The 57,671-nt window shown below is 32.4% G+C and carries 47 protein-coding genes (1 of these 47 only partly in view); 19 read left to right on the top strand and 28 right to left on the bottom strand.

All coding sequences use genetic code 11. The features are described 5' to 3' along the window. Window positions 1-28: 28 nt before the first annotated feature. Genes ABD077_RS23940 through ABD077_RS23930 form a run of 3 tightly spaced genes read right to left on the bottom strand, consistent with a single transcriptional unit; the run spans window position 29 to window position 1,452 of the window. Window positions 29-631 (bottom strand): alpha-ketoglutarate-dependent dioxygenase AlkB family protein, encoded by a 603-nt coding sequence (locus ABD077_RS23940; RefSeq protein ID WP_343914733.1) that lies wholly within the window; start codon window positions 629-631, stop codon window positions 29-31. Between the two features lie 12 nt (window positions 632-643). After that, entirely contained in the window at window positions 644-991 is a 348-nt protein-coding gene (locus ABD077_RS23935) for a DoxX family protein (RefSeq protein ID WP_343914732.1), read from the bottom strand. Further along, on the bottom strand, window positions 991-1,452 hold the full coding sequence (locus ABD077_RS23930; RefSeq protein WP_299609244.1) for a hypothetical protein: 462 nt from the start codon (window positions 1,450-1,452) through the stop codon (window positions 991-993). The genes ABD077_RS23935 and ABD077_RS23930 overlap by 1 nt, the downstream gene beginning before the upstream one ends. Window positions 1,453-1,726: 274 nt before the next feature. Here ABD077_RS23930 and ABD077_RS23925 point away from each other — a divergent pair, with 274 nt between their 5' ends. Beyond that, the gene (locus tag ABD077_RS23925; RefSeq protein ID WP_343914731.1) at window positions 1,727-2,944 is read left to right on the top strand and encodes a M12 family metallopeptidase; all 1,218 of its coding nucleotides are present in this window, start codon (window positions 1,727-1,729) and stop codon (window positions 2,942-2,944) included. 76 nt (window positions 2,945-3,020) lie between these two features. On the opposite strand, the gene ABD077_RS23920 is transcribed toward ABD077_RS23925, so the two are convergent. Continuing rightward, window positions 3,021-3,869 carry a DUF6503 family protein gene (locus ABD077_RS23920; RefSeq protein WP_343914730.1) on the bottom strand — a complete coding sequence of 283 codons (849 nt, stop codon included), beginning with the start codon at window positions 3,867-3,869 and terminating at the stop codon, window positions 3,021-3,023. Between the two features lie 251 nt (window positions 3,870-4,120). Here ABD077_RS23920 and ABD077_RS23915 point away from each other — a divergent pair, with 251 nt between their 5' ends. Beyond that, entirely contained in the window at window positions 4,121-6,391 is a 2,271-nt protein-coding gene (locus ABD077_RS23915) for a S9 family peptidase (protein WP_343914753.1), read from the top strand. A 116-nt stretch (window positions 6,392-6,507) separates the two neighbouring features. Here ABD077_RS23915 and ABD077_RS23910 read toward each other — a convergent pair whose 3' ends face one another. After that, the gene (locus ABD077_RS23910; protein WP_343914729.1) at window positions 6,508-9,789 is read right to left on the bottom strand and encodes a protein O-mannosyl-transferase family; all 3,282 of its coding nucleotides are present in this window, start codon (window positions 9,787-9,789) and stop codon (window positions 6,508-6,510) included. Window positions 9,790-10,311: 522 nt separating this feature from the next. Here ABD077_RS23910 and ABD077_RS23905 point away from each other — a divergent pair. Continuing rightward, window positions 10,312-10,662, top strand: a complete 351-nt coding sequence (locus tag ABD077_RS23905) for a hypothetical protein (protein WP_343914728.1) — start codon at window positions 10,312-10,314, stop codon at window positions 10,660-10,662. Between the two features lie 165 nt (window positions 10,663-10,827). Here ABD077_RS23905 and ABD077_RS23900 read toward each other — a convergent pair whose 3' ends face one another. Further along, window positions 10,828-11,814, bottom strand: coding sequence for a response regulator transcription factor (locus ABD077_RS23900; protein WP_343914727.1), 987 nt, complete (start codon window positions 11,812-11,814; stop codon window positions 10,828-10,830). 137 nt (window positions 11,815-11,951) lie between these two features. Then, window positions 11,952-13,838, bottom strand: a complete 1,887-nt coding sequence (gene htpG, locus ABD077_RS23895; protein ID WP_343914726.1) for a molecular chaperone HtpG — start codon at window positions 13,836-13,838, stop codon at window positions 11,952-11,954. A gap of 254 nt (window positions 13,839-14,092) precedes the next feature. Between htpG and ABD077_RS23890 the strand changes: the two genes are divergently transcribed. From ABD077_RS23890 to ABD077_RS23875, 4 genes are all read left to right on the top strand, one after another. Then, window positions 14,093-14,758 carry a TetR family transcriptional regulator C-terminal domain-containing protein gene (locus tag ABD077_RS23890; protein WP_343914725.1) on the top strand — a complete coding sequence of 222 codons (666 nt, stop codon included), beginning with the start codon at window positions 14,093-14,095 and terminating at the stop codon, window positions 14,756-14,758. Between the two features lie 36 nt (window positions 14,759-14,794). Next, on the top strand, window positions 14,795-16,102 hold the full coding sequence (locus ABD077_RS23885) for an ABC1 kinase family protein (protein WP_343914724.1): 1,308 nt from the start codon (window positions 14,795-14,797) through the stop codon (window positions 16,100-16,102). Between the two features lie 252 nt (window positions 16,103-16,354). Continuing rightward, the gene (locus ABD077_RS23880) at window positions 16,355-16,672 is read left to right on the top strand and encodes a hypothetical protein (protein WP_343914723.1); all 318 of its coding nucleotides are present in this window, start codon (window positions 16,355-16,357) and stop codon (window positions 16,670-16,672) included. Between the two features lie 200 nt (window positions 16,673-16,872). Continuing rightward, window positions 16,873-17,883 (top strand): 3-oxoacyl-ACP synthase III family protein, encoded by a 1,011-nt coding sequence (locus ABD077_RS23875; protein ID WP_343914722.1) that lies wholly within the window; start codon window positions 16,873-16,875, stop codon window positions 17,881-17,883. A 265-nt stretch (window positions 17,884-18,148) separates the two neighbouring features. Here the strand turns inward: ABD077_RS23875 and ABD077_RS23870 are convergent, their stop codons facing one another. Beyond that, window positions 18,149-20,569, bottom strand: coding sequence for a TonB-dependent receptor (locus tag ABD077_RS23870; RefSeq protein ID WP_343914721.1), 2,421 nt, complete (start codon window positions 20,567-20,569; stop codon window positions 18,149-18,151). Between the two features lie 424 nt (window positions 20,570-20,993). On the opposite strand from ABD077_RS23870, the gene ABD077_RS23865 reads away from it, so the two are divergent. Then, complete coding sequence (locus tag ABD077_RS23865; RefSeq protein ID WP_343914720.1) at window positions 20,994-21,359, top strand: CoA-binding protein; 366 nt, start codon at window positions 20,994-20,996, stop codon at window positions 21,357-21,359. Here ABD077_RS23865 and ABD077_RS23860 read toward each other — a convergent pair. Both ABD077_RS23860 and ABD077_RS23855 read right to left on the bottom strand, forming a co-directional pair. Beyond that, entirely contained in the window at window positions 21,336-22,775 is a 1,440-nt protein-coding gene (locus tag ABD077_RS23860) for a sodium:solute symporter (protein WP_343914719.1), read from the bottom strand. The two genes, ABD077_RS23865 and ABD077_RS23860, sit on opposite strands and share 24 nt — an antisense overlap. A gap of 69 nt (window positions 22,776-22,844) precedes the next feature. After that, entirely contained in the window at window positions 22,845-23,531 is a 687-nt protein-coding gene (locus ABD077_RS23855; protein ID WP_343914718.1) for an ABC transporter ATP-binding protein, read from the bottom strand. Window positions 23,532-23,830: 299 nt separating this feature from the next. Here ABD077_RS23855 and ABD077_RS23850 point away from each other — a divergent pair, with 299 nt between their 5' ends. Then, window positions 23,831-24,415, top strand: a complete 585-nt coding sequence (locus tag ABD077_RS23850; RefSeq protein ID WP_343914716.1) for a hypothetical protein — start codon at window positions 23,831-23,833, stop codon at window positions 24,413-24,415. On the opposite strand, the gene ABD077_RS23845 is transcribed toward ABD077_RS23850, so the two are convergent. The 5 genes from ABD077_RS23845 to ABD077_RS23825 form a co-directional block, all read right to left on the bottom strand. Continuing rightward, window positions 24,405-24,740 carry a hypothetical protein gene (locus ABD077_RS23845; protein ID WP_343914715.1) on the bottom strand — a complete coding sequence of 112 codons (336 nt, stop codon included), beginning with the start codon at window positions 24,738-24,740 and terminating at the stop codon, window positions 24,405-24,407. The genes ABD077_RS23850 and ABD077_RS23845 overlap by 11 nt on opposite strands. 260 nt (window positions 24,741-25,000) lie before the next feature. Beyond that, window positions 25,001-26,866: an ABC-F family ATP-binding cassette domain-containing protein gene (locus tag ABD077_RS23840; RefSeq protein WP_343914714.1), complete on the bottom strand. Its 1,866-nt coding sequence runs from the start codon at window positions 26,864-26,866 to the stop codon at window positions 25,001-25,003. A 169-nt stretch (window positions 26,867-27,035) separates the two neighbouring features. Beyond that, complete coding sequence (locus ABD077_RS23835; RefSeq protein WP_343914713.1) at window positions 27,036-27,707, bottom strand: hypothetical protein; 672 nt, start codon at window positions 27,705-27,707, stop codon at window positions 27,036-27,038. Between the two features lie 419 nt (window positions 27,708-28,126). Next, window positions 28,127-29,707, bottom strand: coding sequence for an apolipoprotein N-acyltransferase (gene lnt / locus ABD077_RS23830; RefSeq protein ID WP_343914712.1), 1,581 nt, complete (start codon window positions 29,705-29,707; stop codon window positions 28,127-28,129). Between the two features lie 89 nt (window positions 29,708-29,796). Further along, a complete protein-coding gene (locus ABD077_RS23825; protein WP_343914711.1) occupies window positions 29,797-30,885 on the bottom strand; it encodes a putative type IX sorting system protein PorV2 in 1,089 nt (362 codons plus the stop codon). A 126-nt stretch (window positions 30,886-31,011) separates the two neighbouring features. Between ABD077_RS23825 and ABD077_RS23820 the strand changes: the two genes are divergently transcribed. Genes ABD077_RS23820 through ABD077_RS23805 form a run of 4 tightly spaced genes read left to right on the top strand, consistent with a single transcriptional unit; the run spans window position 31,012 to window position 35,758 of the window. Continuing rightward, window positions 31,012-31,770 carry a CDP-alcohol phosphatidyltransferase family protein gene (locus ABD077_RS23820; protein WP_343914710.1) on the top strand — a complete coding sequence of 253 codons (759 nt, stop codon included), beginning with the start codon at window positions 31,012-31,014 and terminating at the stop codon, window positions 31,768-31,770. Window positions 31,771-31,783: 13 nt separating this feature from the next. Beyond that, complete coding sequence (locus ABD077_RS23815; RefSeq protein ID WP_343914709.1) at window positions 31,784-32,329, top strand: hypothetical protein; 546 nt, start codon at window positions 31,784-31,786, stop codon at window positions 32,327-32,329. A gap of 13 nt (window positions 32,330-32,342) precedes the next feature. Then, window positions 32,343-34,814, top strand: coding sequence for a DUF3160 domain-containing protein (locus tag ABD077_RS23810; RefSeq protein ID WP_343914708.1), 2,472 nt, complete (start codon window positions 32,343-32,345; stop codon window positions 34,812-34,814). 23 nt (window positions 34,815-34,837) lie between these two features. Then, window positions 34,838-35,758 (top strand): CapA family protein, encoded by a 921-nt coding sequence (locus ABD077_RS23805; protein WP_343914707.1) that lies wholly within the window; start codon window positions 34,838-34,840, stop codon window positions 35,756-35,758. A 12-nt stretch (window positions 35,759-35,770) separates the two neighbouring features. Here the strand turns inward: ABD077_RS23805 and lptB are convergent, their stop codons facing one another. The 4 genes from lptB to ABD077_RS23785 all read right to left on the bottom strand — a co-directional run bounded on the left by lptB (window position 35,771) and on the right by ABD077_RS23785 (window position 38,733). After that, window positions 35,771-36,517, bottom strand: a complete 747-nt coding sequence (gene lptB / locus ABD077_RS23800; protein ID WP_299609308.1) for an LPS export ABC transporter ATP-binding protein — start codon at window positions 36,515-36,517, stop codon at window positions 35,771-35,773. Between the two features lie 67 nt (window positions 36,518-36,584). Next, window positions 36,585-36,935: a carboxymuconolactone decarboxylase family protein gene (locus tag ABD077_RS23795; RefSeq protein ID WP_343914706.1), complete on the bottom strand. Its 351-nt coding sequence runs from the start codon at window positions 36,933-36,935 to the stop codon at window positions 36,585-36,587. Then, window positions 36,932-37,768 carry a twin-arginine translocase subunit TatC gene (tatC, locus tag ABD077_RS23790; protein ID WP_343914705.1) on the bottom strand — a complete coding sequence of 279 codons (837 nt, stop codon included), beginning with the start codon at window positions 37,766-37,768 and terminating at the stop codon, window positions 36,932-36,934. Before tatC ends, ABD077_RS23795 begins: the two co-directional genes overlap by 4 nt. Further along, window positions 37,768-38,733: a KpsF/GutQ family sugar-phosphate isomerase gene (locus ABD077_RS23785; protein ID WP_343914704.1), complete on the bottom strand. Its 966-nt coding sequence runs from the start codon at window positions 38,731-38,733 to the stop codon at window positions 37,768-37,770. The genes tatC and ABD077_RS23785 overlap by 1 nt, the downstream gene beginning before the upstream one ends. 233 nt (window positions 38,734-38,966) lie before the next feature. Here ABD077_RS23785 and recQ point away from each other — a divergent pair, with 233 nt between their 5' ends. Next, window positions 38,967-41,171 (top strand): DNA helicase RecQ, encoded by a 2,205-nt coding sequence (gene recQ / locus ABD077_RS23780; RefSeq protein WP_343914703.1) that lies wholly within the window; start codon window positions 38,967-38,969, stop codon window positions 41,169-41,171. Window positions 41,172-41,258: 87 nt separating this feature from the next. Here the strand turns inward: recQ and ABD077_RS23775 are convergent, their stop codons facing one another. From ABD077_RS23775 to ABD077_RS23740, 8 genes are all read right to left on the bottom strand, one after another. After that, window positions 41,259-42,470: a hypothetical protein gene (locus ABD077_RS23775; RefSeq protein ID WP_343914702.1), complete on the bottom strand. Its 1,212-nt coding sequence runs from the start codon at window positions 42,468-42,470 to the stop codon at window positions 41,259-41,261. A 352-nt stretch (window positions 42,471-42,822) separates the two neighbouring features. Next, on the bottom strand, window positions 42,823-43,011 hold the full coding sequence (locus ABD077_RS23770) for a hypothetical protein (RefSeq protein ID WP_343914701.1): 189 nt from the start codon (window positions 43,009-43,011) through the stop codon (window positions 42,823-42,825). Between the two features lie 93 nt (window positions 43,012-43,104). Continuing rightward, a complete protein-coding gene (locus ABD077_RS23765; RefSeq protein ID WP_343914700.1) occupies window positions 43,105-45,834 on the bottom strand; it encodes a CHAT domain-containing protein in 2,730 nt (909 codons plus the stop codon). Between the two features lie 18 nt (window positions 45,835-45,852). After that, window positions 45,853-46,347 (bottom strand): hypothetical protein, encoded by a 495-nt coding sequence (locus ABD077_RS23760; RefSeq protein ID WP_343914699.1) that lies wholly within the window; start codon window positions 46,345-46,347, stop codon window positions 45,853-45,855. Window positions 46,348-46,475: 128 nt separating this feature from the next. Then, window positions 46,476-49,223 (bottom strand): CHAT domain-containing protein, encoded by a 2,748-nt coding sequence (locus ABD077_RS23755; RefSeq protein WP_343914698.1) that lies wholly within the window; start codon window positions 49,221-49,223, stop codon window positions 46,476-46,478. A gap of 6 nt (window positions 49,224-49,229) precedes the next feature. Further along, entirely contained in the window at window positions 49,230-49,757 is a 528-nt protein-coding gene (locus tag ABD077_RS23750) for a hypothetical protein (protein WP_343914697.1), read from the bottom strand. A 141-nt stretch (window positions 49,758-49,898) separates the two neighbouring features. Beyond that, window positions 49,899-52,580: a CHAT domain-containing protein gene (locus tag ABD077_RS23745; protein WP_343914696.1), complete on the bottom strand. Its 2,682-nt coding sequence runs from the start codon at window positions 52,578-52,580 to the stop codon at window positions 49,899-49,901. A gap of 108 nt (window positions 52,581-52,688) precedes the next feature. Then, window positions 52,689-53,141 carry a hypothetical protein gene (locus ABD077_RS23740; protein WP_343914695.1) on the bottom strand — a complete coding sequence of 151 codons (453 nt, stop codon included), beginning with the start codon at window positions 53,139-53,141 and terminating at the stop codon, window positions 52,689-52,691. Window positions 53,142-53,241: 100 nt separating this feature from the next. Here ABD077_RS23740 and ABD077_RS23735 point away from each other — a divergent pair, with 100 nt between their 5' ends. From ABD077_RS23735 to ABD077_RS23715, 5 genes are all read left to right on the top strand, one after another. Continuing rightward, window positions 53,242-53,808 carry an RNA polymerase sigma factor gene (locus ABD077_RS23735; RefSeq protein ID WP_343914694.1) on the top strand — a complete coding sequence of 189 codons (567 nt, stop codon included), beginning with the start codon at window positions 53,242-53,244 and terminating at the stop codon, window positions 53,806-53,808. Continuing rightward, a complete protein-coding gene (locus ABD077_RS23730; RefSeq protein WP_343914693.1) occupies window positions 53,805-54,602 on the top strand; it encodes a tetratricopeptide repeat protein in 798 nt (265 codons plus the stop codon). Before ABD077_RS23735 ends, ABD077_RS23730 begins: the two co-directional genes overlap by 4 nt. A gap of 148 nt (window positions 54,603-54,750) precedes the next feature. After that, window positions 54,751-55,683, top strand: a complete 933-nt coding sequence (locus ABD077_RS23725; RefSeq protein WP_343914692.1) for a peptidylprolyl isomerase — start codon at window positions 54,751-54,753, stop codon at window positions 55,681-55,683. Window positions 55,684-55,944: 261 nt separating this feature from the next. Continuing rightward, the gene (locus ABD077_RS23720) at window positions 55,945-56,745 is read left to right on the top strand and encodes a hypothetical protein (RefSeq protein WP_343914691.1); all 801 of its coding nucleotides are present in this window, start codon (window positions 55,945-55,947) and stop codon (window positions 56,743-56,745) included. Between the two features lie 65 nt (window positions 56,746-56,810). Further along, window positions 56,811-57,272: a YfiT family bacillithiol transferase gene (locus tag ABD077_RS23715; protein ID WP_343914752.1), complete on the top strand. Its 462-nt coding sequence runs from the start codon at window positions 56,811-56,813 to the stop codon at window positions 57,270-57,272. Between the two features lie 10 nt (window positions 57,273-57,282). Here the strand turns inward: ABD077_RS23715 and ABD077_RS23710 are convergent, their stop codons facing one another. Further along, window positions 57,283-57,671 carry the 3' portion of a thioredoxin family protein gene (locus tag ABD077_RS23710; RefSeq protein ID WP_343914690.1) on the bottom strand. 169 nt of this gene lie beyond the right edge of the window, so 389 of the gene's 558 nt are visible here — the last part of the coding sequence; its start codon lies beyond the right edge, outside the window; it ends in the stop codon at window positions 57,283-57,285.

Here is a 57,671-nt window from a genome sequence, read left to right as displayed (position 1 = left end):
GGAGTAGGCGATTTTTCTAAATCCAAATTTACTTGATAATTCGAAACGTAAGATTAATTCTAGGTTTTTGTATTTTCTTGGATTTCGGAAGTTGATGTAACCAGTTTTCTTGTGTTTTTCCTTTCATTATTAGCAAACTTCCATGTTGGAGTAATAATTTTTGCTTTAGATCTTTTGTTTTGTGTTTAAAATGAAACCACCTTTCTTCCCCAAAACTAACCGATGCTATTGTAGGTTCTTTTCCTAATTCTTTTTCATTATCAGAATGCCAACCATTACTGTCTTGGCCATCTCGATATAAATTAAGCAAACAGGTAGTAAAATGTTCTGAGGTTATCTGTTCAACCTTTTTTTTGATAATCAGTAGCTCGTTTGTAAATTGATAAGGTTGCATGGTGATATTCGAATACGAATATGTGTTGTTATTATTGGCATATAAAGCAGTAAGACGAGGTTGTGGGTATACTTTGCCAAAAACTTTGATATCATCTTGTTGCCATTGTATAGAGGAGCTGAGTATTTCAAATAAACTATCTGCTTCATTTTTGTCAAAAAAGCTCGGATAGTAATGTGCTTCACCATCAGGTAGTGTAATTGGGATATGTTGGTTTTGATGGGTAAAAAGATCCAAAATAAATATGTTTTAGGTGTATAGATACGCCCAATATATTAAACCAAATTGAAGTAATAATCGTAAAACAAGAACTGTTTTAGGCAATCCAAGACCTGCTTTTTGATTTACTAGCATATGTATGTGTACCGGGAAAAACAAAATAAGCATTGTAATAATTCCCCAAGCTGATATAGATTTTGTTGTTATAAATAATAACCCAATTCCAGCTGTGACTTCTGTTAAACCACTTAAGTAAACAAGTTGTCTATGATAGGGAATATATAAAGGCATGATTCTCATAAAAGCTTTAGGTTTTACGAAATGAAAAATACCTGCAAGAACAAAAATACCGGATAAAAGAAATAAATGCCAACTCATTAAAAACCTGTAGTTTTTTCTTTTCCAGCACTACTTAATGCGAAATCTTTGCTCCTTGTCATTTTTTTGATAAAACCAACTTTTCTAAATCTCAAAGCACTCCAATCTTCATCAATGGCTACTTGTCTAACAGCTTCCAAATTGTAATCTCCTAAAACTCCCCATCCATGATCTCTTGTGATTTCAGAACTGTATTTTTTGGAACTTTTTTTAGGATATGCAAACCATAATACTGCATCACCAACTAATTTTGGATATACAGTTTCTATACGATTTTCAATCTGTTTTTTTTCAGTGACAAATACTAAAGCAAAATCAACTTCGGATACTTGAATTAAAGATTCCTTTACCGTAACATCTTTCAAACAATCTAATTCTTTACAGAAACCTTCTGGCTCGTTTAATATTAAAATTTCATCAAGAGAAGGAGGAAGTTGAAGTTTTTTAAATAAAGGAGTCATGAGAAAAGAATTTTAATTTATATCCACTAATATGTGTGTTATCTAAAGATACAAAAAAATAAGATTAGTGAGATAGATTTTAACGTGTGATGCGTACAGATTGGGTTGAATTATTCGAAAGGTTGTAATAAGATAAATGTTATATGCAAATACGAATACTTTTTTATATGACCCGGTTTTATACGGTTAGAAAGCACTTAGTATTTTACGGTGAAAAAAATCAATTGGAATCCATACCATTGTAAAAACTTTTATACCTAACACAAACTCAACCATGAAAAAATATTTCACATTATTTGTGGGATTGTTTCTTATTTCCACAAGCGTATTTATTATTTCCTGTGAATCTCAGGAATTAGAATCAATCGATCAACAAAATCCACTTGAAGATTTCATACTCGAACAAGCGTATCCCGAAGAAACTGGAGAATTAATTCAGATTTTGTTAGAAGGAGAAGAAGTAGAAGTAGAAAGTGTAAATAAGCATTACATTTTAGAAGGTGATATCAAGGTTTTAGCATCGGAAACAGATAAAGGTGTTGGTAGAGTAGGAGGACGATGGCCTAACAATATAGTTTATTATGCCATCCAAAGTGGGATGCCTAATCAGGCTCGTATTACGAATGCAATTGCCCATTGGGAGTCTAAAACCGCATTAAGATTTGTGAAACGTACCAACGAGACCAATTATGTATACTTTAGAAATGGATCAGGTTGCTCTTCTTATGTTGGCCGAATTGGAGGTCGACAAGAGATTACATTAGCTAATGGTTGCTCTACCGGAAATACAATTCATGAAATTGGTCACGCTATTGGATTATGGCATGAGCAAAGTAGAAAAGATAGAGATCAGTACATTCAAATTCTTTTCGAAAATATACAAGATGGAAGAGAATTTAATTTCAGAACCTATACAGAACAAGGACAAGATGGAAATGAATATACTTCTAGTTTAGATATCGGAAGTATTATGATGTATGGTTCTTATGCATTTTCTAAAAATGGACAACCAACTATTACAAGACGTAACGGGAGTACATATAATGCACAAAGAAATGGATTGTCTAATAGCGATGTAGATGGAATTAATAAGATGTACCCTCCAAGTACTGCTACTGGAATCATTACATTAAAAGGAAACAATAATCAGTATGTAAGTAGTGAAAACGGAAGTAATCCTATGAATTGTAATAGAACAAGTATAGGATCTTGGGAAAAGTTTGAAGTGGTTACTCTCAGTGGAGGAAAAGTTGCACTAAAAGCTAATAATGGTAAATATGTGAGCAGTGAAAATGGAACGAAACCAATTACTTGTAATAGGTCTCAAGTTGGTGCTTGGGAACAATTTACCTTGGAAAATGTTAACGAAAATATCTATGCGTTAAAAGGCAATAATGGAAAATATATAAGTTCTGAAAACGGAACAAAACCAATGACCTGTAATAGAACAGCTACAGGATCTTGGGAACAATTTGTGATATCCGGATTGTAGACTGACTGTGTGAACTGGATTATGTAAGTGGAAAAACACCGCCATGTGAGCGGTGTTTTTTTGTTTATTAGGGCGATTATTCAATAATCTTGGAGTTTCCAGGATCATCGAATAAATTTCCTGTATCTTCAATAAAAGTAATATTAGAAACGGTAGCTTCTCCCAATTTATCTGTCATTCCTTTTTCAGCTGTCCAACCATAAAACTCCCATGCAGTAGCAAATAGAATACCATCTACAGGTTTAAAATCTTTATATTGTATAGCATGAGGATCCGCTTCGGCCTTAGAAATATCTCCATCACTTCCAAAGGTTACAATATAAGCTGCTGCTTTTAGTAACTTAGCATCTGGATCTGCATAGATTACGTACCAATCATCAGGAGCATCTCCAATACCATCTTCAAAAGTAAGTTTGGCTGTACTATGAATTTTATTTCCTAGTTTGCGATCTTCTTGCATTTCCCATTTCGTACCGGGATCACTGAATTTATAAGGGAACCCGAAAAAGTAAGTCCAGGTAAACATATCAAATCTCGCTCCTTTGTCATTAGCATCTGCAGGATGTAGGTATACTTTTTCTCCATCATAGACTAAACTACTATTATCTTTTTTGTCGATTTTAATTTTTGAAGAATTGGTAAGCATCGTAATTTTTCCTTCTAAGTGTTCCTTACCGTTAAATAGAATTTTGATATCAAAACTTATGGCTTTATGTTTTAGGAATTTTTCTTTTTTATGAGCTTTTTCAATACTCTTAATAAAATGATTGGTGATAGATAAAGCTCCATCTCCAATTCCTCCATCAGCTTCAACCGGGATTTGTTCGATTTCTTCTTTTACTTCAGGAACTACTTTCTCTTCCTTTTTTTTCTGATCACATGCTAATAAACCAAGGGTTATCAGGATCAATGTTATTCTTTTCATGGTGAGGTTATTTGTGTTAATAATCTAAAATAGTAAAAGCGCACCTAGTACGATAATCTTTATGAAAATTGTAACAGATAATATGATCTACGGTCTAGGTCTTATGAAATTAAACTTTGTTAATTTTTTTTAAATAATGTAACAAAATTGCTTTGTCGATTACTAATTCCGTATATCTAAATAATTATCATCAATCTAATAAAAATCACATGAAACAATTATCAAAGAATTTTTTGAGTATCTGTATGGTGATGCTTTGTATGGCATTTACTCAAATATACAGTCAGGATGCGATAGGAACTTGGAAAGGTAAATTATCTGTACAAGGAACAGAAGTGTCTTTAGTATTTCATATTGAAAAGAAAGAAGGAGTACTTTCTTCTACAATGGACAGTCCTTCGCAAGGAGCTTCTGGAATTCCAATGGATTCCACAGTTTTTGAAAACAATCAATTAACTTTGATCTTTAAAAAAGCAGGAATTAAATATGTAGCATCTCTGGAGAATAGTAAATTAAAAGGGACTTTTTATCAGGGAGGAATGGAACTACCATTAGAAATGGAAAAATCAGAGAAAACAATACCCGGATATCCATCTTTGGTTTCTTCGGATTCGGAATTAGAAAAAATGGCAAATTTGGATCAAGGCAATTATAAATATTCTGTAGAGGATTATTTTGCAAAACCAAAAGCTAGAAGTTTTCAGTTTTCTCCAAACGGAAAATATCTTTCTTATCGAGAGAAAGATGATAATAGTAAAAATCACGTATACGTTAAGGATATCGCAACTGATAAAGTAACACGTGTCATTGAAGAAAAAGAAGAATTAATACGTGGATACGGTTGGGCAAACAATGAGAGATTGGTGTATGTTATGGATAAAGGTGGAAATGAAGACTACCATCTTTTTGCAGCAAACATAGATGGAACGGATCAGAAAGAATTAACTCCGTATGAAGGTGTTCAGGTAAATATATTAGAAGGTCTAAAAGAGGATAAAGATCATATGATCATCTCTATGAATAAGAATAATAAACAAATCTTCGAACCTTACAAAATCAATATTATTACTGGAGAGGTTAAGCAATTGTTTACCAATGAAGATGCTGCAAATCCAATAGCAGGATATAGTTTTGATAAAGATGGTAATCTACGAGGATATGGAAAAATAAGAGATGGAGTAAATGTAGATTTTTATTATGCTATAGAAGATGGGAAATATGAGGTGCTTAAGCAAATGAATTGGAAAGATACCTTTTCTATCCTAAACTATGATTATTCTACAGATAACCCTCATGATGCATATGTGGTGTCTAACTTAGATACAGATAAGTCACAAATTTATTTATACGACTTAAAAAAAGATAAAGTAATAAAAAAGTTATTCTCTAATGATAAATATGATGTCTCTAATCTTTCATTATCTAGAAAAAGAGGATATGAATTAGACTATTTCTCTTACCAAGGAGAAAAGAGAGTAGTAGTGCCAGTAAGCGATTATTATAAAAAATTACACTCAAAAATTACTAAAAAGTTTCCTGATCATCAGTATTCAATTGCAGGAAAGACAGATGATGAAGATAAGTATTTGATCTTCTTACAAAGTGATAAGTTGTATGGAGTATATTACTCTTACGATGCTAAAAAAAATACTTTTAAGTTGCTATACAACTTAATGCCGCAGCTAAAAGAGAATGATATGGCAGAGATGCGTCCAATTACTTTTAAGAGTAGAGATGGTTTAACGATACATGGATACATTACATTGCCTAAAGAAGCCATCCAAGGAAAAAAAGTACCATTAGTAGTTAATCCTCATGGAGGGCCACAAGGAATTAGGGATTCTTGGGGATTCAATCCAGAATCGCAGTTATTTGCAAGTAGAGGATATGCAACATTGCAAGTAAACTTTAGAATTTCTGGAGGATATGGTAGAGAGTTTTTAGAAACAGGATTCAAACAGATCGGTAGAAAAGCAATGGATGACGTAGAAGATGGATTACAATACGCTATTGATCAAGGATGGGTAGATAAAGATAAAGTTGCTATTTACGGTGGTAGTCATGGAGGATATGCCGTTTTACGTGGATTAACAAAAACACCAGATTTATATGCCTGTGGAGTTGATTATGTAGGAGTATCTAACTTATTTACGTTCATGAAAACGATTCCTCCGTATTGGAAGCCTTATTTAAAAATTATCAAAGAAATCTGGTATGATGAGGATGTAGCTGAAGAAAAAGCAATTATGGAAGAAGTATCACCAGTATATCAAATCGACAAGATCAAAAAACCTCTGTTTGTGGTACAAGGAGCTAACGATCCTAGAGTAAATATAGATGAGTCTGATCAGATCGTAAAAGCATTGCGTGATAAAGGATTTGATGTACCATATATGGTAAAATATGATGAAGGCCATGGTTTTGCAAAAGAAGAGAATTCTATAGCGATGTATAAGGCTATGATGGGATTCTATGCGAAACATATTGGTAAAAAAGAAACAACAAAACCTGTAAAGGGTTAGTTGTATTCATTTCTTAGAAGAACGGGACTTATTATCTTCTTAGGAATATATCAAAACCTCCTGAAAACTTGGGTCAGGAGGTTTTTTTATTACCTTAAATCAAATACATTCTGGATTTACTCCACTTCCTGTCCTAATCCTAATCCTAATTCTTTTAATAAATCCTCACTGTTTTCCGGTTCTGAATCGGGTTTAGGTAGCTCTTGTTTTGCAAAAAATCTCGGAAAAAGATTGATATATTGATTAAAAGCATCAATTTCCTGATCGATGAGGTCATCGTCTTTGTTCGTAACTAATGTGTCTATAAGATCTTTGTAATAGGTTACGCTATTCATAATATTTTCGAAATGTTCATATTGTTTTTCATAGGATAAACCAGAAAAATAGATTAATTGTTCCTGATATTTAGTAGCCACCTGTTTCCATAATGATCTTGCTTTTTCTGTTTTGTTAATCTGATAATAATTATCAATAAAATCATGAAGTGGTGTATAGTATTCGTAGAATTCTAAAGGAAATTTTTCTAGCCCAAGATCTAAGATTTCTTCCGCTTTCTCAGTTTGATTTTCCTTAATTAACTGCTCTGCCAGTCTGCTTAGATTTGTTCTGTATGAAATGCCATTACGTCTGGTTTCGGTATCATGATAAATCCCTGCACTATCTCCGTTTCCCCAATCCCAGTTCATCACATTTTTATACATAACTTTTGTATTCACTCTTCCTAATTGATATGGATTCGAAGGATTTACTTTAGTTTTAATAGGTACTAGTTTATAGGTCATACCGTCTAGTTGTAGATAGTCTTTCATCCATATATAATCATCATCACCAAAACTACCTCCTGTGAAATAGATAGGACGTTCCCAATCGTTATTGGCTATAATATCTAACATCACTAATCTATGTTTTGGGATATAACCACCTTTTAAATGAATATCGATATAAGGCACAATCTTATCTGCATCTTCCTTAGAAACGATACCATTTTTAAGAACTTTTTCTTTATCAACCGGAATCCTAATGTTTTTAGTAGGAAAGGTAGATACTGTTTTTCCATTCATAAGTTCACCCTTTGTTCTGGGATCATTAGAGGTTATCCATCGCATCCAGTTTTTAATATACATCGTATCTTTAGTAACCTCTTTAAAGAAAATAGCATCGTTGTTTCCATAGGCATAAAATGAATGTTCTAATCCCGAAGGAACAGGTTTACCTTTATAAGCGGCTTTTTTCATCTGATCGACATACCAATCGGTGGCTAAAAGATTTGTAATGAGAATACGAATATCGGTGCGGTATCCTTCTATTTCTTGCAAATACCATAAAGGGAAGCTATCGTTATCGCCAATAGAAAATAGAATTGCGTCTTTTTGACAAGATGATAAATACGTTTGTGCAGAACCCTTGGCGGTATACCTATCGGAACGATCGTGGTCATCCCAGTTCTGAGCTATTAATATTGCCGGAGCGCCTAACAATGAAATGATAATTGCTACATAGGAAGCATACTTGGAGTGTACATAGTTTTTAAGTAGATCAAAAAGAGCAAAAACTCCAAATGAAATCCAGATAGCAAAGACATAAAAAGAACCTACTAAGGCATAATCTCGTTCTCTCGGTTCAAAAGGTCTTTCATTTAAATAGATCTTTAGCGATAAACCTGTAAACAAAAAGAATATAAATAATACCCAAAACATTTTTTTATCACTCCGAAATTGAAAAACAATTCCTAACAACCCTAAAATTAAAGGTAAAAAATAGTAGGTGTTTCTAGCTTTATTATTCGCAGCATCAGAAGGTAAATTGTCCTGAGGGCCAAGATGAAACTTGTCTATAAAATCAATACCACTAAGCCAATTACCGTGTAAATTGGATAATCGTCCTTGTACATCATCTTGTCGACCAACAAAATTCCACATAAAATATCTCCAATACATATAATTGATTTGATATTGAAACAAATAAGATACATTATCCCAAAAAGAAGGAGGTTGTATGTCTAAAAACTGACCAAACGATTCTAAAAATTTATGATAGTCATCATTGTCTAACTCTCCTGAAGCGTATTTTTTTCTGAAATCGATAACAGTTTCTATCAGTTCTTGTTCATCCTGAAATTCTGTTTTTATAGAGAATTCTAATGGTCCACTAAAGATCATATAATTACTAATGTGTTCTGTACTCCACATTCTTGGTAATAGGGTCTTATGCCTATTATCTAAATTTTGTCTAACATTCTTCCAGTCGTTTACGATAATATATTTTCCAGAAGAGGTATCTTTTTCATATTTAGGCTTATCATCTAAATAAGGTTCATTCTCGTCGAGATTTCCATAGATCTCAGAAAATTGTGGACCATAGAAAAGATGTGTCTTTGGGTATTGTTCTAGATTATAATAAGCTAGTAGTTCTCGAGCATTATTCGGATTATTTTCATTAATTACAGTACCACTGTTAGCTCGTACCGGAATCATTAGCCAACTAGAAAAACCGACTAAAATGAATGCCAAACATAATAAAGAAGTGTTTAATAAAGGATATGCCTTCCTTCGGGTGTATCTAAGTCCAATATAAAAAAGAATAAGGATACTTAAAACAGATAATATGGTTCCAGAATGAAAAGGAAGTCCAATAGTATTTACAAAAAATATTTCTGCAAAACTGATATAGGTCAGTGTATAGGGAATGAACAATTTAAAAATGAAAAGTAATACAGCTACTACAATGATATTAGCTATAATAAAATTCTTTAAGGTGATAATTTTATAATTTTTAAAGAAGTATAGCATACCTATCGCAGGAATAGAAAGTAGTCCCATAAAATGTATCCCAAATGATAATCCTATAACAAATGCGATTAGAATGATCCATTTATTTCCTTTTGGAGTATGCATATCACGTTTCCATAATAAGCCTAAGTAAAACATAATGGATAGTATTAGTGTGGCCATAGCATACACTTCGGCCTCTACCGCATTGAACCAAAAGCTATCCGTAAAAGCAAAACCTAAGGATCCCACTACAGCACTACCTAAAATAGTAAAAGGTGTATTTCTTGTATTGCGATTTATGGTGGAAGCTAAATCTCTTAGAAGTATAGTGATTGACCAAAACATGAACAATATGGTAAATGCACTCGCTAATGCAGATGTAAGATTGAGAGTATAGGCAATCTGTTTTGGGTTGGTAGCAAAGACAGAAGCAAAGGCACCGATCATCTGAAATAGGGGAGCGCCAGGAGGATGTCCTATTTGTAATTTAGAAGAAGTAGCTATATACTCTCCTACATCCCAAAAACTATTAGTAGGTTCTACAGTTTTAATATATACTCCTAATGAAATTGTAAAAACTAACCAACCTAATAATAGATTCCATTTTTTAAACTGAGTGATATGCATCTGATTTGATTGTTTCTTTTTTTTTTGAAATCAAATGAAATCTAAAAATTGAATGAATAGAAAGAATGGCGGTCGTAAAAAGGAACTAGTACGGGTATGATTTTATGAGCAATCCCAATAAACAAAGGGTTTATGAGATGTGAAATAAGAGTAGTAAAAGAATGCTAATCTGAAGAACAGACTTTTCGACGTAGGTCATTCAATAGTTGCAATTCTCTGTATTCATCTAAGGAGTAAACTTTTTATTTAGTAATTACGTATTAATTATTTCTTAAAATGTGTTTTACATCGATTATTATAGTTTAAGTGCTGTTTTATAGGTGATTTAAGTAATTTTATACTGTTAGAAATCCTACAAAATGGTAAAAATTATGTGTATTTTGTACGGTAAAACCGTAAAATTTGTGTATTTCATCGATTTAAAAAACCACTTTATCTAAAAGTTTTTAAAACATTTTATAGAGAGGTTTTTTCGGCTTAAATTTACATCAGTTAATCAAAGTAACTTAAGCCCCCAATACTATGAAAGCTATCTTCTTTACCATCGCAGTTTTATTTTCTACTCTAACTATCACAGCACAAGATGTTGCTACTAATGAAGCTAACACTCCTATTGAAAATGTAAAAAGTACTAAAACTGATTTTTTTAAAGCATTGGTAAAAGCAAACAACTTTGATATTACCATTAAAGAAGTAAAGAAAGAAGTTGCTACTAACAAGAATACTACTAAAACTGAATTTTATAAGAGCTTGTTAGAAAAAAATGGTTTTACTACAGATATTAGAAAAACTACTAGATTAACTAATGTAATCGATACAAATAAAAATACTCAAATAACTCAAAAAAATACAGTGGCTAGTTTATTGCCATAATTTAGAGGTCTAAGAAATAGAATATAACTCATAGTAAAAAACTCCTTCTAATCGAAGGAGTTTTTCTTTTCATATGTTTTTATGTACATCATAAACGTATTCTCAATTGTAAGGAATCAATTTGGGTAGAGAATTGCTTGCGGAAGAAAGTAATATTGATTGGACTTATTTGTTTTTTACTAATAGTTCTTTTCTGCTAGTAATATTTAATTTGCTGTAAATATTAGAAATATGCGTTTTTACCGTATTTACACTAATGAAAAGTTCATTTGCAATTTCTTTGTTGGTTTTTCCAGAAAGAATAAGCTCTTTAATAGTATTTTCCTGTTTGCTTAAGGATGAGGTAATAATTGCATTTTGCGCTTTTCTTCTTTTACGTAACACTAAGAAAATAAGGCTTCCAATTATTAATATAGCAATACCATTTAGTAGCATACTAACAGAATATTTTTGTTCAGCTTCTTCCTTGTAAATTAAAGAAAGTTTATTCTCTAAGTACAAAAATAAGGCAGGATCAATTTCACTGGATTTTAGTTCTTTCAGAAGACTTGTGTAATAGGAAGTGTTTTCCATAATGTCCTTATCCAGAAGTTTCTTATCATCCAGTTTTTTGATGCTAATTAATTTTACTAACAAGATTTGAAGTGAATCTTTAATATATCCCTTCGTTCTGAGAAGATACTTGTCAGTATCAAAGTCATCATGTAAAGTTTCAAATTTAGATTCGAATTTCTTCAGTTGTTGCCATTCTTTGTCAGCCTTATTATTCGTAGTATATGTTTCAAAAGGAGAAGATCCTTTTTCAAAATGTATAGAATCGTTTTTAGATAAAATAAATAATTTGGATTTTTTACTCTGTTTATTAGTAGAAGTTTCCTCAGTAGGTTCTAATTGTATCTTGTACAAATGATCTTTAGAGGTAAACCATTTTTGATCAAAAGAAAAATACCCTTGTTCAGAAATGTTAGTAGAAGCTATTCTAGTGTATGAATAACTTTTGTCAGTATCATTTAAATCTACTTTACTTAGGTGAATTTTTTGTTCTGCATCTTTATTTTTTTTTAAAGGAATATAACCAGAGACAATGTCTTGCGCAATCCCCTGAAAACCAATAGAAAGTATTGTTAAAAAAAGAAAAAACCTGTTATTCATTTGTTTCTGTAATCTTTATAAAGAAATGATATTGTAAAAATACTAAAATATGAAATATTCAGATTTAGATAATAAAAAACCGCTTCAATTTCTGAAGCGGTTTCAATTACATTCTAAAAGAAGATAAACGCTTTTGTTTATTTAATCATTTCAAAACTACGCTTGATAAATTCTGTCAATTCTTCACCTTTAAGTAAATTTTGAGATAATCTAGCAAGGTCTAAGGATTGTTTGATAAGACGTTCTTTCTTTTTATCCGTTTTTGTATCTTTTATCTGACTGATCAAATCATGATTGGTATTTACGATTAGATTATACATCTCAGGCATATTACCAAACATATTCATTCCTCCACCACCAGTTTGCTGCATTTCTTTCATACGACGCATAAATTCTGGCTGGGTAATCATAAATGGAGAAGCGTTACTATCCATTGCTTCTAGTTGAACTGTATAGGTAGAAGTAGGGATAACCTTTTCCAAATCTGTTTTTAAGGTTTCTTTTTCTTCATCAGAAAGTTTAGAAATGGTTTCTTCGTCTTTTTTGATAAGATTATCGATGTGATCACCATCTACACGAACAAAAGAAATATTTTCCTTACTAGTTTCTAGTTTTTGAATTAAATGAGAAACAATAGGTGAGTCTAATAATAGAACTTCGTACCCTTTATCTTTAGCAGCAGCAATATAAGCGTGCTGAGCATCTTTATCCGAAGCATACAGGACTACTAGCTTATTATCTTTGTCTGTCTGATTATCCTTTATTTTCTCTTGTAATTCTTCAAAGGTTAAGTACGTATCATCTACAGTTGGGTATAAAGCAAATTTATCTGCTTTTTCGAAGAATTTTTCTTCTGATAACATTCCGTATTCGATCACTACTTTGATATCATTCCATTTATTTTCAAAGTCTTCTCTGTCATTCTTAAATAGAGAGTTTAACTTATCTGCTACCTTTCTGGTGATATAACTAGAGATCTTTTTTACAGCACCATCAGCTTGTAAATATGATCTGGAAACATTTAAAGGAATATCTGGAGAATCAATCACACCACGCAGCATGGTAAGGAATTCAGGTACTATACCTTCTACATTATCTGTTACAAATACTTGGTTTTGATATAACTGAATTCTATCTTTTTGCATATTCATATCCTGCCCAAGCTTCGGGAAATACAATATTCCTGTTAGATTGAAAGGATAATCTACATTTAAATGGATGTTAAATAATGGCTCCTCGAATTGCATAGGATACAATTCTCGGTAAAAGCTTTTATAGTCTTCATCCTTTAAATCTGTTGGTTGTTTAGTCCAAGCTGGATTTGGATTGTTGATGATATTATCAACCTCTTGAGTAGGTGCTGGATCTTCTTCTTTAGCATCCTCTGGTTTTGGTAAGGTTTCAGTTTTTGTTCCAAATTTGATTGGAATAGGCATAAACTTATTGTACTTCACCAAAAGTTCGCTTATTCTATTATCTTCAAGAAATTCAGACTCTTCTTCGCCAATATGTAAGATGATTTCAGTTCCTCTTTCAGTTTTGTCATGTGCTTCTAAAGAATAGGTTGGAGAGCCATCACAGATCCAGTGAGCAGCAGGCTCATCCTTATAAGATTTTGTGATGATTTCTACTTTATCAGCTACCATAAAAGCCGAGTAAAAACCTAATCCAAAATGACCGATAATACCGGAATCTTTAGCACTATCTTTATATTTTTCTAAGAACTCTTCAGCACCCGAAAAAGCTACCTGATTGATATATTTTTCTACTTCTTCAGCAGTCATACCAATTCCCTGGTCAATAATATGTAGCTGTTTATTCTCTTTATCAATCTTTATTTCAATTCTTGGGTTGCCATATTCAATTTTGGCTTCACCAATATTGGTTAGATGCTTTAACTTTAATGTTGCATCCGTTGCATTAGATATTAATTCTCGTAAAAAGATTTCATGATCTGAATACAAGAATTTCTTAATCAAAGGAAAAATGTTTTCAACCGATACATTAATACTTCCTGTTGCCATTTTTTTATGTTTTAGTTTTTATTATCACTATTGTGTCTCTCCTTAGACAAAAAAAGTACCAATCCTATATTGCTGACAAACTGACATTATGATCAAATTATCCATGCTTCGTAAGGATAATAATTGAATTGCGTCTACTTAAATATTAGAACTTTAAGTTTCATTTTTTATGAAACAACTTTAACAATTTTTTTGTTTAGGTTTTTTTAAAAAAAGTTAAACAATGACTATCTTTACTCTGTAAATTAATAGATATGGCATCATCCAGTAAAAAACAAACCGTAGACAGTCAGTACATCATAACTAAGTACATGAATTATGTTCTAGAGCATGATACATACCCTAAGTCGGTGTATAAATTTTGTAAAGAGTCAAAAATAAAAGAAGAAGAGTTTTATGAGTTCTTTGGTAGTTTGGATAGTGTAAACAAAGGCATTTGGAATACGTTCTTTAGTACTACTATAGACGCGATGAACAATAATAAAGAGTACGCTCATTTATCTAGTAAGGATAAAATGCTTACGTTCTTTTTTACGTTTTTTGAAATGTTGACGCTTAATAGAAGTTATGTGTTATTAGCATTACAATATCATAATATGCCTCTTAAAAATTTAGCACAATTGAAAGGGTTACGAATGCATATTAAACATTTTGCTAAAGAATTGATTGAAACGGATAATGATGAAAAGTTATTTAAAATTGCTAAAAATCCAGTATCTGTATATTCAGAAGGAGCCTGGTTGCAATTTTTATTCCTACTAAAATTCTGGATGGATGACGAATCTGCTGGTTTTGAGAAAACAGATATTGCGATCGAAAAATCAGTAAATACCATATTTGATTTATTTGATAATACACCGTTAACTAGTGTTTTAGATTTGGGGAAATTTCTCTGGAAGGAAAAAACCATGTGGAATTAATCGTTGAAAGAAAGTTTGTAGAAAGAGAAAAGGAATATGAAGACAATTGATAAAATACCCACCTCCAAATTAGGTAGAACCACAGAGTTGGTGAAAACTGGAGTAAAAGTAGGAGGGAATTATCTGAAATATTATAGTAAAAAAGCTATAAACCCTAACACTACTAGAGATAAACTAAATGAAGATAATGCTGCTGATATTTATGACGGACTAAAAAATTTGAAAGGAAGCGCATTGAAAGTAGCACAGATGCTTTCCATGGAAAAAAACATTTTGCCGAATGCTTATGTTGAAAAATTTTCCCTATCACAGTTTAGCGTTCCGCCATTATCAGCTCCTTTAGTAAGGAAGACATTTAAGAAATATCACGGAAAATATCCGGAAGATTTATACGATACGTTTGCAACTCAATCTGTTAATGCCGCCAGTATCGGACAGGTACATAAGGCCGCTAAAGACGGGAAAAAACTTGCTGTGAAAATTCAATATCCTGGAGTTGCAGACAGCATAAGTTCTGATTTGGCGATGGTAAAGCCCATCGCCATCAGGATGTTTAATTTAAAAGGAAAAGATTCTGATAAGTATTTTCAGGAATTGGAAGGTAAATTACTAGAGGAAACAGATTACGTATTGGAAGTAAAGCAAAGTAAAGAGATTACAAATGCCTGCGCTAAAATTGAAAATCTAAGGTTCCCAAAGTATTATGAAGATTTATCTAGTAAGCGGATCATTACGATGGATTGGATGGATGGAGAGCATCTTAGTGAGTTTGCAAAACATAACGAGGATCAAGAAAAAGCCAATAGAATTGGACAAGCTCTTTGGGATTTCTATATGTATCAAATGCATATCTTGAAAGCTGTGCATGCGGATCCACATCCTGGGAATTTCTTGGTAGATAAAGAGGGAAATCTGATTGCAATAGATTTTGGATGTGTAAAGAAAGTACCGTTGGAGTTTTATACTCCTTATTTTGAATTAGCTGAAAGAGAAAATATAAATAACCCAGAATTCTTTGCTCAAAAGATGTTTGAACTCGAAATACTCCGAGAAGATGATTCTGACGAAGAGAAGAAATTTTTCTCGGAGCTATTTTATGAGATGTTAAGTTTATTTACAACACCATTTAATAAAGATGTTTTTGACTTTGCAGATCAGGAGTTTTGGGATAAAATAACAGAGTTAAGTGAAAAATATTCTAAAGATACCGAGCTAAGGAAAATGAATGGAAATAGAGGAAGTAAGCATTTCCTGTATATCAATAGAACATTCTTTGGTTTATATAACTTATTACACGATTTAAAAGCAACAATTCGTGTGAAAAATTTTGAAAAGTACCTTTAGTCAGTTGCTAAGACTGGCTTTGGTTTGTTTATTTATTGGTTAGGTTGTTAGAAAGGCATGCTGTGGTTGGCGTGCCTTTCGCTTTTTTAAAAGAAAACTTTTTACTAGTACAAATACGTTTGTAGAATTTATGTGTCATTCATCGAAAAAAAGAAAATTTATACAAAGAAGTCACTCTTAACAAATTTTCTGTTTATCTAATTTTATACCTGACAATACTTATTTGCTTTAACCACAAATTTGGTATTACAAATGATAAATCAGATCGGGAAAAAGAATAGAGGTATGAATGTGGAATCGATATATAATACTAAAAGAATAGATACTTTAGAAACTACGTTTTCTGTGTATCTTAATCAAAGATTAAATGTTATTTATATCGATTTACATAAGAATGATGCTAACGTTTTTTATAAGATCTATAACAGAAAAAGAAAGCTTGTAAAAGAAAAATACAATCTTTCTCAGAGAAACACTTTATCTCTTCATTCTTTTCCCACTGATTTATATATCATCGAAGTTAGTGATGGCATACATAAAGTTGTGAAAACTATTTTGAAACTTAAATAAGTACTATAAGTTTTTCCAAAAAAGCTTTAGTTGTTTTTTATACGTAAGATAAGAGGAAAATATTTGTTATGCATGCATACAATAAGCTTGTAGTTTCTTTTATCAAAAACGTAAGAATACATATCTTGCCCTGCAGTTTTTTTTAAACTGAATTGTAATAATTAATTATTACACACAATACACACTCAATATTATAATATATGTATACTTCAAGAGTAACAGGATTAGGAAGTTATGTTCCTGAAAATGTTGTAACTAATGACGATCTATCGAAAATAATGGATACAAATGATGCTTGGATTCAAGAGCGTACAGGTATTAAAGAAAGACGTCATATAAAAAAGGGAGATGGTAATAGTACTTCTATAATGGGAGTAAAAGCAGCAAAAATTGCTTTAGAAAGAGCAAACCTAACGAAGGATGATATAGATTTTATCATTTTTGCCACATTAAGTCCTGATATGTATTTCCCTGGAGGAGGCGTTAGAGTTCAGGATATGATGGATATGAATACAATTCCAGCTTTGGATGTTAGAAATCAATGTAGTGGTTTTGTATATGCTGTATCCGTGGCGGATCAGTTTATCAAAACAGGAATGTACAAAAATGTGCTGATTATTGGAAGTGAGAATCATAGTGGAGGTTTGGATATGACAACAAGAGGTAGAGCAGTATCTGTTATTTTTGGCGATGGTGCCGGAGCTATGGTTTTATCTAGAAATGAAAAAGATGATGGGGGTGGAGTTTTATCTACACATTTACATAGCGAAGGAGCACATGCTAAAGAATTGTCATTAGAAGGGCCAAGTACTGAACATTGGGTACCTGAGATTATAGAAAAGAATGATCAGGAGAATATTACGTATTATCCATATATGAACGGACAATTTGTTTTTAAAAATGCAGTAGTACGTTTTTCTGAAGTTATTAACGAAGGCCTACAACAAAATAACTTATCTCCATCGGATATAAATATGCTTATCCCGCATCAGGCGAATCTTAGAATTTCTCAGTTTGTACAAAAGCAATTTAGATTATCTGATGATCAAGTGTATAACAATATTCAACGATATGGTAATACAACAGCTGCTTCAATTCCAATTGCACTTACAGAAGCTTGGGAAGAAGGAAAGATTAAAGAAGGTGATGTTGTCGTTTTGGCAGCTTTTGGAAGTGGATTTACGTGGGGTAGTGCTGTTATTAAATGGTAACCTGATCAAACAATCACATAAAATAAAATCGCGAAACCATAAGTTTCGCGATTTTTTGTTTACCGGGTTATTTTTTTCTTTAAAGGCTAATTCAAATAAATTATAACCATAATGGTACTATAATAGACGTGACATATTGCATAGTGTTACAAAAACATTATAATTTTTACAATTATTTAACTTAGCAGGCTTTAATTTTGAAGATATGTGAATTTAACAAAAAATATAACTATTCTTTAATGAATTAACAAAATCATTAGTTTTTCTAGAGTATTCCTCCGCCAGATTTTTCATTTGAATCTCTTCGTTTTCTTCTTACTTTTCGATTTTTTCCACTACCAAAACGATAGGATAGTCCTAAAAATACAGTTTGTGTTTCCCCTTGAAATTGACCATTTTGTTCAAAAGGAAAGTCTCCAGAGAATCTAAAACGCATGGTGTTAAAGATATCGTTGAAATTAATGCTAGCCGTACCTTTTCCACCTAAGAAATTATATCGTGCTCCAGTGTTTACGAAATAAAATGGTTTTGTTTTAAACTGTATTCCCTCTTGCTCACCACGATAGAATCCAAATATCTGAAAGGTTAAGTTTTTTGTTGCTTTAAAATTGTTATTTATTCTGAAGTTGTATACCACTGCATCAACCTCGCTAGAAACTTGAACAATTTCATCTACTCCATTTACTTCTACAACATCTTCTACAATACCTTTTTGAGTTTGCGCATACAAATCAAAACTAGCATTAAAATTCCACCATTTCGTCGGTCTGTAGTTACTAGAGATTTCGATTCCATACGCAGAGTTGTTATCAAAATTCTCAAACGTAAGAATTTGTCCTTCTTCAACTGTTGGATCTGCTAATAGCGTTTGATTAATTTCATCATTAATAAGGCGATAAAATGTTCCAGCAGTAATAGATCCTCCCGTCAATTTACGAGTGTAGTTAAACTCGATAGAATTTGTAAACTGAGGGTCTAATTCCGGATTTCCTCTAGAGGTAATTCTAGGGGTACTCCATTCTCTTATCGGGTTTACCTGATTTAATCCTGGTCGGTCTACACGTCTACTATAACTTAGTTGATACGAGTTTTTTTCACCTGGTGTATATGTTAGATAGGCTGAAGGGTACACAGTAAAAATATCATCTTCAAATACTTTTACATCGTTAAAAATAGCTTCTACCTGATAACTTTCTAATCGTGCTCCTAGTTGATACGACCATTTCTCATAATTTTTACCATAAGTTGCATATAAAGCATGAATGTCTCTATCATAACGATATTTAGAATCATCAAATAAAGTGGATCTATACTCATTATCAGTACGTCTTATACGTCCTTCGTATCCTAATTCTAGCTTTGTTTTTTCTGATAACGGATTCACATAATCTAGGTTGATAGTGGTATTTGTTCTTTCGTTATTTAATATATCATTATAATCTGGAGTAGCGCCACCAGCAAAATTGAAATCATCATCACTATCACCTTCAAAAATGTTATAATCTACTTCTAACTCAATGTTATGCCCGTCTTTCTCAAAATCGTGTTTATAATCAAAATTATAAGTAGAACCAAGATTATCACTGTCATTAATCAAGTTTTGGAATATGTTGTTTTCTGGATTATCGAGAAAGTCAATATCAGTAGTACCGTTAATGTTTCCATCAAATAAATTTTGATTTGTATATAATGATATGGTGTTCTTATCATTAATATAGTAGTCAAAACCTACCTTGAAAAGGTGAGATTTATTGTTATCTAAAAAGCGAAAATCTGTTCTATAGTTTTGATCACCTCTAAAAATAAAACCTTGTTGTCGATTCTTAGTAATATTGGCTCCGTAATTTCCATAAACGTTTATTTTTCCACTTCGGTAATTCAGATCTATCGAGCTATTAAATCGCGCATTTTGATCCCAGTTTACACCCAAGTTGATGTTTCCATTAAAACCAATATTAGCATTTTTACGTAGTACTATATTAATGATACCACTCATACCTTCGGGATTATATTTTGCCGATGGATTGGTTATTAATTCTACGGATTTAATCGATGTAGAAGGAATTTGTTTTAATAATTGAGTAGGCGAGATGTTCGTTGGTTTTCCGTCAATTAGTATCTGTACATTAGGGTTACCACGTAGCGCGATATTCCCATCTTGATCTACATTAACTGATGGAATATTCTGCATGATTTCTGCAGCAGTACCACCAGTAGTCGTAAGGTCTTTCCCTATATTTACTACCTTGCGATCTATTTTTTGTTCGATCGTTGTACGTTCTGCAATAATGGTAACATGATCCAGTGCTTGTGCTTCCTCTTCTAAGGAGATGACTCCTACATTAACATCTTTGTTCTTTCTAGATATTTCTATAGGTTGTGTATAACTGGTATATCCAATGAATTGTACTTTTAGTGTATAATTTCCATTAGGAATATCAGGAATAAGAAAAGTTCCATCTTCTTTTGTAATTCCTCCACTAACTAATTTGTTAGCTCCGTCATTTACTACGATTGTTGCATAAGGAATTGGTTGTTTAAGGTTTTTGTCGATTACTGTTCCCGAAATAGTACCAACAATTATACTGTTGCTAGGCTGAGCGGTAAGCAAGGAACAGCTTATTAATAAAATAAATAAGAATACATTGTGGGTGGTTTGCCTAATAGGTAGGTTGATTTTTTTCATATTAAATGTGTTTTGATTGATGTATGCAAAACAATGTACTGGGTATTGCATAATATCAGTGCATTTGTTTTCCCTTTTTTACGTTGATTAAACGTATAACTGTATGACGATGTAACCTAAAATCTGTTACACAAAATATTTCTTTTAACAATTAATTATATAACCAAAGACCGCTCCTGGATAAGGAGCGGTCTTCTTATAATAATCAAATAGTAACACTAACCATCAACTATGAATAAAATTTGATTATTAAGTAACTAACTAACTAAATTTATGAAAAATCATATTTCTTTATCTATAAGACGTGCAGTACAAGTCTTATGTTACACCTGTTTTTTGTTTTTAACATTTTAGGGTTTATTTTTAACGTTTGCAGACTGTAATCGCTATGAATTAACGTTATTTTGCGACTAAAATCATGCTTATGAAGGGAAAAAAGACCTTAGTGTTGGGAGCTTCGCTTAAACCAGATAGATATTCTAATTCGGCAATTCATCGATTGGTTAATAGTAATCAGGAAGTAGTAGCAATTGGATTGCGATCTGGTGAAGTAGCAGGAATTACTATTCATACATTTCTAACATCATTTGAGGATATACATACGGTAACCCTATACCTAAATCCTTCCAGACAAAAGCAATATTATGACTATATTATTGGACTTCATCCAGAAAGAGTGATTTTTAACCCAGGAACAGAAAATCCAGAGTTTTATAATGTATTGCAAGAAGCAGGTATTAATGTTGAAGTGGCTTGCACCTTAGTATTACTTTCTACGAATCAGTACTAAGCCTAAAAAGGTTAATAGGCCATTAAGAATTAAAATAAAGAACCCAAATTCGAAACCAAACCATTTGGCACTATTGATACTTATAATGTACGATAGTATGGGTGATAGAATTGCAATGATAGGAACCAATCTATCTTTGATTTTCATTTTAGTAAATAAACCAAAAGCATAAAGTCCCAAAAGTGGACCATAGGTGTATCCAGCAAAAACGAATAACTTAGCAATAACGCTTTCATCTTTGATTACGTATTTAAAGGCTACGATCACCAGAATCAATAATAAAGAAAATAGAATGTGATATTGTTTTCTTGCTTTTATTTGATCTTCAGGATTTAGTTTTTTTTCTATATCCATGATATCAATACTAAAAGAAGTAGTTAACGAAGTTAGCGCACTATCTGCACTACTGTAGGCTGCAGCAATTAATCCTAAGACAAAGAAAATAGCAATTCCAATTCCTAATCCACTCTGAGTTGCAATAATTGGAAAAAGTTGATCCTTATGAGCATCAATTCCATGTTGTCCCGCATATTGAGTTAATAATAAGCCTAATCCAAGAAATACAAAATTGACTATAGTCAGAACTATAGTAAACCAAAACATGTTTTTTTGAGCATCTTTTAAGTTTCTGCAAGTAAGATTTTTTTGCATCATATCCTGATCCAAACCTGTCATAACAATGGCAATAAAAGCACCAGAAATAAATTGTTTTACAAAATGATCTCCACTTTTAAAATCATCCAAAAAGAAAATTTTAGAAAGGTCACTATCTAAAACATACCCTATTAAACTAGTGCCGTCAATTCCTAAATCACTAGCAACGTAGTATACAGCAACACCTACCGCAATTAGCATAAATAAGGTTTGCAATGTATCTGTCCAAACTATGGTTTTGATACCAGATTTAAAAGTGTAGAGCCAAATAAGAAGTATAGTGATAATCACTGTAATCCAAAATGGAATACCAATACTATCAAACATAATAACTTGTAGAACATTCGCTACTAGAAATAACCTAAAACTAGCACCCACAATTCTGGATATTAGAAAAAAAGAAGCTCCAGTTTTATAGGAATACCTTCCGAAACGTTCTTCTAGATAGGTATATATAGAAGTTAGATTTAGTTTATAATAGAGAGGTAGTAGTACTGTACCAATTACGGCGTACCCAACGATATACCCTAATACAACTTGCATGTAGCTAAATTGCGAAGCTTCAACCCAACCTGGTACTGAAATAAAAGTAACACCACTTAGCGATGCTCCAATCATTCCAAAAGCTACTATATACCATGGAGATTGGCGATTGGCTTTGAAAAAAGCGTCGTTTCCCGAATTCTTTCCTGTGAAATATGAGATTAAAAGAAGTACACCAAAATATCCGGCAATTAGAAAAAGAATATGTATCGGTTGCATAGAGTGTTCGAATTAGTAAAATACCAAAATACGAATTAATCTATGACAATATCAATCCTAAACTACAAACTATTTATTTCTAGTATCGCTTTCTATCATGCCATCACGTAATCGAATGACTCTATGTGCATGAGCGGCAACTTCTTCTTCATGGGTAACAAGGATTACAGTATTTCCAGCAGCATGAATATCATCAAATAACTGCATGATTTCCAAAGAGGTTTTCGAATCTAGGTTTCCTGTTGGTTCATCTGCCAGTATAATAGAAGGTTTATTTACCAATGCTCTACCCACAGCAACTCTTTGTCGCTGCCCTCCAGATAATTGATTGGGTTTGTGATCCATTCGATCAGCAAGGCCTACATCTGTCAATACTTCTTCCGCTCTGGCATTTCTGTCTTTTTTAGAAGTACCTGCATAAATCATTGGTAATGCAACATTATCTAAAGCAGTTGTTCTTGGCAATAAATTAAATGTTTGAAATACAAAACCGATCTCCTTATTTCTAATTTCTGCTAATTCGTCATCAGTCATTTTACTCACATCATTTCCATTAAGATTATACGTGCCATCGGTAGGAGTATCCAAACAACCTAAAAGATTCATTAGAGTTGATTTTCCTGATCCAGAAGGTCCCATAATAGCTATGTAATCTCCTCTTTTAACTTCAAGATCAATACCCTTGAGTACATACACGGTTTCCTGGCCTAGTTGAAAGTTTCTAATGATACCTTTAATATCGATAACGTTTTCCATGTGATGCTTTAATTATAGCGTAAGATACGATTTTAGCCTATATGACGTACGATCAATAAATTTGTTACAACAAAATAGATTTAATTATCAAGCTTTTCTGAACCATGATAACTCCATCCACGTATTTTTAATTTTGAAAGCTTTAAAAATTAGGGAAATTTCAGATTATTAGGGTGTTGTTTTTATGATAGAATAGTGCTATCTTTAAGAGATAAGATTAACGTCTTAATATAAGGGATGTAGTATTTGGAAATATGTAAATGGAAAGTCTGTTTGCATCAACCTCTAAATATACCAATATGTCTTTACGCAAACCACCAATTAAAAATTCCACTGAAAACCAAATTGTACTGTCCGAAGAATTTATAAGTTCAAAAAAGAGCCTTTTTCATTTTGTTACACATATAAATCATGATTTTGTGTTATGGAAGGACGATAAGATAATAGATACTTTTTCAGGTTCTTATAAAAATACTGAAGAAGTCGGTATTCCTAGGATTATCCAAAAAAGATTTTGGTTACAATTATATACTAAAACAAACACTTACCTGATAAACCAATGTCTAACCTCAGAAAGAGAGTGGAAATGGGTGACTACAAATTTTAAAGTAAGGAGAAATGAGGATAATGAGATTTTGAATTATTTAATTGAGAGAAATATTCCTTCTAAACGTACAATCGAAAACATCAAGTCGTTGTACAAAAAACTAATAGATATCGAAAAGACGATGGGAATAGAGGTAGCAAATAACTATTTTAATAAATTCCTTGCGGAAAAAAGTAAAACATATGACCAGTACATGAAAGAATTATGTTTATCCACAGATAGGACTATGTTAAAAGTGAACTATCATAAAAATAATGCTATTCCTTCTATTTCCTAATGATAAAATGCTCTTTTGCTTGTTCGGTTCTAAAAAACACAAATCCTAGTGAATAGGTATCTATAGTTACAGTTACTTTTGGATGCTTTTGTATGGTGTTCCAGATATCAAAATTTTTTTTGGTATATCGGATGGAATTTATAAGTAATAAAGAGTCATTATGTGTGTTTTCTAATATGGCGTCTAGTATATCTATATTTGACATAAAGTAGTTAATTTCTAAAAATACCAAGTCGAACGTTACATTATTTTGAAAAGAAGTATAAGTAGATATCTCATTGTTTTCAGATATAATTTGGACAATGGTATCCGGTTTTTTTTTCAAAACAAGCACTTTTTTATAATCGAAATAAGGGATGGTGCGATTTAGTAGTTTTGCAGAATTTAGAGTAATACTAATACTTGATTTTTTACTTATAATCGATTGTATTTTCTCATAAGATTTTCTTTTAGTCCGATTATAAAAACATTTGGTTACCAAGTTGTATACAAAAGGCGAATGAACCCCATGTTGATTTGTAGATTTTACTAAAAAAAGAAAGTAAGATTTAATTTTAAATAGCATGCTTACAATAAATAGATGTGTTATTCCATTTTTTCGGATAACTCTAGCCAACGCATTTCTTTTTCTTCTATGCTATCAATAATATCTTTTAGTTTAGCAGATTCCTCATTGATTTTATCTTCATCCAAATTACCGCTAGTAAATAATTCTTCTATTTCCTTTTTTTGTAACTCCAGTTTTTTTAGCTCACGTTCTATACGACTATACTCTTTCTGTTCATTATAAGATAGAGCACTTTTATTATCTTTTTTCCAAGAAGTCTTTGGTTTTGACGCTGGATCATCTGTTTTAACTTTTTCTGGAAGTCTGCTGTTTTCATAAACTCTATAGTCAGAGTAATTTCCAGGGAAATCTTCGATAACTCCTTTACCTCTAAATACAAACAAATGATCCACAATTTTATCCATAAAGTAACGATCGTGAGAAACCACTATCAAACATCCAGGAAAATCCAAAAGGAAATTCTCCAATACGTTTAAGGTTACAATATCAAGATCATTCGTAGGTTCATCAAGGATTAAGAAGTTTGGATTTTGGATAAGAACGGTACATAAATATAGTCTTTTTCTTTCTCCTCCACTTAGTTTTTCTACAAAATCATATTGCTTTTTACGATCGAATAAAAAACGCTCTAACAATTGTTGTGCAGAAATTTGACGTCCTTTTTTCAAAGGAATATAATCACCAAATTCTCTAATGACATCAATTACTTTTTGTCCTTCTTTTATGGTAATACCTCTTTGTGTATAGTACCCGAATTTTACAGTTTCTCCAATTACTATTTTACCTTGATCGGGAGTAATGGCACCAGTAATCATATTAAGAAAGGTTGATTTACCAGTTCCGTTTTTACCGATAATTCCAACACGTTCCCCTTTTTTGAAAACGTATTCATACTTATCCAGGAGAATAAGATCGTCGAATTTTTTAGAAACTTTATGGATTTCCAGAATCTTGCTTCCCAGACGTTCCATATTGATTTCTAATTGTACCTCATGATCATTTCTTCTTTTATGAGCACGTTCTTTGATTTCATAAAAATCGTCAATACGAGATTTAGATTTCGTAGTACGCGCTTTGGGTTGGCGTCTCATCCAATCTAATTCTTTTTTGTAAAGTTGTTTAGCTTTGTTGGTTTCTATTTCTTCATTCGCTATTCTAGCTTCTTTGTTCTGTAGATAATAGGCATAATTACCTTTGTAGCTATATAATCTTCCATTTTCTAATTCTACAATTTCATTACAAACATTTTCTAGAAAATAACGATCATGAGTAACCATAAAAAGAGTGAAGTTTTCTTTGGCAAAGTATTCTTCTAACCATTCGATCATTTCTAGATCTAAATGGTTTGTAGGTTCATCAAGATATAATAATTCAGGTTTGCTAAGTAAGATATTTGCTAAGGCTAACCTTTTTTTCTGCCCACCAGATAGTTGACTTACTTTTTGTTGTAGGTTCTCGAGTTTTAGTTTAAAGAGTATCTGTTTGTATTGTGTTTCAAAATCCCAGGCATTTAAAGCATCCATTTGTTCAAAAGCTTTTTGGTAAGCTTTTGTATCATCTGGATTTTGTAATGCTTTCTCATAAGCATTAATAACACGTAAGGTGTCATTATCTGAAGCAAAAATAGTTTGCTCTATAGTAAGATTAGGATCTAAATTGGGCTCTTGAGGTAGAAAAGCTACTTTCAGGTTTTTTCTATATACGACCTGACCTTCATCTGGTTCTTCATCTCCTGCAACAATATTTAGTAAAGACGTTTTACCAGTTCCATTTTTAGCTACAAAACCAATTTTTTGACCTTCATTAATTCCGAACGATATGTTATTAAATAGCACTCGTTCTCCAAAAGATTTTGCAATATTTTCTACCGATACGTAATTCACAAGCTTTTTTTTAAAGCTGCTAAGGTACAAAGTTGGTATATAATAAGTCTATTTGGATCTAAGTTTCTTGATAGATTATAGCAAGTATTCTACATGATTTATGAAGTCTAAAGAATGCAAAAAGAGTGTGAAGATATAAATTTCACACTCTTTTTTGAAAAATAGCTTATCAATTAGCCCTGCTTAAACCAACTTCTGCAGATACAGTAACTTTACAGTTAGAAACCGTTATACAGCAGCAGTTACAAAGACCCCATTGATCTGCATAGCATCCACAGGTCCCGAATTCTACATCACATTCTATGCTAACTCCGATTCCAGCGGCTAGTACAATATTGTTTGGGTCCAGATTGTTTAGAAAAGGAGCATGGTTATAGGTCTCAGATAACTCTTTTAATCTTTCAGAATGTTTGAAATTTCTATCCACAATACTTTCTTTCATGACAGAAACCACTTTGTGTTCTTTAAAATAAGGTACCTTTCTAGTGTGTTTAAAAATAGCTGCAGAGGTATAGATTCCATCATTTGCTTTAAGATCATTGTAAGATCCGTCATCAAAAAACGATGTGTTATCAAATGTTACTGTATCCAGCATGGGCTCCTCTTCAGAAAAATTTACAAAAACCAATTCTCTAACATATTCTTTTTCAGAAATACTTCTAATTCTAGAATCCAATAAGGCAACATTTTCTTTAAAAAAAGAAGACTCTCTCTCTTCAAAATTTACTGTTTCTAAGGACTTTTTCTGATCAACATCTGTAATGTTGAGGTTGTCCTTGGTGCAGGATAATAATGTAAATAAACAACCCAATATTGTCGTATAAATTAGTATTCTTTTCATGTTACTTTGTCTTAAATATTACCTACTCTATCTATAAGCTTTTCGGTTTTCGCTTTTTAAAAATTGTTGTTTGAATTATAATTTTGGATGATCAGCCAAATAATAAACAATTGTTTATTTGTACAGAGGAGTAATAACAAATGAAAATGTTACCCAGACAATCTTGTTTTTTTTAGAAAAGGTAAAATATCAACTTTAAAGAATGTTAAGAAGTTTGAAAACTATTCTCCTAACTACAATAGAGTTTTCTATATTTTTTTAAAGAGTTAACATGTAATAACAATGAGGATTATATGTGTTTCTTGTTGGATAGTATTGTATGATTTAAGAGCGAGCTTTAAAAGAATGAATTAGGAAATTCTTTCTTAATCAAATGTGTAGTATTAGAAAACAGAAATATTTAAAGTTACTCAAAAAGACTATATTTTTTTTCTTCGTCTTGTTACCGAGAATAGAAATATAAAAATCATGAGAAAAATCGCAACTCTTGCAAGATAATCACCAGCTCTAACATAGAAAGTAATTTTTTTATTAGTAGTAAGAGTGCCTTTTAAGGCTCCCTGCTCATTATATGGTAAAGACGAGATGATATTTCCAGTTTGGTTTATAATTGCAGAAATACCAGTATTTGCACTTCTGGCAATACTTCTTCGTGTTTCTATAGCTCTTAATTTTGCATAGGCCAAATGTTGTTGATGACCTTGTGTTACGCCCCACCAAGCATCATTGGTAATAATTGCTAAGAAATCCGCATTATTTCTTACATAACCTGTGACAAATTCTCCGTAAACGCTTTCATAACAAATGATTGGCGCTGCACCCAGTTCTTCTTTTGTAAAAAAGACTTCTCGATTTGGTTGTGTTGTTTTCTTAGCTACAGTACCTCCTAAATCGATCATAGCATCGCCAATGATCGGTTTAAAAACACTTTGGTACGGAAAATTCTCTACTCCAACCACTAATTTACTTTTGTGATATAACTCGTCTGTACCATCCGGTCTTACTAAAAAGGCAGAATTATAGTCATCATAAAACACACCACTTTTATGTTCATTCGTTTGTGGACGAACTTGGACTGGATCTCTAAAAACATCTAATAAGGAAATTCCCGATAGAAAATTAGCTTTTGGATAATTTTGAATAATAGCACTAGCAGTTTTTTTTGCAATAGAACTCTTAAATGTTTTTAATCTATTATTATCGGCAAAAACAGTTTCTGGCGCAATAACAAAATCTGTATTTTCTGTTATTTCTTTTTGAGAAAGAGAAGTTAACAATGCACCTACACGATCATCGCTAGTATTATATTTTTCGGTATAGGGGTTTATGTTTGGTTGCAAAATAACAACTTCCACCTCTTTGCCATCTTCTTCATAGGTTTTTAAAATAATAAGAGAAATTATTATTGGGATGATAATGATCAATCCATTTTGGAGACCTGCTTTGTATAGAATTGACTTGTCTTTATGTTCTAGAAAAAGTAATATACTTTTATAGACACCGATGTTTACAATCCAAATCCAAAGGGTACCTCCAAAAGTTCCGGTGTATTCGTACCATTGTATCCATGAAGTAAAATTGGCAAATCCATTTCCTAAATTAAGCCAAGGCCAAGAAAACTGCCATTGTAGATGAAGATACTCAAAACTCATCCATATACAAATGAGAAAGATAGTTCCAATGAAGAATGAAGCTCTTCTTGCGACAATATGATACAAAAGAAATACTAATGCCATTATCAGTGTATTTACAATTTCTGCAAACCACATTCCGAATGGAGTAGAATTATAGATCCACCATGTGGTAATCATATTCCAGATAAATAGCGAGAGAAAAGCAAATCCAAATACTTGAGATTTATGATACTTGTTCGTGCGGACTTTGTACTCAACAACTAATAAGGGGACAAAACCGAAAAAGAGAAATAGCGGGAAACCATAAGTAGGCCAACCAATAGCAAGCAATAAGCCTGATAAAATGACAAGTAATATGTTCTTCATAAAAGATGTTGTGTCTTAGAAACGAAATTAAACTTATTTCGTTACAAAACTGAAACCTAAGCTAAAAAAATGTTATGATAGTATAAAGGCTATCTAAAAAGACTCCAATCTACTTTTATAGAAAATACATTAGAATAAATAGCAGCGCTTTGATCGCCGATGTCTGTGAGTGCATAATCTACCTGTATGCCTTTATATTGAAAACCAATTCCAAAATTTGGTTGAAAGCCTACGTTATCGGATCCATCAAATTGCTCAATATTTTGGAAATTACCTACACCTCCACGAAGATAAACGATTTGAGCATAGTCTAATTCAAAACCAAAAGCCGGAGTAACACTGATTGCAGAAGATGAAATAATATCATTTGTTTCAGCAAAACGCACATTCATATCTAATTCTGTATTTAGACCAAATTTTGTTCCTATATCAAATTTTCTGGCGGCTCCAAACTGAAGTTTAGGTATCGTAATTTCTGTAGTTTCTGGTAATTCCTGATCTCTTATCTGTGGAATTTGATCTTCATCCGGAATACCATCTCCGTTAAGATCACCAATAGCAAATTCTTCTACACTCCAGGCATTAAAAGTAGTGGTAATATCTCTAACCATTACTCCAAATTGCCAATTGTTCTTTTGATATTGTAATGCAGCATCGAAACCAAATCCCCATGAAGATGCAAAATCTCCAATAATACGTCGGATTACTTTAGCATTAGCACCATAACTGAGACCTTCTATGGGTAGTTTTCTTGAATATGAAAATGTGAAGGCATAATCGGCCGCCGAGAATAGATTAATTCTGGTATAATCAATATTACCATCAGCGTCCACTAAGCTAGTAGTATCAAGAATGTCATCTACTCCAAAACGAATCAAAGAAAATGAAATGGCACTTTTTTCATCTAATGGCATACCAAAAGCTAGGTAATCATAGTTAGCAATATTAGCGAAATATGCTGCATGCATGAAAGAAACCTGATTGTCTTCTAAATTGATCAATCCAGCAGGATTCCAATATCCAGAATTTACATCACCAGAAGTAGCGACAACAGCATTAGCCATACCTAACGCCCCAGCATCCACACCAATATTCAGAAATTCATTGGAATATTTACGAGTTTGAGCTGAAGAGAAAAACACAGACAAACTAAACAATGCGATTATAATTCTTTTCAATCCTAGCAATTTTTGACAAATATCTTACTATTTTTCAACATTATAAACTTTATTTACGATTTCATATTGTGTAGTCTATGTTAATAGACGGAAATAGTTTGCTATTTTTACACAAAATATATCCATATGAAGCTGAAAAAGCAAATTCCTAATATCATTACCCTTCTTAATCTTTTGTGTGGATGTATTGCTACGATTTTTGCTGTACAGGGAGATTTGGAGTTGGCAGCCTTATTTGTTGTGCTTGGGATAGGATTTGACTTTTTTGATGGATTAGCGGCGAGATTGCTAAAAGTACAAAGTGAACTCGGATTACAGTTAGACTCGCTAGCAGACATGGTAACAAGTGGATTAGTGCCAGGTATTGTAATGTTTCAATTGATGGCAAAAGTATATAATGTCTCTTCAGATCAAGTACTTAGATATCAGGTTTATGACAAGGATTTTATAGAAGGTTATACAGAGTTTTTACCTATTTTAGGATTGCTTATTACGTTGGCTTCAGCGTATCGATTAGCGAAGTTTAATATCGATACGAGACAGACGACTTCATTTATTGGATTGCCAACTCCTGCTAATACCTTGCTTATTATTAGCTTGCCTTTAATTCTTAGTTTCAACTCTGCAGAATGGATTGCAGATATTATTTTGAATCAATGGTTTTTAATAGGCCTAACATTGGTAAGTTGTTACTTACTTAATGCCGAAATTCCATTATTTGCTTTAAAGTTTAAAACATGGGGTTTTCAGGAGAATAAAATTAGATATGTTTTCTTACTAATAGCGATTTTGTTGTTGATATTTCTTCAATTCACCGCGATACCTGTAGTAATATTGCTGTATGTTTTGATATCTTTGATTTTTAAGGAAGGAAATACAGTCTAGATTCCGTATTATCATGAGAAACCATGTTGGGTTTTACTTTTTGTTGTTCGTAAGCCTACTTATTCTTAGCTGCTCGAATACCACCAAAACTACATTCAAAACGGGAGAACATATTATTACTCTTATAAAAGAACATGATTCACTGCATTATGTGCAGATTGCTTCCGATTCTTTAGTGGATAATTGGGAATTACCGTATCCAGTATATCAGTTTACGCATGGAGATGTAGATGGTAATGGAAAAGACGATATATTAGTGGGAGTAATAAAGACCACAAGATTTGATTCTATAAAACGAAAACGTCTTTTTATTTTCAAAAATTACAAAGGATATGTTCGACCATTATGGTTAGGTTCTCGTTTAAGTAAACCTTTAGTAGATTTTGATTTTATAGAAACTCAGGAAGGAAACTTTATTAGAAGTATTGAAAAAGAACAAAGTGGTAACGTGCTTATCGCAGAATATAAATGGAAACGGTTTGGACTGGTATTTACAAAATATCTGCATCGAGAAATAGATAGCGCAAAGGCTATACAAATACTAAGAAATAAAAGTTAACAACTTAAGAACTATGAAAAAACAATTATTGTTGATCAGTGTATTTTTAATTCTCATTGCTTGTGGAAGTGATACAAAAACAAACAAGCAAAATGATATCGTATCGACATCTAATGAAATAGACGAGACAACTCTAGATGAGGAAGAAACTAAGAAAATTGATAATCCTGTTATAGTTAATGGAAAACTAGATGTAGAAAAATTAGGAGAGGATGTGGATTTGCAGATGGATATTTCTTCATTAACCCTGTACGAAATAAGAGTATTACGCAACAGTTTTGCGGCAAAACAAGGATATTGTTTTATGAAAGGTGATCTCCGGTACACTTTTGAAGCTACAAGTTGGTATAATGAGAGAATGGAAAGTAGGTATTGGGCAGAAGAAGGAGGAGAAGATATTGAGCCCATTTCATACTCATCTCAAGAAACAGTTTTTATCGAAAAGTTAAAAAAGCGAGAAGAAGAGTTAAAAACTAAAAATCTCTCAGACCAAGGAAATAGAAAGGTGGCAAATATCGATAATATTGTAAATCTTTTTCAATTAGAAAAGCCTGCTCCTGAGTTGATGGAGATGTTGGCTAAAAATGGATTTGCGATTGTTCCTAATTCGAATATTCAGTTTTTTCATTTGTATGAACAGAATGATTATGCAGAGTTCCCAAATTTTGTGACTACCGATATGTATATGCAATTGTTTCACATGTATTTTGGGTTTATACTTAAGAAAATTGAAGAAGAACAATTTATTCCGATCCTATCAGAAATTTGCCAAAACATGATTAAGGATATGCAAAGTTTAGCTGAAACTTCTTCAGATGAAGCTTTTAGTGAAATGGCAAAATTTAATCAGACGTATTATGCAATTGCGTATACATTGTTAACCGATGCGAGGGTTGAAGTTCCTTCTGGATATGAACAACATTATGAGAATGAATTATTGGCCGTTAAAAGCGAGGAAGATAAGATTTCTGAGTTTTTGGAATTTACTGAAGTTCAGTTTCCATACAGTTTGTTTAAACCAAGAGGACACTATACTAGAACAGAATCGTTAAAACGTTATTTTTGTGCAATGATGTGGTTGCAATCCGCTCCTTTTTGTCTCAATAATGATCTTCAGTTTAAAAGAGCTTTGGTAAATGCTGACGCTCTTGGTAATAGTTCTAATTTTGGGAAAGAGACATTAAAGAAATATAAAGCAATCATGGAGCCTATAGACTTCATTATTGGACAAACGGATAATGTATCTTTCTTAGATTTAGCCGAGTTGCTAGAAAAAGAAGAGCTTCCTTTGGAAGCTATTTTACAAGATACTGAGCGTATAGAAAACCTTAAAGTCGAAGTAAATAAAATTGCGGATATCAAAGATAAAATAAGATCTGGTGGAGGTAGTTGTAAGATAAAAATCAACTTTATACCACAACGATACGTTTCTGATAATGATGTGCTTCAAAATTTGGTGGATTTGAGAAGTGAAGTTTCCAAACGTGCTTACCCACAAGGATTAGATGTAATGGCTGCTTTTGGTAGTAAAGCTGCAGAAGATCTATTGATTAATGAATTAAAAGAAGGAGAGAAGTGGGAAGAATATCCTGGATTGTTAACTAAGATGCAAGAAGAAATGAGTTCCGTAGATTTTGGAGCTACTGTTTATACAAAATGGATTCAGAGTTTGTTGGAGCTTCAAAAAGCTAATGATAGTTATCCTTATTTCATGCAAACTCCAGAATGGAACAAGAAAAATTTAAATGCCTCTTTAGCTTCTTGGGCAGAATTAAAGCATGATTCTATTTTATATGCAGAACAACCAATGGCTGCAGAGTGCGGAGATGGAGAAGGAGTTCCAAGTCCTTATACAGTTGGATATGTAGAACCTAATATTGGCTACTGGAACACTGTGATCGAATTAATTGATCTTACTAAATCGGTATTGGAAAGAAATGAACTTTTGGATTCAAATATTTCTAGAATTACCACTAGCTTAAGAGAGAACGCAGAGTTTTTATTATCTGCAAGTAAAAAAGAACTAGCAGGAAAGAAACTATCTATTCAGGAGTATGGTCAGATAGAAATCATAGGTAGTACATTCGAATGGATTACACTAGATTTGGTAAAGCAAAAAGATCAGTATTTAGATGGATGGCATAATGTACAAGGACCTGATAAATCTGTCGCTGTGGTAGCAGATGTATATACAGCGAATAGTGGGAACAATCCTGATAAGGGGATTTTACATGTAGCTACGGGTAATGTAAATGATTTGTATGTATTAGTGGAGATTGAAGGGTATTTGCATATCACAAAAGGAGCGGTATTTGGATATCACGAATTTCATCTTCCTCTTGGGAATCGTTTAACCGACGAAGAATGGCAGGACATGATAGACAAGAATCAAGCTAAAGGGATTCCTGAATGGATGAAAACTATTATTGTTCCAATTCCTGCTCCAAAAACAAATGAGAAAATATTCTATAGTTCGGGATGTTAAAAAAAATAAAGCATCTCAGGAGAGTGCAATTTTCTTTTAGATTTATAATTGTAGGTTTAGGAATCCTGGTTTCTTTTTCTTCATGTGATTCGGATGACGAAACTACTATAGTTTTTGTTGGAGATTTGTTATTAGATCGTGGAGTGAGGACAAGAGTTGAACATTTGGGAATGGATACTCTGTTTCATGAATCGATAGATAGCGTTTTTGTAAAAAGCGATGTGGTTATCGCTAATTTAGAATGTCCAGCTACCAAAATAGAAGAACCTATTCATAAGAAATTTATTTTCAGAGCGGAACCAGATTGGTTATTTGCACTAAAAAAACATGGGATCACTCATTTGAATATGGCAAATAATCATTCCATGGATCAAGGTAGAAATGGTTTGGTAGATACAGAACGGAATATTATAAATGCTGGTTTAATTCCTTTGGGATATGGGAAGCATGCCCGAGAAGCATGTAAACCAATATTAATTACCTCAAATCCTAGAAATATATATTTGTTATCTTCTCTTCAGGTTCCTTCAGAAAATTGGACATTTTTAGAAGATAAGCCTTGTGTTTGCGAAGATTCTTTTGATGAAATTTCTGACAAGATTCATAACATAAAGAAAGATAATTCAGAAGCAGTAGTAATAGTTCAGTTGCATTGGGGAGCAGAACACACAAAAGTTCCACTGATATCACAAAAGCAGCAAGCATATAGTTTAATCGATGCTGGGGCGGATGTGATTATTGGCCACCATCCACATACCATACAAACCATAGAAGTTTATAAAGAAAAGCATATTTACTATAGTATAGGTAATTTTATTTTTGATCAGCATAATCCTATAAATTCTAAGGGATTGCTAATTCAATTAAAAATAGAGAAGCAACACATTTTAGTTTCAGATATGGAATTTGAAATCAAAAAATGTAGTCCAAGGCTTATAGATTAGTTTTATAAGCAACTAAGAATCGAAATCTATTTTCTTTTTTCTAAGCTCGAAATTTTGTCCAAGATAAACTTTACGAACCATTTCATCTTCTGCCAGTTCTTCAGGAATTCCTGCTTTTAAAATACTTCCTTCGAACATAAGGTAGGTTCTGTCAGTGATAGCTAAGGTTTCTTGTACGTTATGATCCGTAATTAGAATACCAATGTTTTTATTTTTTAGTTGGGCTACAATTCGTTGAATATCTTCTACAGCAACTGGATCTACACCAGCAAATGGCTCATCTAATAAAATAAAATTAGGATCTGTGGCTAAAGCTCTTGCTATTTCTGTTCTTCTTCGTTCTCCACCACTTAATAAATCTCCTCTGTTCTTACGAATATGACCTAACCCAAATTCTTCAATAAGAGATTCCATTTTGTGCAACTGTTCTTTTTTAGAGAGTTTTGTTAACTGTAAAACGCTAAGGATATTATCTTCGATACTCAATTTTCTAAAAACAGATGCTTCTTGAGCTAGATAACCAATCCCATTCTGAGCACGCTTATACATAGGAAACTTTGTAATATCGGTACTATCAAGTGATATTTTTCCTCCATTCGGTTTTACCAATCCTACAATCATATAGAATGAAGTTGTTTTACCAGCTCCGTTAGGACCTAATAAACCTACGATTTCTCCTTGATTTACTTCTAGAGAAATCCCTTTTACTACTTTTCTTCCTTTATATGATTTTATTAAGTTGTCTGCTGTTAACTTCATATTCTGAATGACTTCTTTCTATATTGGATGTTGCTAAAATAAGCGAATAAATTGACTACGAGCAACTTTATGAGTTTTGCTCCTCTAAAGCATCCCAAAATTCATATGCTTTTCGTAAATGCGGTATAACGATAGTTCCTCCAACTAAAGTCGCAATACTTAAAGATTCTACCACTTCTTTTTTGGTCAAACCTTCTTTATAGCAGGTTTCTAAGTGATATTTTATGCAGTCATCACATCTAAGTACAGTAGATGCTACTAAACCTAAAAGCTCTTTTGTTTTTACATCCAACGCACCTTCCATGTAAGCATTGGTGTCTAGGTTGAAGATTCTTTTAATAATCTTATTGTTATCTTCTAGAATTCGAGAGTTCATTTTCTCTCTATATTCATTAAAATCGTCTACTATAGTACTCATTTGGTTTGTGGAATTAATTTTTTGTTTTGTCTTTTGACCACTATTTTAGAAATAATAATACTTACTTCGTATAAAATCAATATTGGAATTGCAACAATTACCTGACTTGCAATATCCGGAGGAGTGATTACCGCAGATAAAATCAATACAATTACCAATGCAAATTTTCTGTATTTTTTTAAAAATTGAGGAGTGACAAGCCCAACTTTGGTAAGAAAAAACATAATAACAGGGAGTTCGAATATCAATCCACAAGCGATCACCGAAGCTCTTACTAAGGCGATATAGCTATCAATATCAAACTCATTCAATACTTCTGCACTCACCTGATACCCTCCTAAAAAGTTAATCGATAATGGAGTAATAATATAATATCCAAAAAGTACTCCTAGAAAAAATAGGCAAGAACAGATAATGATGAACCCCTTAGAGTATTTTCTTTCTTTATCATATAATGCAGGAGCAATAAACTTCCAAAATTCGTATAATACATACGGAAAAGCAGCTATAAAACCAGCAGTAATAGATGTCCAGATATGTACCGAGAACTGACCAGCTACTTTTCTACTTTGTACACTAAATGGTAACTCTTGGAAACACAAACTTTCATCCAAACCTAAAAGTTTAGAAAGGTTGCAAAGCCCTTTGTACGTCGGGAAATCTGGCTTTTTTGGCCCAAAAATCAATACATCAAAAATAAATTCTTTCGCAATAAATGCAACAATTGCTGCTATCAAAACGGCTACGGTAGCTCTTATTAAATGCCATCTCAATTCTTCAAGATGATCCAAAAAAGACATGGATTGTGGATCTTTTGTTATCTTTTTTTCCATTATAGTATTCCTTCTCGCATTAGGTCATGAATATGTAAAAGGCCAGCGTAGTTGCCTCTTTCTTCTGCTAATAATTGTGATATTCCGTATTCTTCTAAACGATCAAGAGCATCTACTGCCATTGCATCGATATCAATACGCTTAGGATTAGGAGACATAATATCTTTAGCAGTTAATCCTACAAAAGAAGTGTTTGTGGTTAACATTCTTCTTAAATCTCCATCTGTGATAATACCTATAATTTTATTATTATCGGTTACCGCTGTGGCACCTAATCTCTTTTCGGTCATTTCTACAATAACCGAATTGATATCGGAGTCTGGACCTACTTCCGGTTTTTCGTTTTTAGAAACGATATCTTGTACTCTTAGGTATAATTTCTTGCCTAACGCACCTCCCGGATGATATTTTGCAAAATCTTTACTAGAGAAACCCTTAAGATGTAATAAAGATACCGCTACGGCATCTCCCATAACTAATTGCGCAGTGGTACTTGTCGTTGGTGCTAGGTTATTAGGGCAGGCTTCTTTTTCTACATATGCATGTAGCACAAAATCTGCTTCTTTTCCTAAGAACGATTCCTTATTCGAAGTAATACCAATTAAAGTATTGTTAAAGTTTTTTATTAGGGGAACTAGCACCTTTATTTCAGGAGTATTTCCGCTTTTCGAAATGCAAATTACGACATCATCCTTAAGAATATTACCTAAATCGCCGTGAATAGCATCTGCAGCATGCATAAATACAGCTGGAGTTCCCGTAGAATTCATGGTAGCTACTATTTTTGAGGCGATTATAGCACTTTTTCCGATCCCGGTAATAATAACTCTTCCGTTGGAATTATGAATAGTATTCACAGCTTCAGCAAATTCCTTATCGATAAGTTGTTCTAGATGTGCAATAGCTCTAGCTTCTTCATTAATAGTTTGTTGCGCGAAGGAAATAATCGTATCGAGGGTGTTCAAAATTTGTAAAATTTGCGTGTTATAAATAAAGATTTTAGTATCTTTAATTATGCAAAGGTATAGAATACCTTATGAATATTAAATAATGCTGAAAAAAAGCTTTCTAAATTTTAGTTTGCTTATCTTTGGTAACTTTTTAAAAAAGAACAATCCACTAAATCTAAATTGGGGAAAAAGGTTTACGTGATAGAATTATTTTTAATTTAATTGGTATATAAAAGTTTGACAATTTAATGAGTTTGAACAAAACTGACTTACAAGGAGCTTTAAAAAAGTACTTTGGGTTTAGTCAATTTAGAGGATTGCAGGAAAAGGTGATAGAAAGTATTTTAAATAAAGAGAATACTTTTGTAATCATGCCTACAGGTGGTGGAAAATCCCTTTGCTACCAACTTCCTGCCTTAATGTGCGAAGGAACAGCAATTGTAGTATCTCCGTTAATCGCATTAATGAAAAATCAAGTAGACGCCATTCGTAGTATTTCTTCTGAAGAAGGAATTGCGCATGTGTTAAATTCGTCCTTAAACAAATCTGAGGTAAAAAGAGTAAAGAGTGACATCGTTAATGGAGTTACTAAGTTATTGTATGTTGCTCCAGAATCATTGACCAAAGAGGAATACGTTGATTTCTTAAAGGAACAAAAAATTTCTTTTTTGGCGGTAGATGAAGCACATTGTATTAGTGAATGGGGACACGATTTCAGACCAGAATACAGAAATCTTAGAAATATTATCAAAAGAATAGGAGAGGATATCCCGATTATAGGATTAACCGCCACGGCTACACCAAAAGTACAAGAAGATATTCTTAAGAACCTTGGAATGAGCAATGCGCAAACCTTTAAGGCCTCTTTTAATAGACCTAATCTTTTTTACGAAATACGTCCTAAAACGAAAAACGTCGATGCTGATATCATTCGCTTTGTGAAGCAAAATAGTGGTAAAAGTGGAATCGTATATTGCTTAAGTAGAAAGCGCGTAGAAGAATTAGCACAGACTTTAGAAGTAAATGGAGTAAAAGCCGTTCCCTATCACGCTGGTTTGGATGCCAAGACCAGAGCAAAACATCAGGATATGTTCCTTATGGAAGATGCAGACGTGGTAGTAGCAACTATCGCTTTTGGGATGGGTATTGATAAACCAGATGTTCGTTTTGTGATTCATCATGATATCCCCAAAAGTATCGAAAGCTACTATCAGGAAACAGGTCGGGCAGGGCGTGATGGAGGAGAAGGGCATTGTTTAGCATATTATGCCTATAAGGATATCGAAAAGCTAGAAAAGTTCATGAGCGGAAAACCTGTCGCCGAACAGGAAATAGGTCATGCTTTATTACAAGAAGTAGTCGCTTTTGCAGAAACTTCTATTTCCAGACGTAAATTTATTTTGCATTATTTCGGAGAAGAATTCGATGAAGTAACAGGAGAAGGAGCGGATATGGATGATAATGTTCGTAATCCAAAAAAGAAGCACGAAGCAAAAGATGAGGTACAACTTTTATTAAAAGTTGTAAATAAAACCGGAGAGATATATAAGTCCAAAGATCTAGTAAATACACTAATTGGGAAAAGTAACGCTCTTATCATTTCTCATAAAACCCATGAACAACCATTCTTTGGTACTGGAAAATCAAAAGAAGATAAATACTGGATGGCATTGATACGACAAGTACTGGTTTCTGGATATTTACGAAAAGATATCGAAACATATGGAGTCATACGTATCACTAAAGAAGGAAGAGAATTTATAGAATCCCCCGTTAGTTTTATGATGACAGAAGATCATGTGTATGATGAAACTAAAGATGATTCTATTATTACTGCGGCTAAATCAGCAGGAAAAGGAGGTACTGATGAGCAATTAGTAGGGATGCTTAAAGATCTACGGAAGAAGGTTGCAAAGAAATTAGGAGTGCCACCATTTGTGGTCTTTCAAGACCCTTCTTTAGAAGATATGGCACTTAAATATCCTATAAATATTGAAGAATTAGGAAATGTGCATGGAGTAGGAGAAGGAAAAGCTAAGAAGTACGGAAAGGAATTCGTAGCGCTTATCGCTAAGTATGTCGAAGAAAACGATATCATGCGTCCTGATGATTTTGTTGTAAAGAGTACAGGGGCTAATAGTGGTATCAAACTTTACATTATTCAGAATGTAGATAGAAAATTACCATTAGATGATATCGCGGCTGCCAAAGGAATGGATATGCCAGATTTTATTAAAGAAATGGAAGCTATTGTTTACAGTGGTACAAAACTAAATATCAGCTATTGGATAGATGAAATATTAGACGAAGATCAGCAGGAAGAAATACATGAGTATTTTATTGAAGCAGAAAGTGACAAAATTGATACAGCAATCGAAGAGTTTGATGGAGATTATGATGATGAAGAGCTACGATTGTATCGTATCAAATTTATCAGTGAAGTAGCGAATTAAGATTTTAAATATTATAACACAAAAAGGATTATACCAAATGTATAATCCTTTTTTGTTTTTCATTTACTCTGTGGTCATTTTTTGGACTTAAAAAATATTAAAAGATACATACAAACTAGAAGTGGTCAATTCTGAATCTGGTATCGCAGTACTTTTCGAAATATTTTTTGGAGTGTATTGTCTGAATCCAATTTTTACACGACCAGATCCAATACCACCACCATAAAAATAATCTGTAGTTGTATTTTCTAATTCATTTTCTTCAAAAACATTAGATTCTGTACCGATATTAAAATCTACCGTAAGTCCACCTTCTAGGAATAGTTCGAATTTAGGGCTTAGGTAAATATGGAATCTTGGTCCGACGGCAACATTAATACTTTTATAATCCAGTTCGAATGCGCTATTGGATATAGCAAAGTCTCTACCATCCATTGTAAACGCTTTGTAGGTAGATTCTAAAAAGAAACTTAAATCTACTTTAGAAAACGGGATAAAGGTTTCAATAAAAACTCCATAACGAGGAGCAAATACATCGTCGTAATTTACACCACCAGCAGCACCGATATTAGGATTAGAGCCATGCGTAAATCCTATAAGATCTGCAGCAGCAACCACACCAATTCTTGTTTGGTTAATTTTTTTACGAATGATATATTCAATTTTATTGCCTTTGCATTCGTTGTATTTTTTAAAATATTTTTTAAGATCTCTCTGTGTGTAGGTTAATTTGGAAGGGTTTTGATCTCCACATTTTATTTTTTTAGCTAGCTGCTCTTGGTAGGTGTTGTTTTCCTGAGGAATTACTTTTTTTCCTGGTTTTTTGCTTTCATCAGGAGTATAGAATACTTTATATAGCAGCAATTCTGGATATACTGTTGTTGGATTCGTATAGAAAAAACGATGTACATTGTTTTTAGAATATTGATACAGCGTGGTTTTACTTTTTAAGATGGTTCTTAAAAATATCTTTTTATAAGTAAGATCTGGATCTTTGGATTTCGTAGATTTTCCAACAGTATCTCCATTAAGATCAAATTGCAAGATATACCTTTTGTAAACGTAATCTTCTCCAACTCCAAATTCTTTGATGTTTTCAATAGTTGCAGTTTTGGAACTAGAAGAAATGTTTTTTTTCCATTGGAATTCGGTAGGGTTCGTTCTCCATGGAAGTTTTTTGATTAAGCATTTTGTACGTTTTCCATTATTATCTACAAAATAACCTGCTTCATAAATGCTTTGTGCCTGTATAGTGGTTATAAAGAACAAACCAACTATAATACTAAGTAAAGATTTCATGTGTGTGACGATCTGAGTTTGCGCAACCACAAATATAGTTTTTTTGTTAAAAATCAGATCTGTTCCGTTAAAAATAACTTTCAATCAAATAAATGAGTTGTCTAGAATTGCTTTTAAAATGATAAAATAAATAATTAATGAAGCTTCTAATGGAATTGGTACCGAAGTAAACTTGGTACTACCTTATGAATTAGAAGTATAAGTTTATGCAAATGGTTCTAATGATCTAAATGAACTCTTATTACTATAATTCAAAGAGGTTAAATTACTCGTTTTATACTTAGAATTTAACCTCTTTAGAATTTATTACTACATCCAAACTTAAATAATAAGATCGTTGCTTCTATATGTTTTAATGGTTAGGAGAACCTGCACAACAAACTAATACGACTCCGTTTCTGAATGTGGGAACCCAATAACCTCCAAATTGACAATCCTGGATATCATCACAGTTAGTATTAATTATACCTCCATTAATTTCCTTTTGTGTGTCCTTGTTCAATTTTTCAATCCCTTCGACGTTTAAAATGTTTTGTAACATAATTTGTAATTTTAATTTTTTGAAATCCCTAAACATTTATAGATACTTAGGATATGTATCTACAATTACATTCAAGAAGTAACTAAAATGTTACTATGAGTTTTTACTTTTTTTTAAAAAAAAGTAAAAAATAATGATAATGACAATTCCAAATGCTAACAAAAACATCCATAAATTATTAGATTGTGGGAGTAGTGTTCCAGTATCTCCAATAAGGATCATCGATGCCCAATAATGAGGTGATGCTTCTGCATCGGTATTGTTATGTAGATAATTGAGTTTTGCAGTTCGCAAAGCTTCTGATTTGGTTTGTCCTTCGCTTAGGTTTTTATAAAAATCAGCAGTGATCGTAACCGTAGCTTTATCATTGGTACTCCATAGAGATGGAATTACGGTATTTGCGCCAGACCGAAAAAAACCACGTGCTAAACTCATAATACCTTCGCCACGGCTTATTTTCCCTAGAGAGGTATTACATGCACTTAATACCACCAAATCAGCATTGTTTTTTACTGTGCCAAGCTCTTGATGATACAGTTTGTCATTCCTAAAAGCAATCCAAGGATTTAAACTATCAGATGCATTAGCGTGTGTTGCTAAATGAATAATTTTATATTGATCTAAAGTTTTTAGAAAGTTATCTTTAGTGGCTTCTTTTTCGCTTAATATATCACCTGAATAATAAGAATGAGCAGCAGAAATTTCTTCTAGGCTTTTAGATAATGTCGTTTGTTCATTATTAAAATGCACCGGTGCTATTCCTAGTAAATCTTTTGATGCTTCTCGCTGAACGAGTGCGTTTTCTTTCATGAACGAAAAGGAATAAACATAGTTAATCTCTGCTTCTTCGATAAAGTAAGTGTCTTTAGTGAGATCTGTAATCAAACCCTCAAAAGGAATGTGATTGAGTATATAATCCGAACAAATGGTAATTTTTTTGTTTCGTAGGAAAGATTGTATTTCTTTTGGGAATAAGGATTGATAAATAGAGTAAGAAACCTTTTTATAGTATAGTATTTCTTCTTCGGTTGTAAAAGGTTTATTTAATTGTTTTCTTAGGGAATAGATGTTCTTTTCAAGTTGTTTTAGATTATTGATCTTGAATAATTTTACATCATTATGGGATATTAACAATCCATAGGCTTCAAAATCGGCACCATCCACATGTTTTTCCATGATATACTCTACAGCTACTTCATTATCTAATAACTTTAATTCTGATAAAGCAATAATAGAAGGTAAGTATTTAGAAGAGAAATATTTTGGATAAATTAAAGACAAGGAATCTGTAAAAGATTCTAAACGAAGTTTTTCGCTAAAAATGATGGAAGCAATAGAATCTTTTTTATTAGCAGCAGTAGTAATTAGTTTAGTTTGTAATGTAGTAATGTTATTTTTTATATTATTTTCTTTATCTAATAATTCATCTGGTATAGTATTATTTTTGCTTATGATTTGCTGCGTTAATAATAAAGCTTTTCCTTTTTCCATAAAATAAAAAGCATCGTCTGTTTTATTAAGTCCATAGCAAGCTTCTAATACCATAACGTAGATTTCTGACGCTAAATTTCTCCATAATAATTTTGAATTATTGGAAATCTCCTCTTTAAGAAGTAAATCAACCAAAACGTCACAGGTGAAAGCTGTTTTAATAGCTTCATGAAAATAGCTAGGATTATTTTCTTTTTTAGCCAATAATATCCAAGTATTTAATTTTTCCTTTAATACTTGAAGAAAATATGCCTTGTTAACTATATTTTTCATGAGATCCTTCTTTGGTAACCAATAAATATCAGGTTTGTCAATTCCAAAATGATAGGAAAAAGCAATCGCAAAGTTTTCTTGTGCTTTTAAAAATTGTTGTTCATCAATATCTTTAATACCAAGACCAAAATAAATACTTGGAACTAGAGACGGTAGATGTTTGGAATATTGCAATGCCTTATCAAAATACTCGCTGGATATAGTTTTGTTAACTTCTATATAAGCGATAGCTAGGTTAAAATAGATTCTTGATAATTTAGAAGTAAAATCCTCTTCTTTTGCAATTTCTAATGCTTTTTTTAAGTAGTTTATTCCTTTGGAAATATCCTTTAAGTCAACAACTTCGATATATATAGTGCCTAGATTATTGTAAATAGAATATTGATCAATTTTAAAAGGAAGTTTACTTTGTGCGATTATAGAATCAGCGATTAAAAAGTGATGAATGCTTTTTTCTGCACTGGCCTTGCTCCTGATGTTTCTATAAGAAACGCCTATGCGATTATGAGTACGAATGATATATTTTAGATGCTTCTCCGGATTAAAATACTCAAAAGATTGGTTTTGATACTCGATAGCCTTATGATAATCGCCAAGTATATCGTAAGAATCTCCAATATGTGCTAAGGCTCGTCCTTTTAAAAAATTGGCACCTCCAAGGGCTAACATTTTTTTAAAATATTTAATACCTACATGTAAATTTCCTTTTCTTCTATGGTAGTTAGCGTAGTTATAACAACTTGCTTTATGTAATTTAACATTATATGGCGAAGCTATTGCTCTAGCTTCATAAGCAACTTTAACTAGTTCAATGGCTTTATCCCATTTTTTTTCTTTGTGTATCCACTTTGCTAGTTGGTGTGCGTCATACCCTAATTGAGAATAGTTATTTGCTTTTTTATATTCTTCTAAATGAACACTGTAAATAGTTAGTTTGCTGAAATCCGTCCCTGGAAGTTGGTGAATGGAATCTAAGATAGAGGAAATTCCCTGCCCAAAAGTTACTATAGGCAGGAAAAAAAGTATGATTCTAAGAACTCGTACATTGATCTTATTCAACAAGATTTTTTTTGGATATTATTGTTGGTAAAGAATTATTTGGTTAACAATCGAACAAAAATTCTGTGCATCAATAATTTCATTATTAGTTACTAGTTTTGCGTAGTAAGGACCATCAGGATTTATAATTGGATCATCCTCAATTTCATCACTATCATCCGGAATTCCTTTATCAGCTTCAAGTATTGATTTACCTGGTTTTTCAATTAATATATCACCAGAAACATACCAAATATCTACGTTGGGACAGTCGTGATTGGTATAAGCTAATATAGAACCAAATACCATTTTTTCTAAACTATCTTTAAAATTAAGTCTATCCTGTGCTGTGAAATTAGCAGGGTAATAAACATATAATGGACGTACAGAAAAAGTACCACCTAGGCTTCCTCTTTTTTGTAAATCCAGTAATTCTTGATTGGTTTCTTCTTCAATTCCAATTTCTTCTGTAGAACAGCTTTGTATTCCAATTACAAAGACTGCTGCTACCAATAGTAACGCTATTTTTCTCATTTTAGATGTTTTTTGTTTTCAATATTCAATAGTATATTCCCCGAACTAAAAGAATGTTACCACGCGAAAGTAAAAAATAAATTTTTAAAAGATGTTCAGTAGCTATGTCTTAGAAAGTCTAATTAACTTTATTTGAACCTTTTGTATACAGACGCGCACAGTATAATCAACGCAGCAACCCCAAATCCTAACAAAAACATCCAAAGATTATTAGATTGTGGGAGTAGTGTTCCAGTATCTCCAATAAGGATCATCGATGCCCAATAATGGGGTGATGCTTCTGCATCGGTATTGTTATGCAAGTAATTTAGTTTTGCGGTTCGTAAAGCTGCCGATTTGGTTTGTCCTTCGCTTAGGTTTTTATAAAAATCAGCAGTAATCGTAGCAGTCGCCTTATCATTGGTACTCCATAGAGATGGAATTACGGTATTTGCGCCAGACCGAAAAAAACTTCTAGCTAGGCTCAAAACACCTTCTCCGCTATGTACTTCTCCCAAGGAGGTGTTACAAGCACTTAACACTACCATATCTGCATTATTTCTTAAAAGATCAATTTCTGCATTGGTAATTTTTTCATTTTTAAAAGAGATCCATGGAGTAATCGAATCACTAGCAAAAGCATGAGTTGCTAGATGAACGATTTTATAGTCTTTTATTTCTTTAATAAAATTATCTTTCGTTGCTTCTTCATTTTGTAAAAGCTTACCAGAATATTGGTGGATACCAGATTCAATTTCTTGGATACTGTTGGGTAAGCTAGTAAGATCATTTTTGAAATCTTTTGGAGCTATACCTAAAAACTCTTGCGTCGCTATTCTTTTTCTTTCAGTGTTTTGTTTTTGAAACGATAACGAATAGGTATAGCTAATTTCATTTTGCTCTAATAGATAATTACCAGTATCTGTAATCAGTGCTTCAAACGGGAGATTGGATAGCAAATAATCCGGTACAATGGTAATTTTTTTATTTTTTAGTAACGATCTTACTTCTTCTGGGAAAAGAGAATGATATAATGTAGTTGCCTTTTTTTTAAAGCTAACGATATCTTCTTGGTTTCTAAAAGGTTTGTTTAGAAGCGCTCGTAAATCATGTATTTTGGTATGAAGATCTTCTGTATTCTCTAGTTTAAATAGCTTTTTAGCGTCTTTAGACAATACTAAACAATAGGTGTTTGGAAAAACGGTACCAATTCTTTCGGTCATCATGTATTGGATAACGATTTCATTATCTTTAATTACAATATCAGATAGAGGAATAAGTAATGCAGAAGATTGTCTTTCTTTTATATAATCTGGATATAGTGTTTTGATAGAATCTCTTAAGTGATATAGTTTTTCTTGCTTGTCGAGTAATATACTTTCGGTAATAGAATCAGTATTGATATTAGAAAGTTCTAGTTCTTTTCTTAAACCTGTAAGTTCTCTGAGTAAGGAATTTTCATGTTCTACAAGTTCTGAAGAAATCACTCCATTCTCTTTTAGGATGTCCTGTTGTAACAATAAGGCTTTGTTTTTTTCGGAAAGAAAAAAGCCGTATTCCACATCATCTGCTTCAAAACTTGCTTGTATACCAGAGGCATAAGTACCAGAAGCAATACTACGCCATAATAATTTGGAGTTGTCAGAATTAGTGCTTTCCAGAATGATACCTATTAATATGTCCGACACTTTTACAAGATCAATTGCTTTTTGATAATAAGACGTTTCCTTTTTTTGGATACCCCAATCTATATAATTGTCGATTATTTTTTTGAAAACTTCCAATATAAACATTGGGTCTTCTGTAAAGGATAATTTTTTTTTAGTTAATTTTGATAAAGCATTATCATAGGAGATCTCCATGTTTAAGAAAGATGATAATGATTTAAAATAGAATTTTTCTGCTTTAGCAAAATTACCAATAGAATTTTCAATTAAGCCTAAGCCAGAATAGGCAACACCTATATTATATTTATTACCTTTTGTTTTTTCTAAAGATAGACTGAACAACTTTTTGGCCGCCTCTTCATTTCTGTTTATCTTAGTTAATCCAAGATTATATAAAATCTTAGGGATGCTTTTGGAATCTTTAATTTCTTCGGCAATGGATAGTGCTTTTCGTATTTGTTTTTCTCCATTTATCGTGTCATTTAATATATCAAGATACCATCCTCCTAGGTCGTTGTAAATGAGTAATAGTCTACGTTGATTATTAGGTGTGTTCAATAATAGTTCTTCAGCTTTTTTCAGATGATTTAATCCTTTTTCAGCGTATTTTTCATTTCTTATTAGTCTATAAGATTTAGCAATTTGGATATGATTTCTTGCTAAATTTTTTTTATCTTTTTCTAGATAAGTAAATCCTTTTGTTAGATTGTCAATTGCGGAATAGGGATCTTCTAAAATGTTATAACATTCTCCAAGTTTTAAATATCCTCTTCCAATCAAATAATTGGTTTCTTTTATCTGAACTAATTCTTTATAAGTTTTTATCGAATTTCTATATTCTTGATCTCTTAGATAGTAAAGTCCTAAATTGTTATAACTCCGTTTTAATAGATCCGGGTTGAATGGAGTTGCTTTTTTTCTGGCTTCAACTGCCTGTTTTACAAAATCAATCGCGAGCTTTTTAGTGTTTTGGTTTTTACGAAGCCATCTGCCAATTTGTTGGGCGTCAGAGCCTAGTTGAGTGTGGTTTTCTGTTTTTTTATGTTTAGAAAGCAGTTGGTGATATAGAGTTATCTTTTCTTCAATAGCTATTGCTAGGTTATAAATGGAGTCTAATGATTTAGATATTTCTTGTGATAAAATTGTACTGGTATTAAAAACAAAAATAACAATCAGAATAAATAGATATTTATTCTGATTGTTATTTTGTATTTGGAATAATTTATTCAATAGTTCTTAGTTGAAACCATCATAATATCCAGCACAGGGTACTGGGATATTTACAGAATTATATTGAACAATTTTGAAATTTCCTATAATTATTTTAGATACCTGATTATAGTATTGCTTGTTGAGGTGGTCAATAATTACGGTTTCGTCTTCTTCATTTTCATCCATCACCTCGGTTACATTTGCTTGTTTTGGTAAAATTAAACCAGATGCACTAAATAAATTTTTATCATGACTTTTTACATCCCACATTTCTCTATTAAAACAAGCATTGCTTGGTACATTGGTTAAAGTGCTATAAACATTTTGTTTCATTAGATTTCGAACCGCATTTTTTTGTGTGTTTGATAATGATTCAGAGTAAAAAACAAAAACTTTGTCTTCCCATTCTGCATACATGTCAAATCGATTTTTTTGTTGTGCATCGGTAACATCCATTGTGTTTTCCTCTACTAATATTTCCTCTTCCGTAGAACAACCTTGTATTCCAATAGCAAAGATTGCAGCTACTAATAGTAATGTGATTTTTTTCATTTTTAAATGTTTTTTTGTTTTCAATATTCAATACTATATTCCCCGAACTATAAAAATGTTACTACGCGAAAGTAAAAAAAATAAATTTTTAAAAGATGTTTTAATAATTACTTCTTAAAAAGTAGTGCGAGTATCTTCATTTTATGATACTCTTCTTTTGTATAGGAATACAAATATTATAATTATTACCAGAATCACCAATCCGGTCCACAACATCCAAAGATTATTAGATTGTGGGAGTAGGGTTTCCGTATCTCCAATAAGGATCATCGATGCCCAATAATGAGGTGATGCTTCTGCATCGGTATTGTTATGTAGATAATTGAGTTTTGCGGTTCGCAAAGCTTTGGATTTGGTTTGCCCTTCGCTTAGGTTTTTATAAAAATCAGCAGTAATAGTAGCTGTAGCTTTATCATTGGTACTCCATAAAGATGGGATCACGGTATTAGCACCCGATTTAAAAAATCCTCTGGCAAGACTAAGAATACCTTCTCCACGACTTATCTTTCCTAAAGAGGTATTACATGCACTTAATACAACCAATTCTGCCTGACTTTGCAGTGAATTAAGTTCTAGATCCGTGAGTTTAGAATTTCTAAACGCAATCCATGGCGCTATAGAATCCGAGGCATCTGCGTGCGTAGCAAGATGTAGGATTTTATAATCTTTGATCTTTTTAATAAAGTTTTCTTTGGTAGCTTCTTGGTCCAATAATAAATCTCCATTATAAAATGCATTTGCAGCGGTGATCTCTTTATTACTGTTTTGTAATGCTGTTAAACCTTGTGGAAAATTTACCGGAGCAATACCCAAAAAATCCTGCGCTGCTGTTCTAGATATTTTAGCATTTTGCTGTTGGAACGTAAGCGAAAAGGCATAATCGATTTCGCAATCTTCGATGAGATAGTTCGTGTTATTTAAATCCGTTACTAAGGCTTCAAAAGGGATCATACCAAGCATATGATCTGGGATAATGGTTACTTTTTTACCCTTAAGTGTTGTTCGTATTTCTTTTGGAAATAAAGCATTATAAATATCATTAGATGTTTTTCTATAGATGGTAATGTCCTCTGCTGTTGTAAAAGGTTGGTTTAATAGTCTTCTGAGCGTTTTGATATTATTTAGAATATCGTCAATACCTTCTAATTTAAATAATTGATTTCCTGTATTTGTTATAATCATTCCATAACCGTACGGAGTGGTGTGTCCAATTCTTTCTGCCATAGTGTACTGAATGATAATCTCATTTTGCTGGGGTTTTATTTCGGATAAAGAAATCAATGTGGGTATTTCTTTTGCTAAAAAATGATTAGGATAATCACCTGCTATCGAATCTTGGAAACGTTCTAATGCAGTTTTTTGATCAAAGACAAGAATAGCAATAGAATCTTGTTGTTGCTCAGAGAGTCCTTGTTTCTTTTCTTCCAAAGAAGCGATGGAATTTTTAAATGCTAGTTCTTTTTCTAAGATAGCTTCTGGTAATTCTTCTTTACTTCTATTAAGATCTTGTAACAAGAGTAAAGCCTTGTTTTTTTCCATCAGGTAAAAAGCTTTGTCCAAAAGATTGGCTCGATAGCAAGCTTCTAAACCAATAACATAGATCTCTGAAGCTAAATCTCTCCAATGTAATTTACTTAAATACGAAGCGTCGGAGGTAATTATTAGTTCAATTAGTTGATCTGCAGTTTTTAAAGTCTTTAAAGCATTCAGATAGGAATTTTGATCTTCGAAATAAATACCTTTATCTAAATAAGTGTTGATTTTGGTTTTAAGAATTCCTAATAATAACCACTTTTCGTCAATTTTTTCTAACTGATCTGAATTAGGTTGAGTATTGAATTCGGTATTTTCTTGCTTAAAAAAGATATCGATACACTGTTTATAATATTTAAAAGCTTGGTGAAATTGTTTTCGTTTATAAGCCAATTTCCCATAACCAAAATATATAGATTTTAATAGTTGAGGTTTATGTTGCACCAGTTGAAGAGATCGGTCAAAATATTTTCTAGCATCAACGGTATCAATCTCTATATGAGCTAAACCTAAGTTATAATAATTGGAGCATAGGTAATTTGGCCGGTTTATATTTTTTGCTATTAATTCTGATTTCTTATAATAATTTATAGCTTTAGATAGTCCTTTTATTGAACGGGTTTTTAAATATTCTTCATCTCCATTGCTATGATAAAGGATAGCCAAATTTGAGGTAATGAGGTATTTGTCTTCTGGATCAGGTTTGGATATTTTTGTTACAAGGGAGTCTGCTATTAATAAGTGTCTTATGGCTTGTTGTGAAGTTTTTGTTTTTCCAATTTTCCTGTATGAAAAAGCTACCCTAATATGTGTATTTATGATTTTTTGTTTGTCTTTTTCAGAATCTAAATATTTAAAAACTTGTAAGCGGTTCTCTACTGCATTATAGGGGTCTTGTGTAATATCATAAATATCCGCTAAATGATTATAAGCTCTTATTTTTAAATAATTCTTTTCATTAAGATTAAGAACTTTTTCAAAGTTTTTTATTGCAATCTCATAATTTTTATATTTCTCTTGGAAATATCCTAAGTTAAATAAGCTATTCTTAATCAACTTTTGATCAGATGGGATTGCTTTTTTTCTGGCCGAAATAGCAAGTTCTGTATAGTATATCGTATTTTTTTTGTCTTTTTTTCGATAATACCATTTGGCAAGCTCATGAGCATCAGTCCCTAATTGTGTATAGTTATTGTTGTTTTTATAAGTTTTAAAAAGTGCGGTACAGAGTTTCTTTCTTAAAGTGTCACTCTCTACATTGGATATTATAGAGTCTAAAGTTGATGACAATTTCTGACTATATACTGAAGTTACAGACAAAAGGGAAAGACAAAAAAATAAGAAAGAGAAGCATGTTCCCTTTCTTATTTTTGTATAACTATTGATGAAATTCATTCGTTACAATTCGCCATGTAATGGAACTTCGTCACAAGAATCATAAAAACCAACTTTTGCTTTTAATGTGTAGATTCTATGAGTAGGATCATCTTCACTTGCTTTACTATCTGCATCTGTCGCATTATTTGTAACACTGTCAGTTCTAATTATCTTATATAACTGATCACAAGGTACCCTCCATTCTTCTACATTATAACAATCTTGATCATATAGTCGTAGAATATGAGTGAACCATTCTTGTGTGGCATAGGCATGAAAATCTTCTCGATCTTGTTGAGTCCAATCCGCAGGGAAACGCACGAAAAAGGCACAAAAATTACCGCCAGGAAACTTTGCATCATTTTCTGTTACCGTTTGCTCTAATTGATCTTCTAAAATGTTTTCTTCTGTAGAACAGCTTTGTATTCCAATCACAAAAACTGCAGCTACAATTAGTAATAAGACTTTTTTCATTTTTAAATGTTTTTTGTTTTCAATATTCATTAGTATATTCCCCAATTCTAATAAATGTTACTACGCGAAAGTAAAAAAAATTAACGTTAAAGATCTCTTAATGTCTATAAATGAAAAAGATCAATTAAAACTTCTCGTAGCAGGTGATAAAAAGGTGATACAGGATTTGTATATGCACCAGTTTCCCAAAATAAGAAGTTTTATCATAAATAATAATGGTACTGTTAGTGATGCAGAAGATATTTTTCAGAAAGCCTTGATGCAACTCATTGCCAGATATCGAGTAAAAGAATTTGTGGTAGAAGGGTCATTTAGCGGTTATTTTTATGTAGCCTGTAGAAATTTATGGCGTAGAGAACTAAATAAACAAAAACGTATAGTAACAAATGATGAGATCATAGAACGTAATAAAGAAGCTGAGGACATGACCATGGTGACACTAGAACAGGAAAAATGGGAATTGTTTCAGGAAAAACTAGCCGAGTTATCTGATAATTGTAAGCAATTATTACAAATGTTTTTTGATAAAGTGCCTTATAAAGAAATCGTAAACAAACTAGGGTACAATAGTGATAATGTGGTAAGACAACGTATTTTTAATTGTAAGTCGCAGTTGACAAAATTGATTAAAAAAGATAGTAGATTTAACCAAATCAAAGAATTATGAAGGATTATCCAATAGAAATTGATGATTACCTAAGTGGTAATATGTCGATATCAGAACAACAAGCGTTCGAGGAAAGACTTCGCACAGATACAGAACTTGCTCAGGAATTTAAGTTGCAAAAAGAAATGTTTACAATGTATGGGAATCAAAAATGGATAGAAGGAGATATGGATATATTAAAAACAGATCAGGCAAAACAATTGCAATCTTTTTTTAAAAGTGATAAGGCTTTAGAGATTAAAACAACCATTAATGAGGTCATTTCCGAAAACCGAACCAATGTAAATTCCAAAAGATTTTGGTTTATTGGTATTGCTGCTTCTATTGCTGTGTTACTTACGGTTTCGTTATTTGTTTTTAAGGATAAGAATTATGAAGAGTTGTACGCCTCTTACATTCATTTAGATGAAATACCATCTCTAGTAACTAGAGGAGAAGATTCTCATAAGTTATTAGAAGAAGCGCAATTGTTATTCGAAGCACAAAAGTATGAAGAAGCTACACGGTCTTTTTCAGAATATCATCAAAAAGAAACTACTATAAATCCACTAAGTTATATCTATAATGGTGTCGCCTATATAGAGTTGGGTAAATTTGATAGCGCCTTGGAACAATTTCGGCATTTAGAAGATTCCAATACCTTACAGGCTAAAAAAGCAAAATGGTATCGTGCTTTAGTCTTTTTAAAACAAAAAAATAAGACAAAAATTAAAGAAGTATTACAGATCATCCTAAGTGATACTAGTAATTATAAATATAAGGAGGCACAAGAATTATTGGATATGATAGATTAAGAGTAATTTATTCTATTCCGAGTGCCGTGAAAACTTATGAATTCCAAAGTGTTGTGTTGTTAAACAATCATCGGTTTTAATAGGATTAAAATTACCTAATTACCTATCTTTGCAGCTCAAATTTTAACAAGCTTAAAAATACGCAGCTATGCAAGACGGATTATACGCAAAATTTAATACTACAAAAGGGAGTATCCTTATAAACTTGGAGTATGAGAAAACTCCAGGGACTGTTGGGAACTTTGTTGGTTTGGCCGAAGGAAATATGGAAAATCAAGCTATTCCACAGGGAAAACCTTATTACAATGGACTAAAATTTCATAGAGTTATTCCGGATTTTATGATTCAGGGAGGAGATCCACAAGGAACTGGTGCTGGTGGACCTGGTTATAAATTCGATGATGAAATTCATCCAGATCTAAAGCATGACGGTCCAGGAGTGTTATCTATGGCTAATGCAGGACCAGGAACTAATGGTAGTCAGTTTTTTATTACGCACGTAGAAACAGCTTGGTTAGATGGGAAGCATACTGTTTTTGGAAAAGTAGTAGAAGGACAAGATGTTGTAAATGCGATTGCGCAAGGAGATACTATTGATTCTTTAGAGATTTTGAGAGTAGGAGCAGAGGCAGAAAGTTTTAACGCTGTAGAAACTTTCAGACAGTTTAATGGAGCTAAAGCAGAAAGAGAAGCAGCTGCCAAAAAGGCCGCAGAGCAATTACTAGAAGAAATTGCTGCTGGATTTGATAAAACAGATAGTGGTTTAAGATATAAGATTATCCAAAAAGGTGATGGTGTTCAGGCAGAAAAAGGAAAAACAGTTTCTGTTCATTATAAAGGAAGTTTAACAGACGGAACCGTTTTTGATTCTTCTTACAAGCGTAATCAACCGATAGATTTTTCATTAGGAGTAGGACAAGTAATTTCTGGATGGGACGAAGGAATCTCATTATTACAAGTAGGTGATAAAGCTCGTTTTGTAATCCCGCCAGCATTAGGATACGGAGAGCATGGTGCAGGAGGTGTTATTCCTCCAAATGCAACATTAATATTCGATGTAGAATTGATGGCTGTAAAATAATATAATTATAACTAATACAGAATACAAAAACCTCTGAATAGATTTCAGAGGTTTTTTATTTTGATCTAAAAATGAGCTACCCTACATAAAAATGTTGTTTTAACTCATAATTAACACTTTGTGTAAAGGGGTAAATGTTAATTTATTTTACAAAATTTGGAAGTTTTCCTAAAAAGAGTAAACTTTTCCGTCTATAATTTAGATATTTACAGTCCTTTTTGGAATAATAAACCAATAAAGAAACCCCGATTTTGGATAGTTATGAAGTGGATACTAATAGTTTTTTTAACATTTTGTTGTATAAATTACTCCTTTACGCAAGATAATAATGAAGCCATGGCGGCTATCAGAGACCAGATAGAAATCATAGATAGCTATATGGAGTCTGATGTTTTTTTTCTGGATCCTGAGGAATTTTTGGATCAGATAGCGGATCACGGAGCAGAGCTTAATGGATATTATGAGCATGAACGCCTAAAGAAGATTATTCGTAAAATAGGTATGCCTAATGCGATGGTAATTACCGTTTTCTATTTTTGGAATGATCAACTAATACACGTGAATTACAAACAACGACAGTATATGGAAACCAAAAATGCTGATGGTCTTGTAATCATGGATTACTCTAATGCTTTTACCAAATATGAATCTCAACATTTCTTTGATAAAGGAAAAGAAATTTATAAAGTTGTTTCTGGAAATGCTGTAAAAAATATAAAGCCCGAAGAGACTTTTGTTTCTTATAGTCTGCGGATGAAGGCTTTGCTGGATAATAAATTTAAAAACAGGAATACCTATGAAGCATTACAAGGGAAATGGGTAAATGTTCAATTTCCTGATGAGCATATGATTTTTGATGAAACTATACGTTTTAATTTTAGAGATGGAAAATTTCTAAAGCGGTTGAAAGTGAAAATAAAAGATGATGTGATGTATTGCTCCTCTCCGAAAGATCAGTACATTTATCGATATGAAATTGAATCTTTGAATGCTGTAGAATTGGTGGTGAAAGATTTACAAGATGCGTCAGCTAGTTTAGTTTTTTATAAAAAAGTCGAGTAAATATTATGAATCTTAGATATCCAATTGGACAGTTTGAATGTCCATCCAAGATTACCACATAACATATTACAAATTGGATACGGGATATAGAGAGTTTGCCAAATAAAATTGAAACACTTGTAGCTAATTTTAGCGAACAACAGTTAGAAACTCCTTATAGATCAGGTGGCTGGACTGCAAGACAAGTAATTCATCATATTTATGATAGCCATCATAATGGTTATATTCGTTTTAAATGGGCACTTACCGAGGATAATCCTGTCATAAAGCCCTATTTGGAAGATCGATGGGCAGAACTGTTCGATACCAAATCTGCTCCCATCCATCTTTCACTAGATTTGATAAAAGCATTGCATGCGAAATGGGCGTATTTCTTAAAAGGATTGTCTTCAGAAGATTTAGAGAAATCATTTATTCATCCCGAAGGTGATGTTGTTATCTCGCTAGCTGAAGATATTGGAATCTATGCTTGGCATGGTAATCATCACTTGGCACATCTTCAGATTGTAGCGGGAATTGAAATGTAAAAGGTTATTATTACTGCTTCCATTTTATATTACAACCAATACTAGGTTTTTGAACTTCAGAAACGGTTGCATTTCGCAATACGGCATCCAAAGCTTGTCTAAGATCACGACCGTTCACTGGAATTCCATTTCCAGGTCTAGAATCGTCTAGCTGACCACGATAGATCAATTTTAATTCTGAATCAAAAAGGTAAAAATCAGGCGTGCAAGCAGCATCATATGCTTTTGCTATTTCCTGAGTTTCATCGTATAAATATGGAAACGAATAATTGTTTTTCTGTGCGGTTTTCCACATAAATTGCGGAGCATCTTGAGGATGGTTTTCGATATCATTACTACTAATAGCAACAAAACCAAAACCTTGTACCCGATAATCGTTGGCAATTCTTACAATTTCCT

Source organism: Aquimarina litoralis (genome assembly GCF_039523995.1).
Lineage (GTDB): Bacteria > Bacteroidota > Bacteroidia > Flavobacteriales > Flavobacteriaceae > Aquimarina > Aquimarina litoralis.
This window is presented reverse-complemented; position numbering and strand designations above follow the sequence as displayed.

What these genes read in the sequence shown, in the direction of transcription:
- ABD077_RS23935 (WP_343914732.1), bottom strand. Translation starts at nt 991, where the DNA reads ATGAGTTGGCATTTATTTCTTTTATCCGGTATTTTTGTTCTTGCAGGT.
- ABD077_RS23930 (WP_299609244.1), bottom strand. Translation starts at nt 1,452, where the DNA reads ATGACTCCTTTATTTAAAAAACTTCAACTTCCTCCTTCTCTTGATGAA.
- ABD077_RS23925 (WP_343914731.1), top strand. Translation starts at nt 1,727, where the DNA reads ATGAAAAAATATTTCACATTATTTGTGGGATTGTTTCTTATTTCCACA.
- ABD077_RS23920 (WP_343914730.1), bottom strand. Translation starts at nt 3,869, where the DNA reads ATGAAAAGAATAACATTGATCCTGATAACCCTTGGTTTATTAGCATGT.
- ABD077_RS23915 (WP_343914753.1), top strand. Translation starts at nt 4,121, where the DNA reads ATGCTTTGTATGGCATTTACTCAAATATACAGTCAGGATGCGATAGGA.
- ABD077_RS23910 (WP_343914729.1), bottom strand. Translation starts at nt 9,789, where the DNA reads ATGCATATCACTCAGTTTAAAAAATGGAATCTATTATTAGGTTGGTTA.
- ABD077_RS23905 (WP_343914728.1), top strand. Translation starts at nt 10,312, where the DNA reads ATGAAAGCTATCTTCTTTACCATCGCAGTTTTATTTTCTACTCTAACT.
- ABD077_RS23900 (WP_343914727.1), bottom strand. Translation starts at nt 11,814, where the DNA reads ATGAATAACAGGTTTTTTCTTTTTTTAACAATACTTTCTATTGGTTTT.
- htpG (WP_343914726.1), bottom strand. Translation starts at nt 13,838, where the DNA reads ATGGCAACAGGAAGTATTAATGTATCGGTTGAAAACATTTTTCCTTTG.
- ABD077_RS23890 (WP_343914725.1), top strand. Translation starts at nt 14,093, where the DNA reads ATGGCATCATCCAGTAAAAAACAAACCGTAGACAGTCAGTACATCATA.
- ABD077_RS23885 (WP_343914724.1), top strand. Translation starts at nt 14,795, where the DNA reads ATGAAGACAATTGATAAAATACCCACCTCCAAATTAGGTAGAACCACA.
- ABD077_RS23880 (WP_343914723.1), top strand. Translation starts at nt 16,355, where the DNA reads ATGATAAATCAGATCGGGAAAAAGAATAGAGGTATGAATGTGGAATCG.
- ABD077_RS23875 (WP_343914722.1), top strand. Translation starts at nt 16,873, where the DNA reads ATGTATACTTCAAGAGTAACAGGATTAGGAAGTTATGTTCCTGAAAAT.
- ABD077_RS23870 (WP_343914721.1), bottom strand. Translation starts at nt 20,569, where the DNA reads ATGAAAAAAATCAACCTACCTATTAGGCAAACCACCCACAATGTATTC.
- ABD077_RS23865 (WP_343914720.1), top strand. Translation starts at nt 20,994, where the DNA reads ATGAAGGGAAAAAAGACCTTAGTGTTGGGAGCTTCGCTTAAACCAGAT.
- ABD077_RS23860 (WP_343914719.1), bottom strand. Translation starts at nt 22,775, where the DNA reads ATGCAACCGATACATATTCTTTTTCTAATTGCCGGATATTTTGGTGTA.
- ABD077_RS23855 (WP_343914718.1), bottom strand. Translation starts at nt 23,531, where the DNA reads ATGGAAAACGTTATCGATATTAAAGGTATCATTAGAAACTTTCAACTA.
- ABD077_RS23850 (WP_343914716.1), top strand. Translation starts at nt 23,831, where the DNA reads ATGTCTTTACGCAAACCACCAATTAAAAATTCCACTGAAAACCAAATT.
- ABD077_RS23835 (WP_343914713.1), bottom strand. Translation starts at nt 27,707, where the DNA reads ATGAAAAGAATACTAATTTATACGACAATATTGGGTTGTTTATTTACA.
- lnt (WP_343914712.1), bottom strand. Translation starts at nt 29,707, where the DNA reads ATGAAGAACATATTACTTGTCATTTTATCAGGCTTATTGCTTGCTATT.
- ABD077_RS23820 (WP_343914710.1), top strand. Translation starts at nt 31,012, where the DNA reads ATGAAGCTGAAAAAGCAAATTCCTAATATCATTACCCTTCTTAATCTT.
- ABD077_RS23815 (WP_343914709.1), top strand. Translation starts at nt 31,784, where the DNA reads ATGAGAAACCATGTTGGGTTTTACTTTTTGTTGTTCGTAAGCCTACTT.
- ABD077_RS23810 (WP_343914708.1), top strand. Translation starts at nt 32,343, where the DNA reads ATGAAAAAACAATTATTGTTGATCAGTGTATTTTTAATTCTCATTGCT.
- lptB (WP_299609308.1), bottom strand. Translation starts at nt 36,517, where the DNA reads ATGAAGTTAACAGCAGACAACTTAATAAAATCATATAAAGGAAGAAAA.
- ABD077_RS23795 (WP_343914706.1), bottom strand. Translation starts at nt 36,935, where the DNA reads ATGAGTACTATAGTAGACGATTTTAATGAATATAGAGAGAAAATGAAC.
- tatC (WP_343914705.1), bottom strand. Translation starts at nt 37,768, where the DNA reads ATGGAAAAAAAGATAACAAAAGATCCACAATCCATGTCTTTTTTGGAT.
- recQ (WP_343914703.1), top strand. Translation starts at nt 38,967, where the DNA reads ATGAGTTTGAACAAAACTGACTTACAAGGAGCTTTAAAAAAGTACTTT.
- ABD077_RS23775 (WP_343914702.1), bottom strand. Translation starts at nt 42,470, where the DNA reads ATGAAATCTTTACTTAGTATTATAGTTGGTTTGTTCTTTATAACCACT.
- ABD077_RS23770 (WP_343914701.1), bottom strand. Translation starts at nt 43,011, where the DNA reads ATGTTACAAAACATTTTAAACGTCGAAGGGATTGAAAAATTGAACAAG.
- ABD077_RS23760 (WP_343914699.1), bottom strand. Translation starts at nt 46,347, where the DNA reads ATGAGAAAAATAGCGTTACTATTGGTAGCAGCAGTCTTTGTAATTGGA.
- ABD077_RS23750 (WP_343914697.1), bottom strand. Translation starts at nt 49,757, where the DNA reads ATGAAAAAAATCACATTACTATTAGTAGCTGCAATCTTTGCTATTGGA.
- ABD077_RS23740 (WP_343914695.1), bottom strand. Translation starts at nt 53,141, where the DNA reads ATGAAAAAAGTCTTATTACTAATTGTAGCTGCAGTTTTTGTGATTGGA.
- ABD077_RS23735 (WP_343914694.1), top strand. Translation starts at nt 53,242, where the DNA reads ATGTCTATAAATGAAAAAGATCAATTAAAACTTCTCGTAGCAGGTGAT.
- ABD077_RS23730 (WP_343914693.1), top strand. Translation starts at nt 53,805, where the DNA reads ATGAAGGATTATCCAATAGAAATTGATGATTACCTAAGTGGTAATATG.
- ABD077_RS23725 (WP_343914692.1), top strand. Translation starts at nt 54,751, where the DNA reads ATGCAAGACGGATTATACGCAAAATTTAATACTACAAAAGGGAGTATC.
- ABD077_RS23720 (WP_343914691.1), top strand. Translation starts at nt 55,945, where the DNA reads ATGAAGTGGATACTAATAGTTTTTTTAACATTTTGTTGTATAAATTAC.